This is a genomic window from Pseudomonas sp. W22_MBD1_FP4 (assembly GCF_052113765.1).
GTDB classification, from domain to species: Bacteria; Pseudomonadota; Gammaproteobacteria; order Pseudomonadales; family Pseudomonadaceae; genus Aquipseudomonas; species Aquipseudomonas sivasensis.
This window is the reverse complement of sequence record NZ_JBGQOI010000021.1, coordinates 1-57,671: the sequence shown is the minus strand read 5'-3', so window position 1 is coordinate 57,671 and position 57,671 is coordinate 1. Positions and strand designations below refer to the sequence as shown.

At 58.0% G+C, this 57,671-nt stretch carries 41 protein-coding genes and 1 pseudogene (1 of these 42 running past the window's edge); 20 read left to right on the top strand and 22 right to left on the bottom strand.

Translation table 11 applies throughout. The features are described from left to right. On the bottom strand, positions 1-2,030 hold the 5' portion of the coding sequence (locus ACEN2T_RS23355) for a Mov34/MPN/PAD-1 family protein (RefSeq protein WP_442117624.1). It extends 196 nt beyond the left edge of the window; only the first 2,030 of its 2,226 coding nucleotides appear in the window; it begins with the start codon at positions 2,028-2,030; the stop codon falls past the left edge of the window. Continuing rightward, positions 2,027-3,208, bottom strand: a complete 1,182-nt coding sequence (locus ACEN2T_RS23350; RefSeq protein ID WP_442117623.1) for a metallohydrolase — start codon at positions 3,206-3,208, stop codon at positions 2,027-2,029. Before ACEN2T_RS23350 ends, ACEN2T_RS23355 begins: the two co-directional genes overlap by 4 nt. Before the next feature lie 1,294 nt (positions 3,209-4,502). Here ACEN2T_RS23350 and ACEN2T_RS23345 point away from each other — a divergent pair. Both ACEN2T_RS23345 and ACEN2T_RS23340 read left to right on the top strand, forming a co-directional pair. Further along, positions 4,503-4,664 carry a hypothetical protein gene (locus ACEN2T_RS23345; RefSeq protein ID WP_236513978.1) on the top strand — a complete coding sequence of 54 codons (162 nt, stop codon included), beginning with the start codon at positions 4,503-4,505 and terminating at the stop codon, positions 4,662-4,664. 768 nt (positions 4,665-5,432) lie between these two features. Continuing rightward, positions 5,433-6,401 (top strand): toll/interleukin-1 receptor domain-containing protein, encoded by a 969-nt coding sequence (locus ACEN2T_RS23340; RefSeq protein WP_442117622.1) that lies wholly within the window; start codon positions 5,433-5,435, stop codon positions 6,399-6,401. A gap of 88 nt (positions 6,402-6,489) precedes the next feature. Here the strand turns inward: ACEN2T_RS23340 and ACEN2T_RS23335 are convergent, their stop codons facing one another. Then, positions 6,490-6,948: a hypothetical protein gene (locus ACEN2T_RS23335; RefSeq protein ID WP_442117621.1), complete on the bottom strand. Its 459-nt coding sequence runs from the start codon at positions 6,946-6,948 to the stop codon at positions 6,490-6,492. 293 nt (positions 6,949-7,241) lie between these two features. Between ACEN2T_RS23335 and ACEN2T_RS23330 the strand changes: the two genes are divergently transcribed. The 4 genes from ACEN2T_RS23330 (at position 7,242) to ACEN2T_RS23315 (ending at position 9,848) form a co-directional block, all read left to right on the top strand. Further along, the gene (locus ACEN2T_RS23330) at positions 7,242-7,850 is read left to right on the top strand and encodes a hypothetical protein (RefSeq protein ID WP_442117620.1); all 609 of its coding nucleotides are present in this window, start codon (positions 7,242-7,244) and stop codon (positions 7,848-7,850) included. Between the two features lie 62 nt (positions 7,851-7,912). Then, positions 7,913-9,061 (top strand): hypothetical protein, encoded by a 1,149-nt coding sequence (locus ACEN2T_RS23325; protein WP_442117619.1) that lies wholly within the window; start codon positions 7,913-7,915, stop codon positions 9,059-9,061. Between the two features lie 105 nt (positions 9,062-9,166). After that, entirely contained in the window at positions 9,167-9,406 is a 240-nt protein-coding gene (locus ACEN2T_RS23320; protein WP_442117618.1) for a hypothetical protein, read from the top strand. Between the two features lie 55 nt (positions 9,407-9,461). Further along, on the top strand, positions 9,462-9,848 hold the full coding sequence (locus ACEN2T_RS23315) for a hypothetical protein (protein WP_442117617.1): 387 nt from the start codon (positions 9,462-9,464) through the stop codon (positions 9,846-9,848). Positions 9,849-9,916: 68 nt separating this feature from the next. On the opposite strand, the gene ACEN2T_RS23310 is transcribed toward ACEN2T_RS23315, so the two are convergent. Next, positions 9,917-10,414, bottom strand: coding sequence for a hypothetical protein (locus tag ACEN2T_RS23310; RefSeq protein WP_442117616.1), 498 nt, complete (start codon positions 10,412-10,414; stop codon positions 9,917-9,919). An 800-nt stretch (positions 10,415-11,214) separates the two neighbouring features. Here ACEN2T_RS23310 and ACEN2T_RS23305 point away from each other — a divergent pair. Next, positions 11,215-11,697 (top strand): helix-turn-helix domain-containing protein, encoded by a 483-nt coding sequence (locus tag ACEN2T_RS23305; protein ID WP_442117615.1) that lies wholly within the window; start codon positions 11,215-11,217, stop codon positions 11,695-11,697. A gap of 151 nt (positions 11,698-11,848) precedes the next feature. Here the strand turns inward: ACEN2T_RS23305 and ACEN2T_RS23300 are convergent, their stop codons facing one another. Next, a complete protein-coding gene (locus ACEN2T_RS23300; protein ID WP_442117614.1) occupies positions 11,849-12,385 on the bottom strand; it encodes a hypothetical protein in 537 nt (178 codons plus the stop codon). 676 nt (positions 12,386-13,061) lie between these two features. On the opposite strand from ACEN2T_RS23300, the gene ACEN2T_RS23295 reads away from it, so the two are divergent. The 4 genes from ACEN2T_RS23295 to ACEN2T_RS23280 all read left to right on the top strand — a co-directional run bounded on the left by ACEN2T_RS23295 (position 13,062) and on the right by ACEN2T_RS23280 (position 17,930). Continuing rightward, positions 13,062-15,506 (top strand): UvrD-helicase domain-containing protein, encoded by a 2,445-nt coding sequence (locus ACEN2T_RS23295; protein WP_442117613.1) that lies wholly within the window; start codon positions 13,062-13,064, stop codon positions 15,504-15,506. 247 nt (positions 15,507-15,753) lie between these two features. After that, entirely contained in the window at positions 15,754-16,068 is a 315-nt protein-coding gene (locus ACEN2T_RS23290) for a hypothetical protein (protein WP_442117612.1), read from the top strand. Positions 16,069-16,847: 779 nt separating this feature from the next. Beyond that, complete coding sequence (locus ACEN2T_RS23285; RefSeq protein ID WP_442117611.1) at positions 16,848-17,096, top strand: hypothetical protein; 249 nt, start codon at positions 16,848-16,850, stop codon at positions 17,094-17,096. Positions 17,097-17,594: 498 nt separating this feature from the next. Beyond that, positions 17,595-17,930 (top strand): hypothetical protein, encoded by a 336-nt coding sequence (locus ACEN2T_RS23280; protein WP_442117610.1) that lies wholly within the window; start codon positions 17,595-17,597, stop codon positions 17,928-17,930. Positions 17,931-18,053: 123 nt separating this feature from the next. Here ACEN2T_RS23280 and ACEN2T_RS23275 read toward each other — a convergent pair whose 3' ends face one another. Genes ACEN2T_RS23275 through ACEN2T_RS23260 form a run of 4 tightly spaced genes read right to left on the bottom strand, consistent with a single transcriptional unit; the run spans position 18,054 to position 24,275 of the window. Beyond that, positions 18,054-19,286 carry a tyrosine-type recombinase/integrase gene (locus ACEN2T_RS23275; protein ID WP_442117609.1) on the bottom strand — a complete coding sequence of 411 codons (1,233 nt, stop codon included), beginning with the start codon at positions 19,284-19,286 and terminating at the stop codon, positions 18,054-18,056. A 12-nt stretch (positions 19,287-19,298) separates the two neighbouring features. Next, positions 19,299-20,219: an AAA family ATPase gene (locus ACEN2T_RS23270; protein ID WP_442117608.1), complete on the bottom strand. Its 921-nt coding sequence runs from the start codon at positions 20,217-20,219 to the stop codon at positions 19,299-19,301. Further along, positions 20,216-22,237: a site-specific integrase gene (locus ACEN2T_RS23265; RefSeq protein WP_442117607.1), complete on the bottom strand. Its 2,022-nt coding sequence runs from the start codon at positions 22,235-22,237 to the stop codon at positions 20,216-20,218. The genes ACEN2T_RS23270 and ACEN2T_RS23265 overlap by 4 nt, the downstream gene beginning before the upstream one ends. A gap of 4 nt (positions 22,238-22,241) precedes the next feature. Then, complete coding sequence (locus tag ACEN2T_RS23260) at positions 22,242-24,275, bottom strand: hypothetical protein (RefSeq protein WP_442117606.1); 2,034 nt, start codon at positions 24,273-24,275, stop codon at positions 22,242-22,244. Positions 24,276-24,316: 41 nt separating this feature from the next. Between ACEN2T_RS23260 and ACEN2T_RS23255 the strand changes: the two are divergent. From ACEN2T_RS23255 to ACEN2T_RS23245, 3 genes and pseudogenes are all read left to right on the top strand, one after another. Then, positions 24,317-25,204: pseudogene (locus ACEN2T_RS23255) on the top strand (glutamate synthase-related protein); the annotation flags it as partial. An 11-nt stretch (positions 25,205-25,215) separates the two neighbouring features. Continuing rightward, positions 25,216-25,500 carry a putative quinol monooxygenase gene (locus tag ACEN2T_RS23250; RefSeq protein ID WP_099601205.1) on the top strand — a complete coding sequence of 95 codons (285 nt, stop codon included), beginning with the start codon at positions 25,216-25,218 and terminating at the stop codon, positions 25,498-25,500. Between the two features lie 282 nt (positions 25,501-25,782). After that, positions 25,783-26,913, top strand: coding sequence for an OpgC family protein (locus ACEN2T_RS23245; protein ID WP_032891857.1), 1,131 nt, complete (start codon positions 25,783-25,785; stop codon positions 26,911-26,913). Between the two features lie 39 nt (positions 26,914-26,952). Here the strand turns inward: ACEN2T_RS23245 and ACEN2T_RS23240 are convergent, their stop codons facing one another. Further along, entirely contained in the window at positions 26,953-28,371 is a 1,419-nt protein-coding gene (locus ACEN2T_RS23240) for an amino acid permease (RefSeq protein WP_032891858.1), read from the bottom strand. A gap of 375 nt (positions 28,372-28,746) precedes the next feature. Here ACEN2T_RS23240 and ACEN2T_RS23235 point away from each other — a divergent pair, with 375 nt between their 5' ends. After that, the gene (locus ACEN2T_RS23235; protein WP_050442884.1) at positions 28,747-31,869 is read left to right on the top strand and encodes a transglycosylase domain-containing protein; all 3,123 of its coding nucleotides are present in this window, start codon (positions 28,747-28,749) and stop codon (positions 31,867-31,869) included. A 99-nt stretch (positions 31,870-31,968) separates the two neighbouring features. Beyond that, on the top strand, positions 31,969-36,963 hold the full coding sequence (locus ACEN2T_RS23230; protein ID WP_442117605.1) for an NEL-type E3 ubiquitin ligase domain-containing protein: 4,995 nt from the start codon (positions 31,969-31,971) through the stop codon (positions 36,961-36,963). Between the two features lie 4 nt (positions 36,964-36,967). Here the strand turns inward: ACEN2T_RS23230 and ACEN2T_RS23225 are convergent, their stop codons facing one another. The 5 genes from ACEN2T_RS23225 to ACEN2T_RS23205 form a co-directional block, all read right to left on the bottom strand. Further along, positions 36,968-37,450, bottom strand: coding sequence for a CS1 type fimbrial major subunit (locus ACEN2T_RS23225; protein ID WP_032891885.1), 483 nt, complete (start codon positions 37,448-37,450; stop codon positions 36,968-36,970). Between the two features lie 5 nt (positions 37,451-37,455). Then, on the bottom strand, positions 37,456-38,217 hold the full coding sequence (locus tag ACEN2T_RS23220; RefSeq protein ID WP_032891860.1) for a pilus assembly protein: 762 nt from the start codon (positions 38,215-38,217) through the stop codon (positions 37,456-37,458). 62 nt (positions 38,218-38,279) lie between these two features. After that, positions 38,280-39,311, bottom strand: a complete 1,032-nt coding sequence (locus tag ACEN2T_RS23215) for a hypothetical protein (RefSeq protein ID WP_326490174.1) — start codon at positions 39,309-39,311, stop codon at positions 38,280-38,282. A 216-nt stretch (positions 39,312-39,527) separates the two neighbouring features. Continuing rightward, entirely contained in the window at positions 39,528-42,047 is a 2,520-nt protein-coding gene (locus ACEN2T_RS23210) for a CS1-pili formation C-terminal domain-containing protein (protein ID WP_122752532.1), read from the bottom strand. Between the two features lie 119 nt (positions 42,048-42,166). Beyond that, positions 42,167-42,667, bottom strand: coding sequence for a CS1 type fimbrial major subunit (locus ACEN2T_RS23205; protein WP_122752531.1), 501 nt, complete (start codon positions 42,665-42,667; stop codon positions 42,167-42,169). Between the two features lie 496 nt (positions 42,668-43,163). On the opposite strand from ACEN2T_RS23205, the gene ACEN2T_RS23200 reads away from it, so the two are divergent. Both ACEN2T_RS23200 and ACEN2T_RS23195 read left to right on the top strand, forming a co-directional pair. Then, positions 43,164-43,700, top strand: a complete 537-nt coding sequence (locus tag ACEN2T_RS23200) for a PadR family transcriptional regulator (protein ID WP_095183927.1) — start codon at positions 43,164-43,166, stop codon at positions 43,698-43,700. Next, a complete protein-coding gene (locus ACEN2T_RS23195) occupies positions 43,700-44,467 on the top strand; it encodes a siderophore-interacting protein (RefSeq protein ID WP_095183926.1) in 768 nt (255 codons plus the stop codon). Before ACEN2T_RS23200 ends, ACEN2T_RS23195 begins: the two co-directional genes overlap by 1 nt. A 1-nt stretch (position 44,468) precedes the next feature. Here ACEN2T_RS23195 and ACEN2T_RS23190 read toward each other — a convergent pair whose 3' ends face one another. Both ACEN2T_RS23190 and ACEN2T_RS23185 read right to left on the bottom strand, forming a co-directional pair. Then, the gene (locus ACEN2T_RS23190) at positions 44,469-45,092 is read right to left on the bottom strand and encodes a Pr6Pr family membrane protein (protein ID WP_442117604.1); all 624 of its coding nucleotides are present in this window, start codon (positions 45,090-45,092) and stop codon (positions 44,469-44,471) included. 4 nt (positions 45,093-45,096) lie between these two features. Beyond that, entirely contained in the window at positions 45,097-45,330 is a 234-nt protein-coding gene (locus ACEN2T_RS23185) for a VF530 family DNA-binding protein (protein WP_016977534.1), read from the bottom strand. A 150-nt stretch (positions 45,331-45,480) separates the two neighbouring features. Between ACEN2T_RS23185 and ACEN2T_RS23180 the strand changes: the two genes are divergently transcribed. After that, positions 45,481-47,499, top strand: coding sequence for a TonB-dependent receptor (locus tag ACEN2T_RS23180; RefSeq protein WP_442117603.1), 2,019 nt, complete (start codon positions 45,481-45,483; stop codon positions 47,497-47,499). Between the two features lie 445 nt (positions 47,500-47,944). Beyond that, complete coding sequence (locus ACEN2T_RS23175; RefSeq protein ID WP_442117602.1) at positions 47,945-50,356, top strand: glucose/quinate/shikimate family membrane-bound PQQ-dependent dehydrogenase; 2,412 nt, start codon at positions 47,945-47,947, stop codon at positions 50,354-50,356. Positions 50,357-50,540: 184 nt separating this feature from the next. Here the strand turns inward: ACEN2T_RS23175 and ACEN2T_RS23170 are convergent, their stop codons facing one another. The 5 genes from ACEN2T_RS23170 to ACEN2T_RS23150 form a co-directional block, all read right to left on the bottom strand. Then, the gene (locus ACEN2T_RS23170; RefSeq protein ID WP_032891871.1) at positions 50,541-50,960 is read right to left on the bottom strand and encodes a group I truncated hemoglobin; all 420 of its coding nucleotides are present in this window, start codon (positions 50,958-50,960) and stop codon (positions 50,541-50,543) included. Then, positions 50,960-51,817, bottom strand: coding sequence for a DUF3034 family protein (locus tag ACEN2T_RS23165; protein WP_095184315.1), 858 nt, complete (start codon positions 51,815-51,817; stop codon positions 50,960-50,962). Before ACEN2T_RS23165 ends, ACEN2T_RS23170 begins: the two co-directional genes overlap by 1 nt. 9 nt (positions 51,818-51,826) lie before the next feature. After that, the gene (locus ACEN2T_RS23160; protein ID WP_122680308.1) at positions 51,827-54,175 is read right to left on the bottom strand and encodes an EAL domain-containing protein; all 2,349 of its coding nucleotides are present in this window, start codon (positions 54,173-54,175) and stop codon (positions 51,827-51,829) included. Next, the gene (locus ACEN2T_RS23155) at positions 54,159-54,833 is read right to left on the bottom strand and encodes a methylamine utilization protein (protein ID WP_442117601.1); all 675 of its coding nucleotides are present in this window, start codon (positions 54,831-54,833) and stop codon (positions 54,159-54,161) included. Before ACEN2T_RS23155 ends, ACEN2T_RS23160 begins: the two co-directional genes overlap by 17 nt. A gap of 194 nt (positions 54,834-55,027) precedes the next feature. Further along, positions 55,028-57,364 carry a putative bifunctional diguanylate cyclase/phosphodiesterase gene (locus ACEN2T_RS23150; RefSeq protein WP_442117600.1) on the bottom strand — a complete coding sequence of 779 codons (2,337 nt, stop codon included), beginning with the start codon at positions 57,362-57,364 and terminating at the stop codon, positions 55,028-55,030. Positions 57,365-57,671 lie beyond the last annotated feature (307 nt).

The following is a 57,671-nucleotide window of genomic DNA, read 5'->3' as shown; positions in this document are numbered from 1 at the left end:
CTCAGTGCCTCTAACTGACCTTCCTTGCCCCGGATGAAGTGGGTGGGGCTCGACTCGCTGTCAGGTGGAGGTGGCAGGGTATCGACCAGGACGATGGTCTTCGTCTTCAAGTCAGTGATACCGAGAATGGATCCACCGGTTTCGTTGGGAAGGGCCGCAAGCCGCTGTGCCTTGATCTTGTCGATAAGGCCACTGTCATATGTTACCGACCACTCTCCGATAGTTGCGCAGGTGACGGGATGCACCAGGGCCTCATGTGATCCCACACTGCCAGACTCATCATCCAACGCCGATATCATGATCTTGGCTTCGGCACCGGTTACGACCTTGCGCAGCCTCCGGGAAATTAGTCCCGCGTGGACATGGATGTTTTCATTCGACATGCGAAACGAAATATCCCGGCATCCGCCACCCACCCACCGATCGCCAAGATGGTTGACGAGATGGGTTTCACCCCAAGGGCTGTTCAAGATTGCGCGGTAATACTGCCCTTCAAGGGCATCCAAACGCTGCAACCGTGCCGAGTCTTCTAGCAGAATGACATTCGACATCCCTGATGGAGTAAGGAAGACACTGGCCATCCGGGTTGAATGATCCCGTCGCGCCAGATCACGAGGCACAGCCAGCGTCGTGGTGGCATCGATCAAAAGGTCAGCGTGCTCTATGGCCTCATTGATGCGGGGATCGTCAGCGAGAATGCCGTCGCAGATCGCAGCGGGTACCGGCTCGCCCGGATAGATCTGCCCTACCATCCTCCGAAGCACATCCGCTTTGCGTAAGCCGACAAATCTGTCGTTTGCGACATGCCTGACCACGTTGTGGGGGAGGAGCAAATCCGGGTCTACATACGTCCAAGTGCCCCAGGCCAAGCGACCCCAGATGTCGGCAAGCATCCCCCCTAACGCACCTACACCAGCCAACACACCCTTGAAAGTTGCAGTTCCAGGATCGACAGCAGATAGGTCTCGGGCAAACGCCGCGTTCAGCGAAGATCGCACCTCCACAGGCCTAAGGCCAAGCCCCTTCCATGTCTCCCCTGTGTAACCTCCCAACTGCACGGCGGGATAACAAACACCGTCTGCGTTCGGCGGTGCCAACATCTCGAATGAGGCTGCCAGATCGAAGAGATTGATCTCCAGCATGTAGCCTTTGACATCCATCCGATCCACTTCACCATTGCGAAGTCTGGGTACCCAAGCGAGGATCAAGATGCCCTGATTTTCGTTCTGAGCCGCCCGACTTAGCCCGCCAGAAGCCGCTTCACGCACAGCATTTGAGAGTTGCGCAGAAAGCTCGCTGCCCCACGCCACCAACTGGTCATGCAACTCCCCAAGGTTGAGCGGGAACATGGCCACCGACGTTGGCTCAACGGGCGGCACCATGATATTGAGTAAACGATAATTGCTTTGGGTCGCTCCACTGGAATCCATGACCGCACGCAGCGTGACTTTGTCGCTTTTGTCTGTCATCAGGACGTGCAGTTTGCAATCGTCACTCGCCAGCTGCGTCGGAGTTAGCGCTGGAAGGATGAGCTGGAAAGGGCTCGCGTAGAACATTTGCTCCAGCGGTTGGTCTTCACGGTGCAGGCGCAGCTCCGATGACTCACGCAGCCACCAGAAAAGACGCTCAAGAAACCGTTCAGCCGTCCAGATCCGCTCAACGCCACTCCACTCCACATCGTAGAGGCACAGGATCTTCGGCGTACCCGGCGCCGAGCCATGAAGATGTGATAACGCAGGAAAATCTGTGCGAAGCGCATGCACAGTCACCGGAACACGAAGCCGTGGATTCACTGCGATGCCTAAGGTCTCTACACGGTGGATTCCCCCAGGGTTAGCACTGGTAATCGTGCCGTCACCCGCCTCGATGACGACGTACTCGGTTACCCCGCCTGCCTCAGCTTCCTGCCGAAGCTCCAGGAACTCGACGCCCGAAGCCCCCTTGCATGCTTTCACCAACGCCCGGGTGCAGGCATGAATTGGCTCGGGCTGATCGCCCATTGGGTCACCGACCGCATAGAAGCTGGTCATTTTCTAGGAGCGCCTGCGCGAGGGGCCGCAGCAGCCGCAGCCGAGGTCGCAGCTGCGGCAACCGCTACCGCAGCCTTGATCACCGTACCGTCAGAGGCCGACTCCAATTCGAGTACGCCTTTGGAGCCATTCTCTTCCGTGCAGGCGAACCAGCCATTCACTGGGCGCAGAATCGACCTGTATTCACGCTTGGCGCGGATGCAAGGTGGATCGTTGAAGTCATCAACGATCGTCTTGCTGCTGGACACAATCGTCGCGCCCTGCTTTGCCTGGCCAAGAGCATTGCGCGCGGCCTGGGATACCTTCGCGTCCTCGCCTTTACCCGACCAGCTGTCCCAGGACAGGGTATGCCACGAGCAGTGGTGTGGCGCGAGGAGCAAGTCGTAAGCGAGCGTTTCTGGGTCATCCTCAAAGCGTTTCCACATCCGCTCCCAGATGAGAACCTCGGCATCACCACCTACGAAGAACCGGGTACGCTTACTGCTGAATTGAGACGGCGAGATGTGCATGTTCATGACGATGCTCGACTCGTTCTTGGTCAGCTCTTCCTCCAGCGCAGCATCATCTTCATGAGGTGCAGGAGCCAGGAGCTGGGCCCTGAACACTGACGAAGAAGACCCATCAATGTCACTGAACCATTCGCCCGACTTCACTAGGATCGCGCGCAAGTCGTCAGTTTTGCCATCAACGTCTTCGCCCATGATCTTGATGCGGTTGCCGCTAGCTGCCCAGCGGTGATCACGCCAATACTGGACGCGCCGACGCGCCTCTTTGTTGAAAGCGCTCGCGTCATCACACAGCGTGTGATTTGGCGACCGACGCCGAAAGACCAGAGGCGAAGACCAGAGCTCGCGAATGATGATGCGCTTTTCCCAGCGATCCTTTTTATCATCCGGATACTGATCGGGAGGGCCCAGCCAAAAATGCTTGCTCAGCCCGCCGCAGTGATCCTTGTCCGGATGGCTCAACATGAAGGCATCAACGTACGGACGATCCTTGTCATCCCGCAAAAGCCGCTCGCGCAGTGCTCGCACCACATCGGGTGTGTCATCGTTCGGGTCGTCAGCTTTTCCCCGGATGTGGCAATCAATCAAGATGCTCGTGACATTGAAGTCTGCCAAGCGTACGAGCGTCATATCCCCGTTACCGACTTGGAAAAAAGTAAATTTAGCGGGCACTCTTACCTCCATGCGCTATCTGCAAAATGACCCTCAGGCCATAGCCGAGCATCATCTTCCATTCACTGAAAAACGTTTATGTTTTATGCACCATCGCGCCTCTTATAAAACAGGGCGCAAATGATTCATCGCTTTGGTGAGTAATATTTACGCAACAGGTGCTGAGGTCAGATTTCAAGAGAATCGGGGGGGAATGTTGAGATGCTCGTTTCCTGCTGCCTGGACAACCTAACCGGAGAGCTTGGGACGCCACTTCAACCGCACATCACCACCCGTTCTTCGCTGGCCACGGTGACTACGATGAGCCAAGGCCCAACTGAATATCACCTAGCACAACCCCATGAAATCCGTTTCGAGGCCGCCCCAAAAACACTACATCTAGTGTCTTCAACAAAGGACAGATACAACATATTCAAAACAACGCACGTTCGCAAGTGCCTGTCGCATGAGAAGCTTGCGCATCCAGCTGCGTTTGGATCCCATTTTTCAACTGTACAAATGCACAGCCCTGATGTTTCAAGGGCTTAAGAGATGAGGGCATGAAATAAATTGTTACAAGTACGTCTATGCTACATTTTTTTGGGTGCGACATGTTATGACGCATCGAGTAATAACGCCTGAAAACCGACACTTGACCAGCGTCAAATTAGCGACGTAATTTTGTACTACTTACTTGCCAAATCCATCTAATCGAGCATGTATGGTTGATAACCTGAGTCTCAAGTTTTCGATGCTGCCATGCGTAACTAGAAAACAATTGTTTGCGGTGACCACTGAGCCAAATGCAGACGCACTTGCACTACTCGCCGATTGAAACTAACCCTCGCTCGGCCCGTATCAAGGCATGACAGTGTGATCGCCAACCCGTCACACGCCCAAGTCCCTAGCGAACAAGGCATCGCGGAGCGCAGGTGTCGCGCGGTTCTCATGGACGAGTCGGCGAAGCAGTGACTGGTTTAGATGCTCCCTGAGACGGGAGCGCAGTTCGATGAACGACTGTGAACAGCCAAGGTTGCTTGTGGGCCATTGACGCACTAACGCTTGTCGAAGAGCTTGAAGAGCCTCGGCACCAATCGTACTTGGGTATAAGCGCTGCATCTCATCAAACCCGGCGCTGCGCTTATAGCCAGCTAAGATCTCGCTCAACACCACGCTTAGGGAGTCCCCGAAGACCCGCCACGCCTGTTCCCACAGCGGCTTTTCTACTTCATCCTGCAACGCCTACCCTCACCTATAACATCGCGCCGCGATCATCCTGCTGACGGCCAACCTAGACGGCACAGAGAGGACGCAAATGCATATCGAATTCGATCTGAATGTGAATGACGCCGAAGCTCTACTGCGCCACTGCCAGACTCATGTGCCAGCAAGCGGGGATCCTCGCGAAGATGCCCGTTTGATGGACGCGCTGGCCGCATTAGTGGAAGCGCTGACGACACCCGACGCTCAGTCATAATCAGAGCCATTGTGAGATCCCAAGGCCCCCTAAATTAGTCTCTGGCTTTGCTCAGATGATCACCGGGTTGCACGCAGCCTTTTCATGAAAGTTGACTGTGGGATGGCTGCGTACGATCAGCACTGGCCGCTTGGAAACTACGAGCGCGGATGAGGTCATTCAATGGCACTCATCCCCATATGTTGTCTGACATGGGAAAGATCCAAAGCGGAATAACCCTGGCCAAAAAATTTTGGCGACAGCGCTGTGTTTTGTACCCAAAGCTGAAGCAGCGGCCTTTGGCCGAAACGACGATCCCCCTGCCAGCCCCTCCCCTTGCCTCACGGCAAGGCCTGGAAGGGCTGAAAACCGAAAGACAGCTTTCAACACCTCGTTGTGAACCCGCCTCAGGCGGCGAGGCCGACACCGTATAAAAATTTTTGTCTTCAAATATAGAACTCCGTCGCCTCAAACAACTTTCAAGAGGGGGCGTGAATAAAAATCCCACTTGTTAATCAAAAGTGTCGACTCCATCACGCTTTTTATCCCAACTGACCAGATTTGGATGACGCTGGCCGGGGTTTGCGGGGCTCTACCAATGCTCTCCTCAGCTGACTCCGAGTGAGCCCGCTCGGGGCTCCGGCACACTATCTACGCAGACCGGGGACGGAGAGCTGCTGGCTCATTGGCGCACTGCTAATCTCACGCGCCAGTGAGGCTAGGGCCTGTACTTCGTCATAGGACAGCCCCTAAGATCTAAAACCATCACAAACCCGGGGAGTGCCGATCTTGCCGAGCGTATTTTTCTCATACTGCCATGCCGATGAAGCGCTTCGTGATCAGCTGGAAAAGCAGCTCTCGATGCTTAAACGCCAGGGCGTGATCGACACGTGGCATGACCGCAGGATTGGTGCAGGTCAGGAAATTGATGCGGCCATCGACAACCACATCAACAGTGACGAAATCATTCTCCTTCTAGTCAGCCCGGACTTCATCGCCTCAGATTATTGTTACAACATCGAGATGGCTCGCGCCATGGAGCGCCACGCGGCAAAGGACGCGATCGTCATCCCTGTAATTCTGCGCGCGTGTGATTGGCACCATGCTCCCTTCGGCAAGCTGCTTGCCACGCCTGAGGATGGTAAACCGGTCACCCTTTGGCCCGACCGGGATGTGGCTTTCCTGCAGGTGGCGCAGGCGGTACGCAAGGCTGCAGAACGATGCCGCCAGGCTGTGCCCAGTCCTGCATCGCAACCCGAGCGCGTGGAGTCAGTTATTCCACAGCCGCCCACCCATTCAGCTCCTGCCGGCCCTCGGTCGAGTAACTTACGAGTTGCCAAGAGCTTTACCCAGCGGGACAAAGATCAGTTCTTGCTCGACAGCTTCGAGTACATCGCTCGCTACTTCCAGAACTCGCTTCATGAGCTTCAAGCCCGCAATCCAGGTTATGAAGGGGTGTACCGTCGAATCGATGCCAATCGCTTTTCCGCAGTGATCTATAAGGACGGACAGGACGTTGCCAGGGGGACGGTATTTACAGGGGGTCAGCTGGGTGCCGGGATTTACTACAGCCAAGGCGACTCGTTTGCTGGCAACAGCTACAACGAGTCCCTCTCGGTGAACGCTGATGATCAAGCCCTGTACTTGAAAACCCTGGGCATGTCCCACTATGCCGGTCACGATCAGAAGCTGTCTCAAGAAGGTGCTGCGGAAGCGCTGTGGAGCGTCGTCATCACACCATTGCAACGCGGGAGATGATCTCTCCTGCCCAACCTCAGGGTCATAGCGATGGAGTAGTGGCGGGACAACGTCCGAGTGGCTTACCGCCCTCTATCGATCCCTGGCATCATTTGCGGCGCTTTGAAGCAATAAGGGCATCGAAGGCCTCCTTGTTCGAAAGCCCCTCCCGCATCCTCGCGACCAAGAACTCTGCATCCAACCCTGCAGGGTCAAAATACGCTCGGGCATGCCGGACGATCGACAACCAGAGCTCGAAAGGGACTGCTGTGTTATCGCCATGCTGGTACCGATAACTTGGGCGCTGTAGCAACGCAGGCACTCGCATGACCAGGTCGTCACTCAACCGTTGAAATATTTGAAAGGGTGTGTCGCTCATCCCAATAATGGAAGGGTGAGTGAGGCGGCTGATCGATTTAATGGCTGACTCAGGATCGACAGTATGCAGCTCCGATAGGCGTCGCACGTCGGCCTCAAACGCCTCAGGGCCTACTGTCGCTACCAGGCGCTCGATGATCTCCAACTCAGGAAGGTTGTGACGCTCCAAAGCGATAACGTGCTTCTCCATAATTGCCCTCACCTATTTGATACGACGCCCAGCCCGCCGGCTTTCTGAGTAATTACACCACACATGGCCAGGCGCTCATTTGCACCTAGCACGTGAATTTTAACCGGAGCCGGGCCGTCTGGCGGCTTTCGATCCGAAGGCCCGATGAGAGGGGAGCGATAGCCCAACGTGATCCAGCCAAAATGGTGATCACCTCACTAGGCCATCAGATAGGGCAACAAGTCGACTCACTCGACACTGTCAAATTGATATCGTTACTATGGCACCTCCGACTAGGTCATCAAGGACGCGTCATGCCCAAGTCAAAAAGCCTCCAGCGAGCAAATCCGGGCTTTGAATCCACAATTTGGATTGATCACACTCACATTATCGAGAGTGCCTCAGCGTTTGGGGATGTAGCCATTGCCTTGTCTCAACAATTGAACCCCTATGATGATCCAAGGCTAAATGTACTTTTCACTAACGGCGCATTAGCACTAGAGCTTTACTTCAAATCGCAGCTAGTCGAAAGGGTCTTCGATCCTGCCTTTATAGAAATGACGGATGACGATGCAATAGTCACTAGAGAAGAGCAGTACCTGAATGACTCGCCAGGTGTAGTAACAATTCTTCACAGCCGCCTTGAGGTTAAAAAAGAATTCAGATCCCATGAGCTGGTAAAGCTCTATCAACACCTAAATCAAGACACGCAGAATAGAATTCTCAGCGCAGTTTCGGATGAAGCAGCCAAAATACAGACACAGGATGAGATGCTGGAATTCCTTGAGGCAATCAATAATTTCTTCAAAGAAAAACGTTATCACTTTGAAAGTTTTCTCACAGGCATTGAAAGTGACAAAAAATATATTTACACCTTGATACCAGTTCTGAAAGGCGTGAAATCAGCGCTTGCTAACATTTGAGTTCGGCGGCAACCACGCAGTTACCCGACAGATTCAAAAAACCAAATATCATAGGTTTGCACATGACAAAATTAAAGTGCTACGCAGATTTAGTAAATAGTATTTTCGGCCCCGGAACAACAACCTTCGACACCGAAGCTACAACATGGAACAATATTGTTGGAGCAGTCGCCAGCACTACAGATTTTGAGATCTTTAAGAGGAATTTCGCGGCACGCCTTCACAGACTCAAAGGCGCCATTGACACTAATCAGAACATTTCCGCCCCTATCATTAACGCGGTGAATGGCGTCGCTAAACTAGGTGGATGGGAAGGTTACTATGCAGAATTGGCGGCACTGGATTACTTCCTTAGCGACGCAGAGACGGGGCCTGGAGAAATTAGTCTAGATGTTACCTATGCAGCATCTGACGCAATCGCCTCCGATTTCGGAATGAAGAACATCAACTACGACTTGTGTATCCCTTCGATGGGTGTCGTTTCCGACTTCAAAATCCTTTCAGACAAGAGCGGTGGAATTCTGGATGGAATTTTTAAAGAATTCCGATCCATTAAAAGCATAAATAAGCTCACAATCCTACCTGAATATCCAGAGGATGAGGATTACGACATTTTCCAAAAAGAACGTGCCAACCTCTTAAAGGAGCTGGTTGAGGAAATCGACTTAACCTTAAGACCCTCGCACTTCCGTAGCAAGATCGTCGATGGCCTATCCTACCGATTTGGATGGGAAGCTGGTGTAATGTTCGCAGAAAGTAGTTACGACTCGAAAACCCACGCTGCAAATCACCAGCGCTTACTCGTAACACATGCAAAAAAATTCTCGCGCAAAGAACCCACATTAATTATTTTTGTCGTATTTCCATGGGCCAGTGAAAAAATCATGCTCTTTAGCACAATGGGCATACCTCACGAGTTTATTCACAATCTTGGCGCAATATTTTTCGACACAACCACTACGACTCAAACCAAAGCCAAAACCATTAATAAAAAAATTAAATCCGACATTACACTTGCAGACATATCTCGCCACCTTTCCGGAATCGTCTTGATTGAGGACAATATAATTTTGTCCACCGAAGACAGCGCGATGCTGAAAGCAAGCTATATACTCAACACTAACGCCGCACATAATCTTCATAATAGTAAATTTGAAACTTATTTGAAGCGGAGGGGAGCAAGCAATCTTGAAATCTTGCCAGCAAGATAAATTTCCTTATTAAGAGGCGCTTCCTTGTAGGTGCTTCAGCGGTGGGCAAACCAGTCATAATGGTTTCGACTCTATGATATCGACCTGTGGTTTAAGGGAAGTATCATGAGCCTGCTCGATGAGCTTGACGAAAGCATGGAGACCGTCGGCGAAATTGCCAACCACCTAGAGGCCCAGATGGGACGCTATGAGCGGGGCAGTCCCCCGCTCTTCACGTGGCTCAGCAATCGCCTTGAACGCCCTGAGGAACTCGCCAAGGCGTCGCGGGATACTCCCCAATCCCCTCTGATCTGCGCATGGATTATGCAGCCTGGATTCACAGCTTCAAGCATGGGTAACCTATGATCAGCGTCCCTCTCCAATCACAAGGGATACATTTGTACTCTCCATGGAATTGCTCATGAACGACATCTGGCTGCGAGAACAAGAAAGAAGGAAGGCCCTCTGGCAACTGGCTGATCTGATGCCTGGCGACCGGGGCGCTCAGGCAGTCTTGAAGAGGCTGGAAGAGCTTAAGCGGCTCGATCATGACGCTCCATTGAGCGAATGCCATCTCGATCCGGATCAACTGGCAGAGCTGCCTAGAGAAGCTCATCCCGTAGGCTGTTGGGTCGTGCGCGAAGGCGACATCCCAGAACCATGGAAATCCCGTTTTGTCATTGCGCTTGGCGCCGCAGGCAGGGTCGAGGAGGGATTTTACCTACAGGATTGGATTGATTTTCTCGACGCCTGGCAACGTGATCTCGCACATGTAGAGCAGCACCATGCGGCATTTGATGACGAGTAATCAATCCAAAAAGCCAGCGGCCTGTAAAGGCCGCACCCACACCTCACGCAAAACCATCTGCTGTAAATTTAGCGAACTACAATTCCATGCTGCGCGAAATCGCTTAAGAGTGTCTTGCGACTCAACATGGCGGGTAGCTTGAAGATGTTCCTGTATCCATACCAAAGGCCCATAGGGAGCAGCACCAACCCTATGCCAAACGTGGCCGTAGCGGCAATAATAGCTGCTGGAACTGAAGCAAGCGAAAATACTATACCTTTTAACACTGTTGATCTCGCAATCAAACGGATGTCATCCAGGTCGTATTCGACTTTCCCATTTTTGTTCTCGAAAGCCAAAACAACAATGGTCTTTTTCGAGAGCTTCTTGAAATACCACGTTCGTGGAGTTTCAGTTGCCATAGCACCATGATTTTTTAGATACTTTGGAACTACCACTTGTTTAAAATAGAATGTATTGCCTTGTGCATCTTCAAGTCTCACACGATTATAAAGCGCATCAAGATCGCTCAGTGCTTGTACGTCATAATTTTTGATAATCACCGTTATCTTTTCGAGGTCAGCCATTTTTCGTCCTTAAGGCATTAGTTTTTGACAGGCGCGACTTTTATACAATCCATCATGAGCAGCCAGGCGGCGTGCTCACGGGGCAGTGACTGATACTGGGGCGACTGGCCACTGGAACCACCTCCCATTGCCACGAGAAATACTCAAGCAAAAGTCTGTCACGAGCTCTGCTCGCTGGAGATCACGTAATGATCTCCGCCGGCGGTACGCACCAGTTTGAAGTCCTCCCTTTCTTCAACGCACCACACGGGGGGAGTAGCAACTGTCATTCCGTCCTCCGACTTCCTCGATTGGTCGTTGTAAACGAGCGCGACGTATCTCTCCCCTACTCTTGCCGCGCTGAAAAGGTAAGCGTCGACGTGTACAGACCAACTGACGGCCTGGGCCCGAACGACCTCACAGGGCAAACCTTGACAGACGCTCTGCCGTTTTTCGCCCCTCTGGAGGCTTTCCGGCCACTCACGATTTGACATCTGCTTCGCTCCTGACGATTCAAAACCACTGCGTATGTAACCTAGCCGCACCGCCTTCTTCGATCGATAGGTCGACGGGGCGCGATGCGATTTAGCGAATAATTGAGAAGCCTCTCGTGCAGCTCCAGCCGGAGCCACGCCCCGTATGACGATCTTCAAAGCCAGAGCTGCGCGGCTTGAGCCCGTCATGCCTTGAGACGTCATTGGCTAGCGCTCTAGGAAACGCAAGCAATCCCGCCGACACCACAAAGTACAGTTTTATACATTATGTGATGTGTAACTGTACACGCTAACGTGGCTATATCCTCGCTTTTTGGGGACATCGCCTTGTTGAAGCAAGCGCTTGCGGCAGTCGTTCGGACGATCCGAGAGAATTTGGGCTTCACGCAGGAGAGCTTGGCTCACGCGGCATCGCGGACATACCTGAGCCGGATTGAGAACGCCGAGACCAATCCGACCATCGAGAAATTCGCAGAGCTGGCCGAGGCGCTCGGATTGAACCCTGTTTCACTGATGGCGCTCGTTCTCTCGACCCGCGACAACACCTCCACCGCCGACGTACTCGCCAAGGCTACCGAAGATTTGAAAGCCCTTGAGGCTAAGATCAGCACTGATGACATCAGGGCGCACCTGGCGGGTATGACAATTCAGAAGCGGCCTGCCGCGCGGCCTGCCGACATCCTAAAGCTAAGAAAAGTACTTGAGTGCAGAGGCGCTGGTTTGAGTAAGGCCGAGACCGCGAGGCAGCTAAATCTCACCCGCTCTACTGTTGGCTACCTGTGGGATAGGACGGTGCCTGCGGAAGACTGAACAGGGTTTAATCCCGGGCAAGTCCGCAATTTTAGCGTTTGAAGCGTCTTATTAATGGAGTGGCTGGCGATGAGGCCAAACTAGCTCGGCCTCTGAGTTGAAGGCATCATCAATACCAGCCCCCATGCCCCCTAACTCATGACTACATGATCTATAGGTTTGAAAGAACTAACCGCGCGCAAAAAGGCGAATCACTTTCTAACCGATATATTTGAGACTTGTGCTTACGCCATACGGGGCCCTTGGAACAACACTCGATAGTTTCCTCAAGTGTCGAAAAATCGCCCCACATAGTCGGTCGATCCCAGGCTCCGCCGTCCAGGCAATGGACGATGAATCGAGTACCGGTTGGATAGGATTCGAAAAATTGCTTCTTATGCTCTTCGACGCTAGCTTCAATCTCGGCTGCGTCTAAGCTCTCCCCTCGGCGTTGAATACACTCACGGCGCCACGCCTCCGAATCCTCCCAAGTGGTCGATTCGATATATGGGAGCTCCCACCAGTCTTCCAGTTCGAGCGGCTCACGGAATTGGTTAGGGGTATTGGAGAAGCATTCGCGCAGGATAGGATTCAAAGGGTAGGTCTGATCGGCTTTCTCCTGTCGATCCGGTCTGTGCTTATCCTCGTACCAGTCCACCTCGATGAAACCGTCGGAGCCATCTGGAATGATTCTCTGGGTGGTAGCCATGCGCGGTTCTTCCTCTTCTTGCTAACGGTCAGGTTGATCGCTCTGCCGGTGTTGACCACAGCGGCTTGCTGGACGAGCTTAGTACATACCGCATGGCAAAGGGGAAAATCAGTGCTTATCCAAGATAATGATGATATATCACCTCTTTTCGACGAAATTTCTGGCTTGAACTGAGTTTATGTTCAATGCCCACACTAATTACCACAAAGGAAGCGAACCGCGCGTCCGTCAACGAAGCCGGTGCTGGTACCAGATGTTCACAGACCTTAATCCTCCATGGTGGGCTCGCTGGCTCCCATCGGCAGCACGCAGCCTTACCATTTCCAGTACCACCCTCAAAATACGCAAGCTAGACGACACCGAGCATGTTGAGTGGAAAGCGATCCCTCATCCTCCTAAAAAAGCCCCTATCTGGTTCCTGCACATGGCGTCCGTGACTACCCTTCGCGGCACGTCGCGACTGTATTTTCGAACCTCTGAACAACGAGATGCCGCGTGGGAAGCGCTCGTTCGAGCTTGGTACCTTCCAAGAGTCGCACAAGCGCGGACTAGGCTGGACTCATTTGCAGAGTCCTTGAGAGATGCGCGCTACCTACGGACTTCACAGTGGGTGTCTTATAGGCAACAGGCTCTTTCTTGGGAAATCTCTTGCCCACCTGTCCCACCTGCGGGCGTATTGGCTGCTGAGGATTACGATCTACTGACCCGTATGTGGAAGCTGATAGGCAATCCCGAAATCTGGCTCACGAAGTCGCGCGAGGCCTATGTCGAGAGAGCGCTGATCGACTACCGCGACCTCTTTGACACGGTTGAAAGCAGCGAGCTGACGTCAGACCAGCGCAAGGCATGCGTCATTGATGAAGACAACAACCTCATCTTGGCCGGCGCAGGTACTGGCAAGACCAGCACCGTCATTGGGCGGGTGGCCTTTCTCGTCCAAAGTGGACAAGCGAGGCCCGAAGAGATCCTTCTGCTCGCGTACGGGAACAAAGCCGCCGAAGAACTCAGAGAGCGTCTTGAGAAAAAGCTGGGCATCAAGGGCATCACAGCTGAGACTTTCCACCGGCTTGGTCGATGTATCATTCAGGAGGCAGCGAAGAAGCCGATCGCCACTAGCGCCATGGCAACCGACAAGGCCCTGAAAGCCCAGTTCGTTAATTCTGTATTCGAGACCAAACAACGCGAGCCAACGTACCGGGAACTGCTGCTGAACTACTTTGAACAGTGGCTGTACCCCGTGCGTAACCCTTTTGACTTCAGCACGCTCGGCGAGTACTACCGGTTCCTGGCTGACAACGAGATCCGCACCTTAAAGGGTGAAGCCGTCAAGGGCTTCGGCGAGTGCGACATCGCCAATTTCCTTTTCAAAAATGGCATCGAGTACAAGTACGAGGCCATCTACGACACCTCGATTCGTTTGCAGACTCGGGGTGCCTACTGCCCTGATTTCTACCTTCCAGATTATGGGATCTATATCGAGCACTTCGGCACCGATCGCCAAGGAAAAACCGCCTCCTATATCAATCAAGACCAGTATCACGCGGACATGACGTGGAAGCGTGAGGTGCACCAACTCGGTTGCACGACACTGATCGAGACCTTTCACTACGAAAAACAGGAAGGCGTGTTGCTTGAAGAATTTAAGCAACGCTTGGTCAAAGCGGGTGTCGCTCTTGATCCAATGCCGCCGGAAGCGGTACTGGAGACCCTTCGAGAGTTCGGAGCGATCACCAGGTTCTCGCAAATCCTGACAGACATGCTTGGGTTGCTCCGTGCGGCGAATCTCAATGATCAGGAGCTAGCGGAACTGATTGCTCGATCCGCCGACCCTGGGCAGATCCGCGCAGCCCTAGACCTTCTTGCACCCATCGTGGATGCCTACGTGCTAGCGCTTGAGGACGAGAAGAAGATGGACTTTGATGACATGATCAACAAAGCCAATCAGCACGTTCGAGAGGGCAGCTTTGAAAGCCCGTGGAAATTCATCATCGTCGATGAGTTCCAAGACATCGCCAAATCGAGAGCTGACCTAGTTAAGGCTCTACGCGACAACCAGGAAGATGTTTCACTTTTCTGCGTGGGAGATGATTGGCAGTCGATCTTCAGGTTCACAGGCAGCGATATCAGCTTCACCGCCGACTTTGAAAAGATCTTTGGCGCGACCAAGGCCACGGAGCTTAAGAAAACGTTTCGCTTCAACAGCATGATTGGTGCGGTGGCGAGCCCTTTTATCATGCAGAACAAACGCCAGATGCCCAAGACCATCGAATCCCATACTGTGGTCTATTCACCTACCGTGTCATTGGTCAGAGCGCCAATGGGGAGCGATGCGGCCAAGGTCGAAGCGATTCAGCGAACCGTCCAGCGTGTGAGCCAAATCGCCAAGGCAGGCTCCTCTGTCTATTTCCTGGCAAGGTTCAAGCACGACCTGCCTGACCTCCAGGCCCTGTCCATCCAGTACCCCAGTCTTGCGTTCAAACAGGATTCGATTCACAGCTCAAAAGGCAAGGAAGCGGATTACGTCATCATCCTGGGTCTGGGCAAAGGGAAGTACGGCCTACCGTCTGAAATCGTGACTCACCCGCTCATCGAAGCACTGCAGCCAAAGGCCGAGCCTTACCCTCATGCCGAAGAGCGGAGGTTGTTCTATGTCGCGCTCACCAGGGCCAGGCATCGGGTCTATCTGCTCTGCGACATGGCTCGGTACTCACCTTTCGTAAAAGAGTTAGTTGAAGGGGATTACCCTCTAGAGCTTGAAGAGCTTCCAACCACTCCAGAGCAGTTGAATGCGACAGCTGCTAACTGCCCGGTATGCACCCAAGGGAACCTGGTCAATCGGGTCAAGAGGGCGAACAACGCTCCATTTGTAGGCTGTTCCAACTGGCCACAATGCACCCACACGGAAAGCGGTTGCCCAACGTGTAAGGCACCAATGAGACCGTCCGGACGCTATCGCATCTGCGTATCGCCAGGCTGTAATGGCTGGATCGCTACCTGCCCAAGAACGGGCGGGGACATGATCTATCGCGCCAACGGAAACTTCTGGGGCTGCTCGGATTACAGGCGAGCGGGAAAAGTATCATGCAGGCACACGGAGCAATTTATCCAGGGCCCGACGTGATTAGCTGCTGATGAGATCGCCCTGCGGGCTCACCTCCTTCGAGTAGCCCGAGGGAATCGGGACGAACTTGCTCGCCTGGCGAGACTCAGCACGTTCAGTATGCTATTCACAAAGGATCAGTGAAGCGGACACGGATGAATCCAAGAGTAGCAATCTAATATCATACATATCGATGACAGCTGCTTTCATCGGAGCTGCTTAACGCTGCCTAGATACGGCACGACTCGCTAAGGAAGAGCACTGAGGCATGCAAAACCTTTCATCGAACCCTACCTCGGCACCTGGACAGTACTACGGATTTTCTATCCAGCCGACACGGCTCTGCTTCCACCTCCTCCAGGCGCCTTCCGGATCAGTTGTGTCATTGGAAGCATTGGACGACACTGATGTAGTTCAGCCGGACAATCATGTCCAGGTTGAGCAGGCAAAGAGCGGACTCGCTACCAATCCCATTTCAGACTGGTCGATAGATCTATGGAAGACGTTTTCCAACTGGATCGACGCCATTGAGAGTGGTCAAAGTCGTTTGGAAAAAGCACTCGGGCAACGCTTCCCACAATGATAAAGTCGGTATTTTTGAACGGGACTCGGGAATGAAAATCTCTAGGCTTTTTCTATAAAAGCCCTCCGATCCCTATCACACGCAAAGGATTAGGATGATTACTTGGACGCCTCCTCAGCCACTGACTGCCCACAAAACTGCTCTCCGTCAAAAGGGGTTATATATCATAGGTGGCAAACAGAACCCCAAGCTCTTGGTCACCCCAGCAACCGATGAAGACGACTACTTCGGGCGCAACTGGCCTAACAACTTCAAGCCCTATTACATAGGTATCTCTGAGTCACTGAGCTCAGGGGTGAGGGGCCGTCTCAGCAGGCATAGTCGCCAGCGGGGCAGCATAAAAATCTCTCAGCGCATACGGGATAAGGAACCTCTCTTCTTCATTGCATCGTATGGCAATGACCTGGAGGCATACGAGGCATTGTTCCTTTGCCTCAAAACGGACGTGCAGTTTTCTGACAATATTCGTTCCGAGATCGAAAGGAGTTCGAAGCGCGAGTTCGAAAAGGTTCGGGCAAAGATGTCTCAGTACGAACGGGACTACTATGACAACCTTGACCATGATGGTCGGGACGGTTAAGCGGCGAATACTTTACGGCGCTACGAAGGTGAGGTAGGAGAAGCGCTCATAGGCAATGCGCATGCGCCTTCTTGGGCGTTGCAGAACGCCCCCCCCGGGCACACTCTGTGACAGCAATCTGATTGAATAAAAAGGGCTCGAAGGTGAAACCCTCCCCCTGCTACCAAGCCTGCATCGCTCCGATCTGAAACGGTGCCTGATGCTCGACGCCTTTACACAAATATTGCCGATCAAATCGAAGCGCCTAGATCAGACTCACGAGTGCAATAACCGGACGTCTGCGATCTCTGAGCCATTTGTTAAGGTGCTGGTTACCGTCGTCACCAACGACTACCTGATTTGGCAGCGTCGAGAAGCCCGTATTCAATGGCTCGTTAGGATTGTTACGGCCGATGCCTTTTGGTCGGCTTACTTCGCAGCGGCAAGCTGGAATCTCGGAGAGGAGTAAGCCATTTTTCTGCATTCTAAACCTCACGGTTTACAGTACAAAAAATTGGTTTACTCCTAGGTGCCATAGAGGCACGTAGGGCCGCCAAGTACTGCTGATTGGCCGGTGACTTTGCCGGACGCTTGATCGCGTGTGACCTACAGCGTTGCTCAACCCGATGGCCGACTTGGAGTAAGCGTCCGGCCAAGTTATCTATCCAGACCCGCAGTCAAGACATGGGTAAGCGTCCGGGCAACACACCTTCCTGATGCCATCGCTTAAGGCGATGGTGTCCACCTAGATTTGATGCACCGGTACAACTGGATTCGACCCCATGAATTCAATGGTGGTCTCGCGCCAGCTCAGGCCGAGAAAAAACTTGACGTCGTGTCCGGGATTAGTTGACCACTACAACGTAGCCCGAACTCTCAGTGGTCATAAACGCTTCCAGAGAACACGCTGGAGCAGCGATCCTAGTAGAATTCGTCGAGCTGATTACCGCCCCCGTTGAGATGTTCTATGAACTCTGATTTAACTGAAGAAGAAATGCGTCGTGCCCTGTTCGGTACGGCTCAGCCCGAAGAGCAGGTATCTGCTCCTCTAGTAGAGGAGCCTGTGGAAGAGGTTGTGCTCGCAAAACCGGTGGTCGCTCCAGCAGCCAAGAAGAAAGTGACGAAAGCATTTACGCCCAGGCTGAGGGTCACGTTACGCGTTGGGAACGAGTTTGAGGGAAAAATGATCGAGTTGATTCACGAGGCTGATACGTTGAGCTCGTTGCTTGCTGAGCAGGAGGCTGTGAAGGCTGCCAGGAAGAAATACAAGTACGTGGAATTGGTATCGGTTAAATCGATGTAGAAAACGCAGCTGGGCCGATGAGTTGAAACGTCGTGCGCCGACTCTAAAGAGCAAACCCCTCTTGGCTCTGCTCTCTATCTGCGTCAACTCGGTGGAGTTGTCAACGAAACTCGGGGCGATTCACTACGCATCCGGAGATGATTCAAAAAATCTCACCACCGATGCGAGAACGTGCGCCGGCATGCTTTCCTGTATGACCTGCCCAACATGCGGCGTCAGCAGAGGCAGCCAAGCATCAGCCTCAGTGCCGATGACAGTCCGAATGTATCGCTTCGTGACTTCAAGATCCGAATGGCCGAGCTGAATTCTCAAGGCCTCGTGGATGTCATGGGCGTACGCAAGATTTGGTTTGAGGCCATGGGCCTTGAAGTAGTGATAAACAACAAAGGTTGCGTAGGTATGACGCAGATGATGGGGGGTGATCTTTCGGCCCAACGTCTCAGACGCAGCCCTGAAGGCGTCCCAGATATCATGAAACTCAACACGCTTGCCGTTCGAAGTCAGCCACAGAGGCGCAATCTCTCCAGGGTAGCGACTAGAAAATAGCTTAAGACGATCCTTTCGACTTCCCGTTATGTATTCGGAGTGAAGGCGCTTCAGGGCCTCAGTAAGCACCACGCACTTCAACAAACGCTTCTTCCCCTTTGGGAGATAAATGAGCCGCTGAAACGGCACGCCCTTAGCCTTGAGCTCGGGATAGCGGAGCCAACCAGGGTTTCTAGCGTTGCTACCCAGGGGCAGTTGTACAACCCCGCCAATTCGCAAGCCCGTCGTCACCATCATATAACCGATATAATCATAAACTGGATCTATAGCAGACAGAATCGAAGATAGCTGTAGGTATTCATCGTTACTCAAGACCACATCTTTGTAGTCTAGAATACTAACCTCCGATTCAAGGCCAAGGTCAGCTTTTCCTACGCGCCCCTTTGATGTATGCACAGCGATGATAGATTTGCCAGATTGACATTCTGGCTGAACTTGAGACTTAGGCGGAAATTCAATAAAGCAAGCAATGCTATTTGCTTCGCACCAATCATAGAAGGCTCGCCACGACCGATAGTATGCATTGATTGACTGAGGCTGAACGCCATTTTCCTTCAACGCTTTCTTTAGGGCCATGATGTGCACTTCGTAGGTGACCCTATCGAATCTCACGCTCATATCCGCGCAGGAATCGAACAAAATCTTCAAATGCTTAAAGTTATTGATAACGGTCGTGGGTTCTCTTCTCCCTCCACGCACCATCGTTGATTTTCGTAAGTAGATCAGATACCGGGCCAGGGGAAAGTGCAACATCCCATTGATATGAGGAATTGGCGTACCATCTTTATGGGCTACGGACTCAATATACATTACCGATCTCACTCAACTGCGCAACATCATAACTTCATCGAAACGCTCTACGCTATCAGCCAGCGTTGGATACTCTATGGATTTATACATAGCACGCAGCTTCGATACTGGAACTTTTCGTGCTTCTTCCCGTGCCCTGTTCCGAGCTTCCAAGGCACTCAAATCCGCATAGAAAACTACGGCTACCACTTTAGTTTTCTGATGCTGCCGGGCGATATCCAGCAGTTCATACCTGTCACTCTGGGTCAAATTGCAGGCGTCGAACAAAATAGAGTATCCCCTGCTGCCGATGAAATTCTTGCACCAGGTTGACTTCCCGCTAGCAGGCGCTCCTACGGTAATAAACAAAGTCTTTTCCACAGGCCGAGCCAAAGCACTGCGAAGCTCGTTCAGCGCATCCACCCAAGCTTTCTTCAGCGACAGCTGGTCATTACCGTGACGTTCAGCATCGGGACTTATCAGTTGGGGCTTGGTCTGCATGTTGACGACGACAGGCGCAACGCCGTCATTCCGCAAGGCGTTAGCCTCAAGCACGCGCGTGCGTGACTCCAGCTCGTCGACGTTGCGTTGACTAGCAGTCAACAGCAGTTGAAGTCGCTCCCTGATATGCTCAAGATCGCGGACATTTTCCAGAAGGCTGTAATTCTCAATCAGCGCATTGTGCAGCTTTGTAGCAACCGGCACCTCCCCTGGATCTTGCCCAAGGTCTTTTTGCGCCTTACGAAATGAGGTGATTTCCTCACCTAACGCTACCCACTGCTGAATCAATCCCTTATCTGGGGTGTTCAGCTTGCCATACAGGTATTTCCTATCAATTTTTGCCCGCTCTGCAACGGCGGAGATTGTTACCTTGGCACCATTGGATAGGAACTCAGCCTTCAGCTGGTCGAAGGCTACTCGTGCCTCCGCCAGGCGATCTTTATTATTGATCACTTCAGGGACTCCACGATAGGAGTGTACAGCTCAACGAACTCCCGGGCAGACGCCATGATGTGAAGGTTCTGGGCATAATCCTCATCAACGGCGCCATCAATGAGCGATTTGTAGAAGCCCAGTGATTGCTCCAGCGCTTGGGACTCGCACTGGGTTACAAGGCAGTGGTCACACTTGGCACCCACGCATTTGCTAACAAAGGGTAAGCCGCCTGCATGATGCAGGTTAGTTGTTACGTCGGTGAGCTCCAGTGCAGGTATGAGTTTGACGCAGGGCTTCTCAGTCTCGTCATTGGGATCAAAAGCGCAAACAGCTAACGGGGTCAGTAGGAAATGCATCGAGCCATGTAGAGCCCGCTCACGCAGGTATTGCGTCATCGTGGCCCCAAGACTGTCGCCGGTGATACCCTCAAACAACGGATCCTGCTGCATCCCCTCTTTTATCCGCTCACCTACAGCACCGGCCAGCTTCCCCTCCTGTGCAGACCTCCCAATGTCGCCGACAATTTTGAGCGACTGCTCAACCAGGATCTCCTGCCGAGCCTCGACAATCAACGGGTTGTTCCGCAGGTACATCTCGGTCATGTTCATAGATTTATGGGAGAACAGACGCATCACTAGCAGCGGCCCCAGCACCGGGCTATTCATCACAAACCATCCCGCAATCGTCTTGCGAAATTGATGCGGGTGCGGCTCGTAAGCGACGCCGACATCGCGGGCGAACGCTTTGACGTAGTTGATCAAACTCATCGTGGTCAGTTGACCACTGACGTGATCGCTTTTCTCGTTGGACTGCAGAGGCGCAATCAGATAATCCTCACGCCGCTTCAGCGTGCCTAGCTTTTCCAGGACTCTGACCGCCTGGTACGTAGCTTCAGGTACAGGTATCGAAATGACCTGGCCATTCTGATACTCCCTGCTGGTCTTGCGCACAGTCACCGTCATTCGATAGAAGCCATCAATGCCCATCGTCAGGTCGGGTACACAGCAACCGAGCCTCAGGTTTCGCATCTCCCAGCTTCTCAAGCCTGTTGTGAAAAGAATTACTGTGATCGCGGCTCTTTTGATGTGTGAAATACACCGCTCAGCTTCTTTGCGCTCAAGCCTGTAGGTGTGTTTCGTTGGGTCAGAAAGAGAATCATACCGAACGAACTCAAACTTGAAGGGCAATCCGCGACCCAAGTCATTGACTTCCAAACCCAATTCGGCGCACACCTTGTTAACACGCCCTCGCGTGACGATACTCCCCGAGTTATGTTGGTCAATGCCTTCATAAATAACCTGATGAAATTGGATCAAAGGTTCCGAATACCGCTCGATGTAATCCAAGGCCGCTGTCGCTAAAGGAAAAGCGTATTCAAGCGGGATCGCTTGCCACCCCGAGACCTCTTCTGGCGGAGCGAGCTCTTCGTCAACTTCGTAGTCCTTGAAATCCGCCAATCGCTTGCCATCGAACGGATTACTTTCAAGCTTTAAAAACGAAGGCAACATGCCCTCATCTTGGGAGAGACGCCACCACTCAGCGAGCAGCCGAACCTTATCCCACTTGGTATTGTCATGCTGCCTAAGAGCATTAACTGAATTCAAAAACTCAGAAAAGTCTTCTTGTTGAATATCTCTAGGCAGCTTGAAGTACCCGCCGTCATATTTTGCTACCAACAACTCTTTCCCAATGAGCCATTGTGCAAACTCTTTCGCGGCATAAACGATATTATAAACGGTGCGGGGACTGCGCTCCATGATTGCAAATCGACCTAGAAGACAAAATGCAATCAGCTTGAACAACACGATCAGTGGAAAGTGGGTTCGCTTCGAGGAGCCAATGACAGCCTCAACATTGATGAAGTACTCAAGGCCTTCCTTTCGAAAATCCCAAGCAGGATCTTTGAGCACACTTGCCTGGCTGACTGGGTGATCACCCCAGGTGCGGATGACATAGTCCATGATATCCCAGCAATCAACAGTATTTGGATCCGATGATTTAAGATCTTGCGCAGGTGTCCTAACTTTCAGAGCCATGTGCTTATCCTCGCGCGATTACAACTGGTAGGGAAATGGCACCGCTTTTCGCATCTGCCCATGCGTCGTATACAGCCTCCTGATCTGACCAATTCGAAAGCAGGTCATGAGCGCGAGCGTACTTGCGCCCGTACTCAATCTCCCAACGCTCATCGGCCAACGTCAGTCGCATCGACTCGTACTGAAGAATACGGGTGGCAATCCTAGGGAGATGTTGCTCGAACACCCGGCTCTGTCTGCACCCTAAGCACATGTCGTACTCGTGGCAGGAGGAGCCAGCGTCCACCAGTGCTCCCTCGTAATCGGGTTCGCTCGGATCAGAACATGAGGCATAAAAACCTGGGACTTCATGGGGAGCTGCCGCCCCCCCTTTTTCAACCCTTACCCCACGGAATTTACGGGCCTCCTCCAAGTACTTCTGCTGGAGGGTGAATATTGCAATATCGGTGATTGTCCGAGCAGCCCCCAGCGCAAGGTAACGGCTGAGCGTGGTGTCGAAGTCCTTGTGGTTTAGGGAGTATGCGAGCGAAGCATGAAGCTCTTGGTAATTCCTGGCCTCGCCAATCGCCTTCAGCAACTCCCTGGTCGCATAAACCTTCCGAAAACGACGGGAGTCGAGCGTAAGGATCCGCTCTTTCGTCAGGCTCCCGTGTTCATCAGTACGCAGATCCCAGATCTCGTGGCGCAGCAGAAACTTCTTGGCATCGGAGGAAAAAACGTCATCAACGGCATAGTCAAAGAAATCATCCTTGCGAAAGTACAGCCACAGCGAATCTTTAGACCTACTGCTAACGAGCTGCGAGAGCGGTTCCGAGTACCAAAGGAAGAACTCAAGTACCGGGTAAATACCTTCGTCGGAGATGGAGACATAGGTGTCATCGATTTCGATCCTTGCGCGTCCTTTCCCTCGACCTTTGTACCCACGGAGCCGACATCTTCTAGGGTCAAACGGATCCTTCCAATCAAGCGGAGAGATGCTGTATCCCTTGACGTTATACCTACGCTTCCAGCCCATAACGCTTTCCAGGTTCTTCCCGGAAAAAATCAGGAAAAATACCAGGAATGAAAACAACGACTCCTTACTTGGAACCTCCCTTTCCGCCAGCCTTCTCAGATGATCTCTAACAGCTGACGGTGGTGGTAGGCATACATAGGGAAATCCTGTTTGAAACGTAATTGACGCCTCAGTTCCAAAATCAGCTCGCTGAAAACTCAGCAGCTCACCCACATTCAGAAACGTGTGGAACCTTGCCTCGCCTGTGCGAAATGAGAGGTCTTTGCAGTAGGTTTCAACTACATGATGAGAATAGCCGTCTCGAAGCTTGTTAAGCGTGTGGCATTCTGGGTGATCTCGGATTTCAGAAAACTCTCTGGCATTGTTCATTAGCGATTCGATGTCACTGGTGACCGCAGCAATCAATTGATACATCACTGCATCGCTATAAGGCGCCAGGGGCGCCGGGGCGTCAGAAGCGTAAATAGGCATCGAAAACTTGCCGGGCATCAAATCCGTGCCCATGATGCGTTCAATGACAACGCAGCAACGTCGGAACATTGTTGACTTATAGCGGCTAGCCATTTCAACCGAACGAAGGTCAGCTCGCCACTCACAGATGAGTTGGAAGTTCAGATCCTTAAAACTATTGAGCTTGATGCTTTTCCTTCTACAGAAATCGAAGAACATGCCCACTGCGTTCCGTTTATAGGACGCCTCAGAGTGGGAAATTCGGGTTTCCAGACAGATCGTTTTCAACCCTTGAGCAAGAGCCTTCACCGCCCAGGGATACTCGTCAATGTACTCGGAATAGAACATCCGCCCAGGATTGCTTTCTAGGTTTAGGAGCTCTCTCTTCCTGGCATTCTGGGCGTCAACGGTGAGGGAGACCAGCTCACCCGCATCCTTCCCTGCTTGTGGTCGCCAGCGCCAAACGGTGGTGAGGGGGTAGAAGCCATTGTCCTCTCTGAGGTCTAGGGGCCGAATGGCCTTCTCATCATTGATGACTTCTTGAACATCATGCTTGGTACGCTTACGCCCCATCGGGTAGCTCCTGGATCAACAAACCTATAGTACATAAGTTTATGAGCCAGGGCGCAAAACCCGGCCATGGCGGGATCTTGCCCAAGCATAAGGTGACTAAAGAAATCGCCGAGACCCGTGGCATCCTGATGGGCGAAGACTGCATCTCGCCGTCGCGCCACAGTGCGTTCTCCACGCCCATCGAACTGATGCAATTCATCGCCCAACTGCGCGAGCTGTCCGGCGGCAAGCCGGTAGGTTTCAAGTTCTGCCTGGGCCACCCGTGGGAATTCATGGGCATCGCCAAGGCCATGCTCGAAACCGGCATCCTCCCGGACTTTATCGTGGTAGACGGCAAGGAAGGTGGCACCGGCGCGGCGCCCGTGGAGTTCACCGACCATATCGGCGTGCCGCTGCGTGAGGGCCTGTTGTTTGTGCACAACACCCTGGTGGGCCTGAACCTGCGCGACAAGATCAAGCTCGGCGCCAGCGGCAAGATCGTCAGCGCCTTCGACATCGCCAGCGTCCTGGCCATCGGCGCCGACTGGGCCAACTCGGCGCGCGGCTTCATGTTCGCCATCGGCTGCATCCAATCGCAAAGCTGTCACACCAACAAATGCCCCACCGGCGTCGCTACCCAAGACCCGCTGCGCCAGCGCGCCCTGGTGGTGCCGGACAAGGCCCAGCGCGTATTCAACTTCCACCGCAACACCCTCAAGGCCCTGGCCGAGATGCTCGCGGCGGCAGGCCTGGATCATCCGTCGCAACTGTCGGCCAAGCACCTGGTGCGGCGCATGTCGGCGACCGAGATCAAGTTGTTCTCGCAGTTGCATGTGTTCCTCAAGCCCGGCGAGTTGCTCACCGGCGAGGTGAACGGCGAATTCTATTCGCGGATGTGGCAGATGGCGCGTGCGGACAGTTTTGAGCCCCACGACGTAGCCGCGGCTTAAGGACGCTAACCATGCTGAAGGTCATCGCTGAAGATTTCATCAAGCCCGAACACCTCGACACGGTACGTCCCTGGTACGCCGAACTGGTGGAAAAAACCCGCCAGGAACCGCTGTGCATCGCCTACGACCTGTTTGTCGATCAGGACGACCCCGGGCACTTCATTTTCATTGAGCAATGGCCCGACCAGGCCGCGCTCGACACGCATTGCCAGACCGAACACTTTACCCGGCTGGTGCCGCAGATAAACGAGCACCAGGCCAAGCCATGCAAAGTGCTGTTGATGGATGCGTTCTGACCCAGCCTTTCCGGACTGAACCGGACCACCGAGGGCATCGTTGTTAACAAAATCCCCGGAGAGACGGTTCAGTTGTACCTTGTTAAAGCAGCCTCCTCTCATGCCGTACTCCCCGATACCCAGGGCACGTCAGAGATCATTGACGTCTAGAGACATTCAGTAATATCCAGCCTTTGCAATTGCTTGGAAATACCGCCAACCTGCGCCCGCCCGACCTGCGGCGTACGACAATTCGCGCCTGCGCCTGTCATTGCTAAACCTTTCGTCAAAGAGCCCGCTGCCATGCTGAACGGACGCGACCCGCGCATCGATTTTTTTCGGGGCCTGGCGTTGATCTTCATTTTTTGGGATCACGTTCCCCACAATCCCCTCGGCCAGATCACCCTACGCAATTTCGGTTTCAGCGATGCGGCCGAAGTCTTCGTGTTCCTCGCCGGCTACGCCGCTGTGCTGGCCTACGGCAAGATCCTGCAGCGTGACGGCTATTGGTTCGCCACGCTGAAGATCCTGCGCCGTACCTGGGTGTTGTACGTGGTGCACATCTTCTTGCTGGCGATGCTGATGGGCATCGTGTTCTTCGCCAACAGCCATGTGGAAACCCGCGACCTCGTCGAGGAGATGGGCCTGACGCACTTCGTCACCCACCCGCAGCAGGCGCTGACCGATGAACTTCTGCTGCGCTTCAAGCCCAACCTGATGGACCCGCTGCCGTTGTATATCGTGCTGCTCGGTGGTTTGCCGCTGGTGTTGCCGCTGTTGCTGCGCAAGACCTGGCTGGTGGTGGGCGCGTCGATGACGGTGTACCTGCTGGCGCCGTGGATGGGCTGGAACCTGCGGGCGATTGCCGACGGCGTGTGGTACTTCAACCCGGTGACCTGGCAGTTTCTGTTCATCCTCGGTGGCGCGGCGGCGATTCATGCCAGCCGCGAGCGCCCGGCCGAACTGCGGCCACTGCGCCGACAGCCGTTGTTCATGGCGGCGGCGATCTACACCCTGGCTGCAGCGGTGCTGACACTGTCGTGGCGCTGGCCCGAAGTGCACGATACGTGGATGCCATCGGCGGTCAGCGATCTCATCTACCCAATCAGCAAGACCGACCTGTCGCCGCTGCGCCTGCTGCACTTCCTCGCACTGGCGTATGTCACCGCCAAGCTGTTGCCCGGACGCGGCTGGACCGACAACTGGCTGGCGCAGCACACCTGCCGCATGGGCCGTTATTCACTGGAAGTGTTTTGCCTGGGCGTCGTGCTGGCGCCGTTGGCCGACATGGTCAATGCGATGGCTGGCGATGCGCTGCTGATGCAACTGCTGACAGCGCTGGTCGGCGCTTCATTGATGGTGATGCTGGGGTTGTGGCTGGAATTCAACAAGCGCCTGGATCAGTCGCACAAGCTGGTCACGCAGGCCAGCTGAAGGGTAAGGCCCGCCGCACGCAGCGGGCCTTGCCAGGCGTCAGGCGGAGTGCACTGGCGCCGCGTTGGCGGTGTTCGGTTGCAGCTTGAACACGTAGAACAACACGGTCAGCAGCACCAGGAACACCGGACCGACGTACAGCGCGATGCGGGTGTCCGGGAAGTACGCCATCAGGCCCACCACCAGCACCAGAAATGCCAGCGCCAGGTACGAACTGACCGGGTACAGCCACATGCGGTACTTCAGGGCTTTCTGCTCGGCCGGGCTCAGGCTCTTGCGAAACTTGAGCTGGGCCAACAGGATCATCACCCAGGTCCAGATTGCGCCGAAGGTGGCGATGGACGTGACCCAGACGAAAACTTTCTCCGGCACCAGGTAGTTGAGCAGCACGCCGAGCAGCAAGGCGAAGATCGACAGCAGCAAGGCTTTGCGCGGCACGCCGTTGCTCGACGTGGTGGCGAACGCGGCCGGCGCCTGGCCGTTCTGCGCCAGGCTGTAGAGCATGCGCCCGGTGCTGAAGATGCCGCCGTTGCACGACGACAGCGCCGCCGTGATCACCACGAAGTTGATGATGCCCGCTGCGGTCTTGATGCCCAGACGCTCGAAGGTCATCACGAACGGGCTGCCCTGGGTGCCGATTTCATTCCACGGGTAGATCGACAGGATCACGAACAACGCGCCCACGTAGAACAACAGGATGCGCCAGAACACCGACCCGATTGCGCTCGGAATAGTCTTCTGCGGGTTGCGCGCTTCACCGGCGGTGAGGCCGATCATCTCCACGCCGAGGTAGGCGAACATCACCATCTGCAGTGACATCAGCACACCCTGCACGCCATTGGGCATGAAGCCGCCGTGGGCCCACAGGTTCGAAATCCCCAGCGCCACGCCGTCGTTGCCAAAGCCGAAGGCGATGATGCCGACGCCGCCGATCACCATGGCAATGATGGTGACGATCTTGATCAGCGCGAACCAGAACTCGAACTCACCAAAGGCTTTTACCGCGATCAGGTTGATGGTGCCCATGCTGATCAGCGCCGCCAGGGCCCAGATCCAGCGCGGGGTGTCGGGGAACCACACGCCCATGTACACCGCCACGGCGGTGATCTCGGCCACACAGGTCACCAGCCACAGGAACCAATAATTCCAGCCGGTCAGAAAGCCCGCCAACGGGCCGAGATAATCCTGGGCATAACGACTGAACGAGCCGGCCACCGGGTTATGCACGGCCATTTCGCCGAGGGCGCGCATGATCACCAGGATGGCCAGGCCGCCGATGATGTAGGAGAGCATGATGGCCGGGCCGGCCATTTCGATGGCCTTGGCCGAGCCGAGGAACAGGCCGACACCGATACAGGCGCCGAGCGCCATCAGGCGGATATGCCGCTCACCCAGTTCGCGTTTGAGCGGGCCGCCCGAAGCGGTCTCGCCATGGGGCAGGTGGTTGCCGACTGGCATAGGGATACAACCTCGTCTTGTTATTGGATATGAGCCTCCGAGTCCAGCACGTCGCGGCGGGTCTGCCGTGACATGCCATCGCCGGTTCACCTTGTGGGCAAACCGGTCCGGCGGGGCCAGATCGGGGGGATGCAGTATAAAAAGCTCAACCCAGTGATTTTCACTCTATAAAAGGCAATATTCAGCGGGAATTGCCGCCTTAATACGATTTAGCGGTGGGAGTATCGCACACCAATGGTGCGACCCTTCAAGCCACCTACGCTGTCATCGGGCTTTGCCCATGCCCGGCCCGGTCGACAAATTCCTCACGCAAGCCAATCAGCGTCTACGCTTGAGACAAGTCCGATCAATCTGCCGGGATGGGATCAATCGACTATGGGCGCTTTATGGCAAACCGATTCAACCAAAGCTGCGGCGCCTGCCGACAGCGAGGATGAACAGCCATTGCCACGACGCCCCCGCAAGCGGTTGTACAGGTGGCGAATGGTGTGGCTGCTACTGGTGATCGCGCTGATTGCCGCAGCGTATGTCGCCCAGCGCGAAATGCGCAGCGCCGACTGGCAGTCCCGCGAACTGAGCCGTCTGGCCACGACCCTCAGCTACACGGTGGAGCCCGGCGCCAGCGACCGCATCGTTTACCCCGGTGAAGGGCCCTTCGACAAACGCCTGGGCTACAGCGCCATCGATGAATTCCTGCCACGCCTGCTCAAGCGCAATTTCCTGATCCAGAGCCAGGCGCAGTTTTCCGACGCCTTGATGGACTACACCGCCCACGGGCTGTTTGTGCCCTACGCCGAAAAAATCCAGGCCGGCCTGTCGATCAACGACTGCCGCGCCACGCCGCTGTACCAGTTCAGCTACCCCCAGCAGTTTTACCCGGACTTCACCGCGATCCCGCCGGTGGTGGTCAGCAGCCTGCTGTTCATCGAAAACCGTGACCTGCTGGACCCCGCACAGCCCCAGGCCAACCCGGCGGTGGACTGGCCGCGCTTCGCGAAGGCCGCGTGGTCGCAAGTCGCCCGCGTGCTGCACCTGCCCGGGCAAAGCGCCGGCGGCAGCACCCTCGCCACCCAACTGGAAAAATACCGCCACTCCCCCGACGGCCTGACCCTGTCCGGTAGCGAGAAGCTGCGCCAGATGTTTTCTGCCAGCGTGCGCGCCTACCAGGACGGCCCGCAGACCTTGCTCGCGCGCCAGAACGTCGTGCGCGATTACCTCAACAGCGTTCCGCTGTCCGCCGTGCCTGGCCATGGTGAAGTGCACGGCATGGCCGAAGGTCTGCGGGTGTGGTACGGCGCCGACTTCAAGCGCACCAATGCGCTGCTGGCCGACGCCGGCACTGGCAACCTCGAGCAAAAAGGTGTGGCCCTGCGCGAAGTCTTGTCGCTGATGATCGCCCAGCGCCGGCCGTCCCATTACTTGTCCAAAGGCCGCCCGGAACTTGCGGACCTGACCGACAGCCACCTGCGTCTGCTCAAACAGAACGGCGTCATTGAACCGGCCCTGGCCGATGCCGCGCTGGCGAGTCAGGTGACGTACCGCGACTGGCAGCAGCAACCGACCTTGCAACCGATCGAGACCAACAAGGGCATCAGCGTTGCGCGCAGTCGCCTGGCCGCGCTGCTCAACCGATCGCTGTACGACCTCGACCGCCTCGATCTGGCCGCCACCAGCACCTTGCAGAACGACCTGCAAACCCAGGCCACCGCCTACCTCAAGCAGCTCGCTGACCCTGCCTTCGCCGCGCAACTGGGCCTGCTCGGGCCACGGCTGCTGACGCCGGCCAGCACCGCGCAAGTGCGCTACAGCTTCACCCTCTACGAGATGACCGCCGACGGCGCACGGGTGCGTGTGCAGACCGACAACACCGACCAACCCTTCGACATCAACGAGAGCAGCAAGCTGGAATTGGGCTCCACCGCCAAGCTACGGGTACTGACCACCTACTTGCAGATCATCAGCGAACTGCATGATCGCTATGGCGCACAGCCCGCCGCTGCACTGAAAAAAGTCAGCGTCGACGAGCAGGATCGCCTGTCGCGCTGGGCCGTGGACTACTTGGCGCAAAGCACCGACCGCAGCCTCGCGAAGATGCTCGACGCAGCCCTCGACCGGCAGTATTCCGCCAGCCCTGGCGAGAGCTTTTTCACCGGTGGCGGCCTGCACCGCTTCCACAATTTTCGCAACGAAGACAATGGTCGCAGCCCGAGCCTGCGCGATGCCCTGCGCGAGTCGATCAACCTGCCGTTCATTCGCCTGATGCGCGACCTAGTGCGTTACAGCACCTACCACGGCCCCAACAACAGCGCCGAGTTGCTCAAGGACGACAGCGACCCGCGCCGCCAGGAATACCTGGCCCAGTTCGCCGACCGTGAGGGCACCACCTTTCTGCTGCGTTTCTGGAAACGCTACCGCAACAAGGACACCCAGGCGCGGCTCGACACCTTCCTCGACAGCATGCACCCCACCGCCATACGCCTGGCCGCCGTGCACCGCTACCTGCTGCCCCAGGCCAGCCAGCAGAGTTTCAATGGGTTCGTGCGCGCTCACCTCAAGAGCAAGGAACCGGAAAAACTCAGCGACGAGCGCCTGACCAAGCTCTATCAGGCCTACGGCCCCGGCGCCTACGACCTGCCGGACCAAGGCTACATCGCCAAGGTCCATCCGCTGGAATTGTGGTTGCTCGGCTACTTGCTGGAACACCCCGACGCCACCTTCACCCAGGCCGTCGCCGCCAGTGAGCATGAGCGCCAGGAAGTCTATGGCTGGCTGTTCAAGAGCCGCCACAAGAGCGCCCGTGACAGTCGCATCCGCACCATGCTGGAAATCGAAGCGTTTCTGGATATTCACCAGCGCTGGCAGGCAGTCGGCTACCCCTTCGACCATCTGGTGCCATCGCTGGCCACGGCCATCGGCAGCTCCGGCGACCGCCCCGCTGCGCTGGCGGAACTGGTGGGGATCATCCTCAACGACGGCGTGCGCGAACCGACCCTGCGCATCGACAGCCTGCATTTTGCCGCCGACACGCCCTATGAAACCCGCCTGGTCAACAACCCCGATCGCGGCAAACGCGTCATGCCCAGCGAAGTCGCCACCGCCCTGCGTGGCGCGTTGTCGCAAGTGGTGGACGCCGGCACCGCCAAACGCGTGGCCGGCAGTTTCAAGCTGACTGACGGCACACCCTTGATCATGGGCGGCAAGACCGGTACCGGCGACAACCGCATCGAAGCCATCGGCGCCGGTGGGCGTGTGCTCAGTTCCAAGTCCATCAACCGCACCGCGACGTTCGTGTTCTATATCGGCGAGCACCACTTCGGCACCCTCACCGCATTCGTTCCGGGCAGTTCGGCGCAGCAATTCACGTTCACGTCGGCGCTGCCGGTGCAGGTGCTCAAGGGTATGGCACCGATCCTCACGCCTTACCTGCAACCCGACGCGCAGACCCTGTGCCAACCGCCGAAACAGGGTGTTAGTTATGCGCATCTTTCATTCGAATAACGGGTGCTCAACGCACCGAACCGCCCAGGATTTTGAGCTTTTGTTCTAGTCTTCAGTGGATACGCTAATGGCTTCGAATCCCTTAGCGAGCGCCATTGCATGCCCGAATCCCCCCCTTCTGCCAGTCCTCTGGCAACGCCCTACAAGGGGCCTCATTACGCGCTGATCCAGCATAGAATTCCCGACTGGCTCACCACCGCCGTCCCCGCCCGAATCAGCGTGTTTAACAGCACCAGACTGCCCCGACCGGACTGGTACGCCAGCGCCTCACCCGATCAACACACCACGCTGCAGTTGGCGAATGCCGAGGGCTGGCGCGCACAAAACGCCGTGGACCAACACCTTCGCGACGTGCAGGACCTGTATGGTTTTTCCGAGCCGCTGCTGCAGGAGGCCATCCGCGAAAAACACGGCCTGGACCTGAACGTCAAAACCACCTACCTCAACCTGTATATCCCCACGCAACTGCCTTGGTATGCGTTGGATATTTCCAAGGGGGTGACCACCCGCAGAGTGTCGTTGCTGGATGCGGCGTTGCATAACTTCGCCGCCGGTGAAAGCTTTGAAAAAGACTCCTGCTATATCACCCAACCGGACGCCCGAGGCCACTTCGACATCCTGCCACTGGCCGAGCGAATGCCCCTTCTGCAGTTCAAGACGCTGTGCCGCGAACTGAACCTCGGCGCCCGCTATCAACAACACCTGAACCAGCATCTGTTGCCGACCGACCTCGCCCTGCGCGCCACGCTCAAGACCCGCATCATTGCCAGCCAAAAGGCCGCGCTCAAGGCTGCCGCGCAATTGGCCGTGCTGAAAAAGGACCTGGGGCCCGCGGCGTGCGCAGTGCTGCTGCAAGCACTGCGCGGTGAGCGCGGGGTGCTGCAGTTCTACCGTTTGAACATCCTGGATGCGCCACTGGCCGGCATACTGCTGATTGCGGCGGATCTGGACCGCGTGTCCAGCGTGTCGAAACTGATCGCCTACATCCCTCATGACCCCGAAAGTCCCGTCAAGGAATACGACTCCAGCGTGGCGTTCATGACGGATCTGACACGCAAGCTGCACGCCAACGCAGCGGTCCCGTCACGCGGCCAGCAAACCTATCAGCAGTTCTTCAGCGAGTTTGTCGGGCATAACCGACGCGGGCACTTCTTTGCGGGGCTGGGCCAACGGCTGCCGTTTTCAGCCATCAGGATCGACGCAGACCTGTGGGAACACCGCTACCAGCAGGCGCTGAATAAAATCCTCAATGACGGGCGCAGCATGGCGGTGTCCACCTCCGATGCCGACAGCGCCGAGCGTTGGGCCTGGTGGGACAACGCCACGAAAATGATCACGGATATCTTCAACGCCGCCCTGATGGTGATCACGCCGTTCGTGCCGTTTCTCGGTGAGTTGATGCTGGCCTACACCGTTTATCAATTGAGCAGCGAGATCATTGAAGGGGTCGTCGACCTGGCCGAGGGCCAATATCGCGAAGCCGCCGAACATGTGGTGAGCGTGACCAGCGAGGTGGTGCAACTGGGCACGTTTGCCGCCGGTGCCGCCGTGGGCGGTGCGTTGCGGCGCTCGCTGTTCGTCGATGATCTGCGGGTGGTCGAGGTCAACGGGCAACCACGCCTGTGGAACCCGGATCTGGCGCCCTATGCCCGGCATGATCTGCAATTGCCGGCCGATGCACAGCCCGACGCGCTGGGTCTTCACGAGCATCAGAACCAACGCATCCTGCGCCTGAAGGACCGCCATTACGTGGTCGCGCACGAGGCCGCCAGTGACACCTACCGCATCCAGCACCCGACCCGCCCCGAGGCCTATTCCCCGCGACTCGAACACAATGACAACGGCGCCTGGCTGCATGAAGGTGAAGACCCGCGCACCTGGGACCGCGCGGCGCTGCACGAGCGCCTTGGTCCTCTTCTGGTGGAAGGCCTCACTCCCGCGCAACGGGCACAAGCCTGCGCCACCAGCGGAACTCACGACGGCGCCCTGCGCATGATGTATGCCGACCGCTCCCCTCCTCCGCCACTGCTGGCCGACAGCCTCAAGCGCCTGCAACTGCGTCGGCACGTCGAACAGACACCCCAGCGCATCCGCACCGGCGCCCCGGCCGAGCTGCCGACCAACTGGTCGGTGCAAACCACCACTGAGTTACCTGGCTGGCCGTCGCACAAAGCCATCGACGTGTTCATCGAACCGGACCTGAGCGGCTACGCCATGCGTTATGGCGCCGCCGATGCATTGCCCGCCGACACCCTGAACATCAGCCATGCGCAGGTGCAGGCCGGCTCGTTGCCGGAGCGAATCCTCGCGTTTCTCAACGAAAAAGAACTCGACGCCCTGCTGCCCTCGCCCCTGCCCGAGACCCAAACCGCGCGGGTCGCGGCGCTGCGCAACCAATTGGCCGATCGGCTCACGCCACACACCGTTGCGATGTTCAATCACCTCTACAGCGCACGCGAAGTGCTGGACACCCCTCACGGTCAACTGATTCAACAGCAGTTCCCGCAGTTGCCCGCAGAGCTGGTGACGACGCTGCTACTGCGCACATCGCCCCAGGAACTGGACCTGATGAGCCGTGAACAGCGCATCCCTCTGCGCCTGAAAAACCTCGCCCGGGAACTGGCCAACGAAATCCGCGCCAGCCACGCCAGTGAAGGCTTGCATGACGATGCCCTGCTGACGCCGGACACCGAGCGCATGGTCCTCAATCTCCTGCGTCTGAACACCGATGCTTTGGGGGACCTGAGTATCGCCATCCATGAGCAATCGCCGGAGGGCGCCTTGCGGTGTCGGGTAGGCCCGGCGGCGGCCGCCACACAGAAAGTCCTGATCTACCAGGGTCAGGGCCGCTACCGGATCCACGGGGTACCGGCGTCGACACCGCCCGCGCACTACCGTTTTTTCGAAGCGCTGTTGCGCGTGCTTCCTGACGGGGCTGTTGATTTGCGCCCTGGCCAGGGTGAAAACCTCAAGGCCTGGCTCAGGGCGCAACTTGAACCATTGGCCGTGCGCCGCACCCTGCTGGAACCGCCGACCGGGCGCCTGGCCGACGACCGCAGCACCCAACGCCTGCTGCAAAAACCTGGCTTCGAGGCCTTCCGCCGCCTGTTTCGCAGGCAACCCGCCCCGGCACCGACGCCCGCAGAGACCCTGACCAAGCTGTGCCCACGGCTGAACGCAGAAGAGATCGCCAGCGTCTCGCCGTTCCTCGACACTGCGCAAGGTAAGGCGCTGCTGGGCACGCTGGAGGCCGACCACCGGTTGCTGGGCGAAGACTTGCGCAGCCTCCGCAAACAGCGTCCTCTCGGCGCGGTCGGCAGCGTGCTCGCGCAAAACGAGCTGCTCATGCGCGGGCTGATCATCAAAGAGTTGCAAAGCTGCTGGGAAGACGGCGCCTACCTGCGCATGTTGCCGCCACAACCACAGCCGCGCGGCACGCTCCTGGACTTGAGCAATCTGGTGCTGGGGCGCTACGTGCAACACATGGAGCCGCTGCGGGCGGACTTCAGCCATGTCACCCGCCTGAACCTGAGCGGCACGCGTCTGAAGGACGAGGAAATGGGCTTTCTCGACAATTTCCCCGCCACGCGCATCGTCGACCTGTCCGAGAATGAACTGACCGGTGTGCCGTCCCAACTGACCGACATGAAAGCACTGACCGCGCTGAACCTGCGCGACAACCCGATCCGCTGGGGCCGCTACGACTACGAGGCACTCAAGCACCTGCCCTTGCTCCGCTCGCTGAACCTGGAGGGCAACGCATTGATGAGCGTGCCGCCGGACATCGGCCCGCTGCCCGAACTGCGGCGACTGACCTTGCGCAGGACCGGCATCAGCCAATGGCCGGCGGGCCTCGACAGTCCAAGGCTGGCCATCCCTGAGTTGGACCTGACCCACACCCGAATCACCAGCGTTCCACCGTTCGCCGAAGATTCGGTGGGCGCCCGCATCGTCGCCAGCAGTTGGCTCGACCGCAGCCGCCTGGAACCGGCAGACGAAGATCGCGTGGTCGCGTATCGGCGTGCCTTCGGTTTCGATCCCTACCGCACCACGCCGCGCAGCAAGCCGTCCGACCGTGAATACTGGCTGATTGGCTTGAGCGGCGAGGCGCGCGACGAGGCCATCAAAGTCTGGGAGGACGTGGAACAGGAGCATGGCTCCCAGGGCTTGTTTGACCTGTTCAAACTGCTGCGTCCACCCGTGGAGTTCCAGACCGAGATCGACGCGCAACTGTTCCAGCAGGGGCGGGAAGATTTGGCCATCCGGGTGTGGCAGTTGCTGTTCACGGTGGACCAGAACCCGAGCTTTCGTGAACGCATCTTCAGCCTGGCCGCGACGCCGCCCAATTGCGCGGATGCCGGCGCGCATATCTTCAATCGCATGGGCGTCGAAACCCTGCTTGAGCAGATCCTCAAGGACGACGCCCCACAGGCTATGCTCCAGCGCGAAAGCCGCCTGGTAAAACTGGCGCGGCAAGCCTGGCGCCTGGACCAAGTCAACCGTCTGGCCCGCGAAGAAGTGCGGCGCCGTACCCTGCCGATCAACGAAGGCGGCCTGGGACAAACACTCGGCATCGGTCAAGGCCAGGTGGATGACGTGCAGGTGTACCTCGCCTATCAAACTGGGCTGAAGGCACGCCTGGACCTGCCATGGCTGTCTGAACACATGGTGTATCGCAACACGGCCCAGGTCACTCAGGCCCATCTCGACCGAGCGGCGCACGCCATTCGCCAGCTGCAACAAGGCGATGGTCTGATCAATGGCCTGCTGGAGCAGCCGTTCTGGAGCGATTATCTGCACGAGGCCTATCTGGGCGCCTTCAACGCCCAGCGCAGGCTGCGCACGGAGGCCGGCAGCCACCTGCAGGACCTGCTCGAATTGCACGAGCAATGGGTCGCTGGGCCGACGGACAGTGTGCGCGAGCAGTTGACCCGCCTGGCCGACGATCTGGTGATCCCGTACAGCGTGGTGCTTACTGAAGAGGCGTTTTCAGACAGCACGGTGCTGGGTTTCTACGACCATATCCAGCATGACTATAACGAGCTGGCGCGGCGTCTGACCCGTGAAGCCTTGCTCAAGGCCAGCACTGAGTAGGCAATCACGGCGCCAGGAAATCGAACACCAGGTGCACCGTGCCGTAGTACTCGCCGCCGCGATAGCCGCCTTCGGGCTCTACGGCGGCGATGTCCAGCTCGGCCCGGCGTCCCACTCGTGCTTCAGCGGCGCCGACCACTTCCACCGGGTCGAGGGTCAGCGCTACCTGGTTGAACTGCACCTGCAGGTCGATACGGTTACGCCCATTAAACAAGTACGGCTCGGCCCCAAGGCGGGCCGCGACGCCGCCGTTGAGGTGCTTGACGTCGAAGTTCTTGCGCAGGCGGCTCAGTTGCGAGGTCACCAGGTTCCACGCCAGCAGTTGGTCCTGGCCCATCCAGTCAGGTTCGGACGGCAGCACATAGGCCTCGTTTACCGGGATGGTCACCGAGACATCGAACGAGTGACGTTCCTGGATCGCCGAGGTGGGTGCGCCCGCCAGCATGCAGGCCGCCAGTACACCGAATCTTGTCAGCTGCTTGAACATCATGATCACCCGTTAGTCTTCTCGACCTTCAGCGGTTTTTTATCCAGCCCTTCCACCAGCACGAAGCTGTAGCGCCGGCCCGGTTTTTTCTCGAACGTCAGTTGTCGCTCGGGCAGGATGTGGTGCTTGGTGGTGGGCACGCAGTCAGTGGGGTTGGTCACCGAACAGTCGTGGAACTCGTCGAGCACCACGGTGCTGTTGCCCGCGTTACGCAGTTGGTATTGGTCAGGCCTTTCGTTGATGCGGGTGTCGAACCGCGCATCCTTGGGCCGTACGAAAAACACCGTGCCGTAGCCGGCCATCACGTTGATTCCGGCCGCCAGGTGATCCTTGTAGTCGGCGCGCTCCTCGTCGCTGATACCGAAGTTGTCGTCTTTTTCCGGGACCACGGGGATAAAGCGCAGGCGGAAATAGCGTTCCTTGTCGCGCGGCCCCATGTACAACAGGCGAGTGCCCTGCCGGCCGTTTACCGGCACGATCAGTCGCGACGGGCTGGCCATCAGGCCGTCGCGACTGGTCGTGACGCCCTTGTCATCGATGATCGAGGGCACCGGGATTTCGCGGGTGGTGCCATCTGCGTTGTAGACAATTTCCAACACGTTGACCTTGATGAACGCGGTGCTGGTGCCGCCATTGAACACACGCTTGAGGTAGGAACTGCGATCACTTTCGAGGTAGTCGTACACCACCCCGACGTTGATCAGCGGCCCGGCCTGGACGGTGAGCGACATCAGGCACAACCCGATCCATAACACTGCTTGTTTCATCGTTTACTTCGCCTCGTTGATTGACTGCGACGGGCCTGGCCCGCCGTTGGAGTGGGGCCGATCTAAATTTCCGAGTCCCAGATCACGGTCGCCACGCCCGAATAGGTACTGCCCGGCTGGTTGAGCATGTCGGCCATGTCGTCGCGCAACACCTCGAAGTGCAAGGTGCCCGGGCGGTCGTTCACGTAGAACAGCGGCTGGAACAGTTCGGTGCCGTCACCGTCCAGGCGCAACGGGCGCTTGAGCACGGCCTGGTTACCGCGCCCATCGATGCCGCTGGGCAGGGTCACGGCGACCTGCAACGGCACCTCATCGCCATTGGCATTGCGCAGGCCGCAGGTGTTGCCCATGACGATCGAGCATTCCAGCTGCATCTTGAAACGCGAACTGGCGGCGATGCGGAAGGTCTGGTCGCGGTACAGCCGCGTGGGCGAGCGTCCACGGTTGAGCCAGGCTTGCCAGCCGCCGTCGGGGATCAGTTCGATGCGGTTGCCGCCGGGTGGGAGGTCGACTTTTAAGTCGTGCTCCACCGACAGATTAAAATTCAGCGTCAGTTGCGAGTCATTCGGGATGACCACATCACCGAAGTCGAAATCCAAACCCGGCCCCATGGTGTAAGTCAGGCTGCCCGTGTACTCACCCGATGACATGCCCAACGGGTTTGGGGTCTTGAGCGCATAGGCGAATTCGAGAGTGCGATATTGAAAATAGGTGATGGTGGTTCCGGGAAAACGACTGCACACACCAGCGTTTTCCGGCACCAGCCAGAAAAATAAGGCGAGGGATGAAGCGCCGGTAAGGAACCCGGTGCTCTGGCAAGGGGCAGGAGCGCTCATCCACTGTCCTTGCCAGGAAAAACCTGGCCGTGCCCATGCGCTGGTGTTCGGTCGAATATCCCAACGGTGCCCAATGCCGGCAATCCGCATTTGCACCGTCTCAACTTCGCCGGTGCGCGCATGGGTGACCTGTACATCGCGCCACTGCGAAGGCACTTGCCACATTGCGCCTTTGCGCGGGTCTTCGTGAAACGCCTCAATGGGCGCAATAGCGGTCGCTCGAAACGCGTCATCAATCCGGATGGTGAAAATTCCCATCTGTTTGCACCGCACGGGCATGTGCCCTGCACAAATGCCCGTCACCGGCGTCGTGTTCACAAAGTCGTTTTTCATCGGGTTTGCAGGATCAGGCCGGAAGACAGCGGTAATGTTTTGGCTGAGCGCGCTCGCGGGCTCTGCAAACAACGCCCCCAATAAGCCTGCCAACAAAAGGCCAAACACATTTCGCTCAAACTGCTTTTTCATAAGACGTCCTTAACCAGCGGTCTCGGTCTGGAAAGTGTTTTCAGCCAAGGTGTCCGGCGTGCAGCGCAGGTCACCGATCATCAACACGTCCTGTTCATTGGCGGAGGTGGCCGGGTCCAGGCGGAACTGGCACAGCAATTGGTTGCGGTAGCGCACTTCGAGGGTTGGCGAGCTGGCGCTCATTTCCATGGAGAAGAACCCGTCGGCCTCGCTGACCCCACGGCTGGCGTGGTTGATCACGTGATGCCCCCTGAGCGGCTGGCCCTGGGCATCGAGCAGGCGCCCGAGTACCGACACGGTTTTCATGACGGTGATTTTCCGGTAGTCCACCCCGCCCTTGTTCAGGTGGTAGGTGGTCCGCGCCGGCTGGATATTGGCCGCCGGTGGGTGGTTGCCGTCGAAGTCGAAGTTCACCGTGCTGCTCTTGTAGGCCGCCACCGGTACGAAGTTGCGCCCAGGACGCAGGATGGCGCCGCCGCCGCTGAAGTCGTCGGCACGCAGGGTGATCTCATCCAGATCGGTTTCGACGTCGACGATCATGCCCGCGCCATTGCTCTGGTACTGGCTGGTCATCAGCATCTGGTCGCCACCGGCAACGAAGGTGCTGTGCAGGTTCAGGCCGCCGCTGAGGTCGCCGTTGAACGAGCTGCGCTGGATAAAGCCGTCGCCGCTGACCACATCACTGTCGAAACTGGCCATTCCCGAGAACCCGACGCCGTAGGTGTCGGTGATGGCGGTGGCCGAGACGCTTTGCAGCAGGTGGTCGGTGAGGTCCTGGCGAACGGTGACCGACGCATTGTTATCGCGACCGCCGTCCCGCGCGGTGCGGGTGCCGATGCTGCCGGAAATCTGCCGGCCATCTCCGCCCAGGGCCAGGCTCACAGAGAGGTCCACGCCGCGGTTGCGCTTGTCGTTGGTGCCGGACGTGCCCGGTCGGTCGAACACCGAGAAACGCCAGTTGGCGTCGCTGCCCCACAAGGTGTCGCGGCGGCTCCAGCCCAGGTCGAGCCCTGCGCCTTCGGCATTGCCCTCGCTGTGGGACAGGCGCAGGTTCCAGGAATTGCGCGCGTCGACCCGGTGGTTCACCGAGAGTGCCGAGTTACTGGTCTGGCCAACAAAGGTGTTGCGCCGCAGGCGGGTGCCGTCGGGCAGGGTCTCGAAGGTGTCGCGGGTGTCGAGCCAACTGCGGTTATGGCTGAGCACCAGGTTGGTGGCGCCAAACGTGTAGAGGCCCTGAACGTCCAGGCCGGTGCCGTGTTCGCGGGTCTGGTAGAGGTTGGTGTAGAGGCTGGTGTTGTTGGCCACCGTCCAGTCCACCGAACCGCCGTATTGCAGTTGCTCACGCACTTCCCGCGCCGACAGGCCGAGAATCACCCGGGGATGCACCAGGTAATTGACCGAGGCACCCGCGGTGATCGAGCCGGAAGACTGTTCATCCCAGTTGCTGAACAGCTTGGTTTCGCGTCCGGCAAACAGGTTGTAGCGCCAGCGGTCATCGACGTTGCGCCAGTTGCTGGGTTTGTACACCAGCTCTTGGGAGGTGCTGACGGTGAGGCCGTCTTCCACCAGGCGCACTTCGACTTCGTAGATGCCGCCGGGCAACGGCCGCGTGTCCAGGGTCTGCAAACCGGCCGCGACCGCCTGGGTGTTGATCAGCAGACCGTTACGGTAAATCTCCACGGCGGCCTGGCGATTGGCGGTGACGTAGATCGGATAAACGCTGGCCTTGGCATTGTTGATCGCCAGGCTGTCGGAGCTGCCGTACATGACGCCTAACGCGGTATCCGGGCTGGCGCCAAAGCTGCGCAACTGCCGGGTCAGGCCGTCGGAATTGGGGGTGAAATGGCCCAGGCGCAAAAACTGGCCTTCCAGTTCTCGCTGGGTATACAGCTCATGGATTGCATGGCGCAGTTGTTCTTCGTCGCCACTCTGGCGCGCCAGCTGCAAGTTGAACACCTGGGTCCAATTGCCCAGGCTGGCACTGGCTTGCAAACCATAACGTCCGCCCAGGTTTTCTTCCTGGCCGCCGTTGAGGTTGAGCTGGTTGTTGATGATCAAACCACGGCTACCGCCTTCGGGCTGCGCGTGAAAACGCGGTGCGTCGCTGGTGTGTTCGACGTTCTGGGTGATGATCGACAGCAGCGAGCTTTCCAGGTTGTAGTGCACTGACACCAGTTGCTGCGGGCACGCCTGGGTGCATGCGCCAAGGCCGACGCCGCTCTCCAGCAAGGCTTGCCAGGTGTCTCGGGTGGTGGCGGGGACTTTGCTGTCGCCGGTATCGGTGAACTCCAGCAGCGTCACCCGTTCGTCCTGGGACAGCACAATCAAGGCTTCCCCCAGGGGTTGCTGATCCAGTTCGACCTGTACCGCCAGCGGTACGTCGAAAAAATGGTCGCCGAACCCGGCAGGCAAACCCTGAGCCTGGGTCAACAAACTGCCAGGCGTGACGGTGCCTGACGTGGGCGCGGCCAAGGCACTCGTACAAATCACTAGCGCAAGCGCAACCGCGATGGGCGTCATCGGGAACATGAAAGGAACTCTCTGAGGGCCAGGAGACTTGATAAAAAACAGGCCGACCAATGGGGGAAAATCGGCCGGCCCGAACGCAAATGCCCGCGGGCAAGAAAGCCCGGTGGGCACCTACACCATCAAGGTGCTGGCGTTGGCGGCACCGCATCGAACACCAGCGCCACAGCGGAGGTGTAGGCACCACGCTGGGTGGCCGTAGGCTTAGCTGCCACGATGCGCAGTTCAGCCCCCACGCCCGGGGTGGAGTCGGCTTCGTTCACCACTTCTTTTGGCGTGCCGGTCAGTTCAACGCCGTGCAGGGTGGTGGTCAGCGGGATGTTCTGCGCGACGTTGCCGTTGAACAGAACAGCCGGGCCGCCTTCGATGTAGGCGTGGACCGAACCACTGGTGTTCTTCAGGTCGTAGATAGCGCTCAACGGCGCCAGCTCACCGCTGACGATGTTGTAGGCCAGGGTTTCGTCGCGGCCGAAGTTCGGATCACGTGGCTGCGCGTGGAACACCGTGGTAGGGATATTCGCCTTGATGTTGACGGTGTGGTTGGCTTCGCCAGCAGCGAAGGCCGTCGAGGCGTTCAATGCCAGAAAGGCCAATGGAGCAGCAATTGCAAACTTCTTGAACATGATGAGTTCCTGTTTTGAGGACAAGTTAGTGCCCCATTGAAAGTTGAACAGTGAATTCAACACACAATGAGGTCCGCTGCAGCGAGACGTAAGTGAGTGCAACGCGAGAGGAATGATCCACTAACTTTAAAAACAGGTATGCAGGCTGCTTCCCATGCCTTCGTAGCCAATGTATGCGGGCAAATACAGAAAAATATGGCACTTTGCCAAAACTTTAATTTTCTCCGTAAGACATGGACTACATGAATTATTCAACAACGTTTATTGTGAATATTCCGTAGGAAAACACCGCACGTAAAAACAACATAAGTTATAAAAGCTTCTTTGAAAGTACGAGTTTCAACTCTAATCTTAGTTGGGTCGCCACACCACTAGGAAGTCAATCCAAATGCTTGCAATGTGCGATAGGCCAGACTTGACCGTTGGTCGTCTGTGGCTATGCATCTCTTAAGATATATCTTACGTTATGTCTTATCCACACAAGGAGAGCATGACAATGAGAGACCATCATTCCCACCGTGAACCCGGTGACGGCTTCGAGAAACGTCCAGGCCGCGAACGTGCCGGCCGCGGCCCACGGGTATTCGCCCCGGGTGATTTGAAGTTGCTGCTGCCGGCATTGATTGCCGAACAGCCCTGCCACGGCTACGACCTGATCCGCAAGATCGAAGCCCTGTTCGACGGCGCCTACAGCCCGAGCCCCGGGGTGATCTACCCCACATTGACCTTCCTCGAAGAGAGCGAATTGATCAGCGGTGACGCCGACGCTGGAAAAAAACGCTACACAATCACCGACGCCGGTCGTCTCTTCTTAAGCGAACAGGCGGTGGCCCTCGACGGCATTCGCCAGCGCATGGAGGTGAGCAAGCGCTCGCTGCGCGGCCAGGATCGCCCGCCGGAAATCCACGAGGCGGTGCACAACCTGCGTCACGCCTTGCATTCGCACCACGGGCATTGGAGCCCGGAAGAAATCGTTCGTGTCGCGGCGCTGCTCAACGGCACCGCCCAAGCCATTGCCGATGGGAAAGCCTAATGAATACACAAGCCATCCACCGCGTGACCCACGAAATCAAACGCCGCCGCCTCGACGTACTGCGCGTGGTCGACATCACCCCGCGCATGCGCCGCATCACCCTGGGCGGGCCGGAACTGGCGGGCTTTGTCAGCCTGGGAAGCGACGATCACATCAAGCTGCTGTTCCCGCAGAATGCCGCCGAGCAAGCGGCGCTGGAAAGCCCGACGTTCAGCATCAAGGGAGACGGCCCGCAGCCGGCCATGCGCGACTACACGCCACGGCGTTTTGACCTGGACATTGGCGAATTGGACATCGACTTCGTGCTGCACGGAGACGGCCCCGCCTCCACCTGGGCCGAGCAGGCCAAGGTGGGTCAGCACCTGTACATCGGCGGGCCACGGGGCTCGATGATCGTGCCGGATATGTTCGACAGCTACCTGCTGATCGGCGACGAAACCGCGCTGCCGGCCATCGGTCGTCGCCTGGAAGAACTGCCGGCCGGGCGAAAGGTGCTGGCGGTGATCGAGATCGCGAATACCGCAGAAAAACAGGTCCTGCACAGCCGGGCCGATGTCGAGGTGATCTGGGTCATTCGCGGCCAGGATGATCTGCTGGAAACCGTGCAGAACCTGACGCTGCCGAGCGGCTCGCTGTACAGCTTCGTCGCGACCGAAACCAAAGTGTCGCGCCAGGTACGCCGGGTGCTGCTGGATACGCACAAGGTCGATGAAACGTTCCTCAAGGCCGTCGGCTACTGGCGCGCCGAGGGCAGTGAAGAAGCGTGAATCAAGGTCGGGGCTTGATAACTTTATCCAGCCCCACCACCGCCAACGCGATCAGCACAAACCCCGCCAAAATCCCCCCGGCATTCACGAACACTTGTGGATAACCAAGGGTGGCCACGTCGATGAACGGGTACTGATACTGCCCGAGCAAATCCCCGCGCAGCAGCGCATAAGCGAAGTACACCAGCGGGTAAATCATCCACGCGCCGATATGCTTGAGGCGAAGGCTGCCCTTGGGCACGCACCGCCACCAGTAAATCAAAAACAGCACCGGCATCACGTCATGCAGCAATTCATCAGCGATCAACTGAAAGCCTTCGGGCTGCCATAAATGCCGCAGCAACAGGCTGTAGGCCAAGCCCACTACCAAGATGCTCACCGTGATACCGCTGCTGACCGCCGGCCTGAGAAAAAACCGCTTCGCCGCCGAGTCCCGTTGGACCAAGGCATAGCTCAACACCACCACCGCCAGGGTGTTGGTGAGCACAGTGAAGAAACTGAAAAAGTTGATCAGCCCGCCCAGCAAGCTTGCGCCGCTGGACCAGCGCGAATAGAAAATCAGGTATTGCTGAATCGCCAACCCCATCCAACCGGCCAGTGCTGTCGCCGCTATAAACCGCTTCATGGATTCAATCCAGCGGACGTTTGGTGCGCATCAGCTTTACGTACAACCCTTCTACTTTTTCCCGCGCCCACGGAGTCTTGCGCAGGAACGTCAGGCTCGACTTGATACTCGGGTCGCTCTTGAAACACCGCACATCAATGCGCTCGGCCAGGCCTTCCCATTCGTAGTGCTCCACCAAGGTGGTGAGGACGTGCTGCAGGGTTACACCGTGAAGGGGGTCGTTGCTTGTCGCGGTCATGCCAGGCCTATGAAAAAAGTAATCACGAAGGCGCACACCTTATCACCCCCTCCGCTCAGGGATAAAAAGTTCCCGTGGCTCACGAAAAAGAGATGTTATATTGTAACTATAACTTTCAAATCTTTTCGTCGTTTTGCCAAGGAATGTCCGATGTCCCTCTCTTCTCTGTGGCGCTTGACCCCGCTTGCCGCCGCCCTGCTGATCAGCTCCGAAGCCCACGCCCTGGAGTTGCAACCCCAAGTCATCACCGGCAACCCGCTGGGCAGCGAGCAACTCGCTTCACCGACCACCGTGCTGGAAGGCGATGACCTGACCCTGCAACAAAAAGGTAGCCTTGGCGAAACGCTGAACAAGCAGCCGGGTGTGTCGTCTTCGTACTTTGGTCCAGGCGCCAGCCGGCCAATCATCCGTGGCCAGGACGGCGATCGTATTCGTATCTTGCGCAACGGCGTGGGCGCCCTGGACGCGTCGTCGCTGTCTTATGACCATGCGGTGCCGCTGGACCCGGTCAACGTCGAACGCATCGAGATCGTGCGCGGCCCCGCTGCATTGCTGTACGGCGGCAGCGCCATCGGTGGCGTGGTCAACACCTTCGACAACCGCATCCCCACCGAAGCCCTTGAAGGCATCCACGGCGCCGGTGAACTGCGTTATGGCGGCGCCGACACTACACGCAGCAGCGCAGGCAAACTCGAAGCCGGCAACGGCACGTTCGCCCTGCACCTGGACGCCAACGCACGGGAATTCAACGACCTGAAAATCCCCGGCCAGGCCCGCAGCCGCCGTGCACCGGAAAGCGAAGACGGCCCCGGCAAAAACGGTCGCCTGGGCAACAGCGACGGACGTCAGGACGGTGGCGCGGTGGGCGGTTCCTACACGTGGGACGACGGTTACGCCGGGCTGTCCTACAGCAGCTACGACGCCAACTACGGCTCGCCGGCCGAACAGGACGTGCGCATCCGCATGAAGCAGGATCACTACGCCTTTGCGTCCGAGATCCGCAACCTGCAAGGCCCATTTACCTCGGTGAAACTCGACGCGGGCTACACCGACTACGAGCACCGCGAAATCGAAGGCGGCGAAACCGGTACGATCTTCAAGAACAAAGGCTATGAAGCCCGCGTCGAAGCGCGTCACCAGCCCATCGGCCCGTTCGATGGCGTGGTCGGCGCCCAAGTGACCCGCAACGAGTTCTCGGCCCTGGGCGAAGAAGCCTTCGTACCGCAGACCGACACCAACGCCGGCGCGCTGTTTATCCTCGAAGAAATGCAGGCCACCGAGCGCCTCGCACTCAGCCTTGGCGGACGCCTGGAACACACCAGCGTCGAGCCGGATGCCAAGGGCAACGCGCGCTTTGCCGGCGCCGACAAAACCAACGATTTCACCGCCGGCAGCCTGTCCTCGGGTGCGGTGTATACGCTGACGCCGATCTGGTCCCTGGCGGCGACTCTGGGCTACACCGAACGTGCGCCGACCTTCTACGAGCTGTACGCCAATGGCGCCCACGTCGCCACCGGCACCTACGAACTGGGCGATGCCAACCTGAAGAAAGAAAAAGCCGTGTCCAGCGACCTGGCCCTGCGCTTTGACAATGGCACGCATAAGGGCAGCTTCGGTGTGTTCTACAGCCGCTTCTCCAACTACATCGGCTTGCTCGGCACGGGTCGTACCCTGAACGACGAAGGTGAAGAAGACGCGAATGGCATTCCTGAGTACGAATATTCCGGCGTGCGTGCACGTTTCGCCGGCTTTGAAGCTCAAGATCACATCAAGCTCGGCGAAGGCGCCTACGGCAAATTCGCCTTGGAGCTGTCGGGCGACTATACCCGCGCCACCAACCTCGACACCGGCGACGCCTTGCCGCGCATTGCGCCGCTGCGTTTGAACAGCGGATTACTGTGGGAACTCGACCGCTGGCAGGCACGCATCGACGTGGAACACGCGGCAGGCCAAGGCCGTGTGCCGGATAACGAAAGCGGCACCGACGGTTACACCACATTGGGCGCGAGCGCGGGGTATCACTTCAATGTCGATGGCAGCCAGTGGTTGGCGTTTGTGAACGGTGACAACCTGACCAACCAGACTGTGCGTTATGCCAGCTCGATCCTGCGGGACATCGCACCGGCACCCGGTCGCAGTGTGCAGTTCGGCATCCGCACCACCTTCTGACGCACACCGCTAACCCCTTTTGAGAGGGGGCTTGCTCCCGATGGCAATCGGTCAGATAACCCAACGGTGTCTGATCCACCGCCATCGGGAGCAAGCCTTCTCCCACACTTATTGTGCAGCGACGTTCTGTCACTGTTACCAAATCGGAAATGATGCATCTTGCGATTTGCGCTTTCTCTCGACGCGTCCGCGCTTTATCCTTGTCGGCAATAACCTGAAACGTTTCACTCCCCGGTCGACCCCATCTTGCTGAATATTCCCACACACCAAGACAGCGCTGTCTTACACCGACCTGCGCCTGGGTATAAATCGCGCGCCTGTGGATAACCCTCGCAATCCTCAGAAAAACCGAATTAACGCTGAACCAAGCCTGTGCCGAATCGTCATCTACAGTGAGTGAAGCACGGGGTTACACAATTATTCCAACGTCACGGAGAAACACACTATGAGCACTGATGGTGCTTCAAGCCCAAGCCGCCTGCTGCCCAGGTTGCTAGGCGTCTTGCTGCTGATCATGGGCCTGGCCCTGCTGGCCGGCGGTATTAAGCTGACGATGCTCGGCGGGTCGCTGTATTACCTGCTGGCCGGTATTGGCATCGCCCTCACCGGCGTCCTGCTGCTGGCTACCCGCCGCGCAGCGCTGGGCCTGTACGCGCTGGTGCTGTTCGCCAGTACCGTGTGGGCATTGTGGGAAGTCGGCCTGGACTGGTGGCAGTTGGTGCCACGTCTGGCACTGCTGTTCGCCCTCGGCATCGTCATGCTGCTCCCGTGGTTTCGCCGTCCGTTGCTGCGTGGCCAACCTGCCCCGCTGGGCACTGGCGCGCTGAGCGTGGCCGTGGTGTTGGCCGGCGCTGCCGCCCTTGCCAGCCAATTCACCAACCCCGGTGAGATCAAAGGCCAACTGGACCGCGACGCGGTGCCGGGCATGGCCAATGCTGCGCCGTCCCAGGCTGATGGCGATTGGAATTCCTACGGTCGTTCGGCCTTTGGTGATCGTTACTCGCCACTGGCGCAGATCACCCCGGAAAACGCGCACAAGCTGGTTCCGGCGTGGACGTACCGCACCGGCGACATCCCTGGCCCGAACGATCCAGGCGAGACCACCGCGGAAAACACCCCGCTGAAAGTCAACGGCATGCTCTACGTGTGCACGCCGCACAGCCAAGTGATCGCCCTGGACCCGGACACCGGCAAGGAAATCTGGCGCTTCGATCCGAAGATCAGCAGCCAAGGCGCTGAGAACTTCAAAGGTTGGGCGCACATGACCTGCCGTGGCGTGTCGTATCACGATGACGCCGTCTACGCTTCCGAGCAGAGCCCAACCGGCAGCGCCAGCCCGGCCGCTGCGCCGAATGCCTGCCCGAAACGCATCTTCGTGCCGACCGCCGACACCCGCCTGATCGCCCTGAACGCCGACACCGGCAAGATGTGCGAAGACTTCGGCGACAAAGGCCAGGTCGACCTGCGTGCCAACATCGGCAGCTTCGCCCCAGGTGGTTACTACTCCACTTCGCCACCGGCCGTGACCAAGAACCTGGTCGTGATCGGCGGTCACGTCACCGACAACGTTTCGGTCGACGAGCCAAGCGGCGTAATCCGCGCGTTCGACGTGCACACCGGCAAGCTGGTGTGGAACTGGGACAGCGGCAACCCGGACGACACCACCCCGTTGGCCGAGGGTAAGACTTACACCCGTAACTCGCCGAACATGTGGTCCATGTTCGCCGTGGATGAAAAACTCGGCATGCTTTACCTGCCGATGGGCAACCAGATGCCCGACCAATACGGCGGCGACCGTACCGACGATTCCGAAAAATACGCCGCTGGCCTGACCGCCCTGGACATCGACAGCGGCCATGTGAAGTGGACCTTCCAGTTCACTCACCATGACCTGTGGGACATGGACGTAGGCGGCCAGCCGTCGCTGATCGACATCAAGACCGAGGCCGGCGTGAAGCAGGCCGTCATGGCGTCGACCAAGCAAGGCAGCATCTACGTGCTGGACCGTGCAACCGGTCAGCCGGTCGTGCCGATCCATGAAGTGGCTGTTCCGCAGGGCGCAGTGGCGGGCGACCGTACCTCCCCTACCCAACCGAAGTCCGAACTGAACTTCATGCCGCCGCCGCTCAAAGAGCGCGACATGTGGGGCGTGACGCCGTTCGACCAACTGCTGTGCCGCATCGATTTCAAATCCATGCGCTACGACGGCCCGTTCACCCCGCCATCGCTGCAAGGCTCGATCGTTTACCCAGGTAACTTCGGTGTGTTCGACTGGGGTGGCATTTCCGTCGACCCAGTGCGCCAGATCGCCTTCGTGAACCCAAGCTACATGGCGTTCAAGTCCAAGCTGATCCCAGCTGCCGACATCGCCAAGCAAGGTCCACGCGTCAGCGAAACCGAAGGCGTGCAGCCGAACAAAGGCGCGCCGTACGGCGTGATCCTGGAAGCGATGCTGTCGCCAATGGGCCTGCCGTGCCAGGCACCGGCGTGGGGTTATGTGGCAGCGGTCGACCTGACCACCCACAAAACCATCTGGATGCACAAGAACGGCACCGTGCGCGACAGCTCGCCGGTTCCGATCCCACTGAGCATGGGCGTACCTAGCCTGGGCGGCACCTTCACCACCGCCGGTGGCGTGTCCTTCCTCAGCGGTACCCTCGACCAGTACCTGCGTGCGTATGACGTGAAAAACGGCAAGCAACTGTGGGAGGGCCGCCTGCCAGCGGGTGCGCAAACCACACCGATGACCTACACCGGCAAGGACGGCAAGCAATACGTGCTGGTCGTGGCGGGTGGTCATGGTTCCCTGGGTACCAAACAGGGTGACTACGTAATGGCGTTCAAACTGCAGGATTAAGCGTTACCGGCGGCAAAACAAAGGCGGCTACCCTCACAGGTAGCCGCCTTTTTCATAAACAACACAGATCAAAATGTGGGAGGGGGCTTGCCCCCGATGGCAGTGGGTCAGCCAATGCACAGGTCACTGACGCACTGCTATCGGGAGCTTCCCCCTCCCACGCTTGCCCCCGGCATTCATAAAACTAGTGTTCGATCACCTCGCCGCGCATCACCGCCAACCGTGCAATCAACCGATTCTGAACCGGCACCGAGATCCCTTCGCTGTCCATCGCCTTGATCAAATCCTCCACCAACGCATTGAAGTCACTGCGGCTCACGTTCTGGCCCTTATGACTCTCGGCCATGCTGTCACCGGTGTAGGTGCACGGCCCGCCTGCTTCAACACAGAACTGTTCGATCAACTTGTTGCGCAGGCGCTGGATATCGACGCGCCGAAAGCGTTCGACGATGCGCTGATCCCGGGCAATGTTGAGCAGCATGCCTTCGACAATCCGCGTGATGCCGGGCATGGCGCCAAGGTCGCGGTACAGGCTGTCGTCCTTGGGCGGTTGCTGGGCGCAGGCGCTGAGCAGCAGCACCAGCGCAATCGGTAAAAGGCGCATTAGAAACTCCCCTGTACGGACAGGTAGGTGCCGTTCTGGTTATCCAACGTAGCGATTTCGCCGAGGCGCGCGTAGGCCAGCACAAACGACACATGCTTGTTGGGAAAGTAGCCGACAAACACGTCCGCCCAGTCGCTTTCGCCAGCGAACGACAAGTTATCGGGCTTCTCGCGGTACTCCACGCCCACCGCCCAGCGCGGGTTGAACAGCAGGGCCACCGACCCTTCCTTGAGCAGGCTGCGACGGTCGCGGCGGTCGCCGCCGAAGCCAAGCAGGCCGGTTTCATTGGCGCGGCTGTAACGCAGGTTACCGTTGACCAGCACGTTGTAGCCAAACGCCGCGCCCATGAACAAACGGCTGGCGGCGAGGTAGCCCTCCACGTCGCTGTCACGCTTGGCGCCAACCAGGCTGGGGATGTCGAAGTTGGTCTGGTGTTTGTATTCCAGGCCCAGCGAAACCTGCGGCAAGCGGTCGTAAATCACGTCACCGAACAGGCGGACCTTCACACCGAGCACATCCTGGCCAAGGTTGTCTTCCGGCAGATTCAGCTTGTGCACCAGGCTGCCGAGGTCAAAGCGCTGGCGGGCAAAAGAGACTTCGACGCGGTTGTCATAGGCCAACGCCAGCCCCGCCACATCCAGCCGATAGTCCGGCAGGTTGACGCTGGTGGCGAACGCCGTGGCGCCCCACTCGTGCTGTTCGCCATAGCCGGCCAGCACCGCCCACGGCGTGATGCCGCCGCCCGCCGTGCCCTCGATGCTGCTGGCACCGCCGGTGGCGATCAGGCGGCCGTTGTCGGCCAGGGTGGTTTGCACAGTCAGGGCGGCCAGGCAGCCGATCAGTAGAGAAAGACGCACGTCAGCCACTCAATGAACCAGGGAAGTTTGCGCACTGAGTGGCAACGCCACCCAGGCTTCGAAAGCGTCAGCGCTCAAAGGCCGACTGATCAGATAACCCTGGGCCGTGTCGCACTGCCAGCGCTCCAGCAGGCGCAGGCTATGGGCATATTCAACGCCCTCGGCAACCACTTTGAGGCCCAGGTTGTGGCTCATTTCGATGGTGGAACGCACGATCACCGCGTCCTCACTGGTTTCATCGAGGTTGCGCACAAAGGATTGGTCAATCTTCAACTCTTGCACCGGTAGACGCTTGAGGTGCGCGAGGGACGAATAGCCGGTGCCGAAGTCATCCACCGACAGACTGATGCCGCAATCACGCAGCAGGTGCAGGACTTTGAGGGCTTTTTCCGGCTCGCGCATTACTGCGCTTTCGGTGATTTCGAACACCAGTTGCTCAGCCGGCAAACCGTAGCGACGCAGCAACGCCGAGACGCGGTGGGCCAGTTCATCGCCGAGCAAATCGTCCGCCGAGATGTTCAACGACAACTGCAGGTACAGGCCACGGCGGTTCCACTCACACAGCTGACGAATGCCCTCTTCGATCACCCAGTGGGTCAGCAACTGAATACTGCCGGAGCGCTCGGCCAAGGGAATGAACTCCGCCGGCGAGACCATGCCGAACTGCGGATGCTGCCAGCGCAGCAAGGCTTCGGCCTGACGTACGTGGCCCTCACGAATGTCCAGCTTGGGCTGGTAATGCAGCAGCAATTGGCCTTGGTTGGGCGCGTGGCGCAGGTCGCGGATCAGCGTGATCTGGCGGCGGTGCGCGAGGTCACGGCCATGTTCATAGACCTGCAGGCGACCGGGCATTTGCGCGGCGTCTTTCATGGCGATGGCCGCGCGTTCAAGCAAGGTGTGCGGGCTTTCGCCATCGGCTGGGAATGCGGCGATGCCCAAACGGCAGTCCAGCGCCAAGTCATGGCCGTTGATGCGCTGGGGCCGCAGCAACAGTTGTTGGAGTTTGTCGGCCATGCCCACCGCCTCGTCGCTGCCTGCGCCTTCGAGCAATAGCAGGAACTCGTCGGCGATCAGATGCGCCAGGGTATCGCCGGGGCGCAGCACGGCTTCCAGGCGACGGCTGACGGCAAGCAGCAATTGGTCCACCGCATCCGTCCCGGCGGTTTCGCTGGCGACGCGCAAGTTGTCGATGCCCAGGTAGATCAACGCGACCGGCCGGTTCAACGCAATGGCGCTGCCCAGACGCTCCATGGCCAGTGCCCGGTTCGGCAGGCCGGTGAGGCGATCATGCAAAGCATTGTGGGCAAGCTGCTGTTCGCGCTCGGCGATGCCGCTTTGCATGGAATTGACCGCATGGGCCAGTAACCCCAGTTCGTCACTGCGGGCCAGGGTCACGGGTGTTTGATAGTCGCCCTGGCCAATGCGCTCGGCCGCCAGGGCCAGCGCCTGCACTGGGCGCGACACGGTGCGCGCCAGCAGCAAGGCACCGATCAACGAAGCCAGCAACGCGACCAGTGCGATGGCGAGGATCTTCTCATCCAACGGCACAAAGGCTTGCATCGCCGCATCCAGCGGGCTTTGCAGCAACGCCAGGACTTTGCCGTTTTCATCGCTGGCCAATACCAACGACTGATTGAGGAAACGCTGCTCCAGGTGATCGGTGGTGGACACGCCACGGCGCGTGGAATCGCCCTGCATCAATGCAAGGATGCTCCTGCGCAGCTCTTGAGGTTGGGTGGTGACCAACTCGCCAGGCTGGTCTTTTTCAATCGCCAGGAACGACACTTCCAGGTTGCTCAACGAGCGCAACTCATCGGCGAACGCACCGTCCATGCTGAAGCCCATCACCACCCGCGCAATCGGCAGCGGCGCCAGCACCGAGGCTTCCACCAACAGGTGCGGCTTGCCTTGCAGCGGCACAATCAACATGACCTGGCGATTGCGCCGGGCCTCGCGCAGCGACTGGTCATACTTGAAGGTCGAGCCTTCGGGCACTTCGCTGAGGGTACTGGCCAGGACTTTGCCGTCCATGCCGAGCAGGATCATGTCACTGGCGTTGATGCGCTTGCCGTGGTTGAGCAGCACCGAGCGCATCGTCGCCGAATCGCCACTGGCCACCGCATCACGAAAACCGAAGTCGGCCGCCAACAGTTGCACGCCGTCAGCGAGGCGCCGCCCGCGTACGTCCAGCAAGCGCTCGAAAACCCGCGCGCCCACATCCAACTGGGCCAGCGCCTGGCTGCGCACCGCTGAACTGGTGGCAGCCTTGACGCTGAAATACAGTGCGCCGATCACCACCAGCAACAGCAGGATCAGGACGCTGGCGACCCGCGCCTGGAAACTACTGCGCAGTTTCACGGGCGGCTCGATTGAAGGCATCGCCAAAGGCACTTGGCGTCGGCGGAAGATCCTCGGACGCCGGCTCCAGGGCCAGCACCACGTTGTGTCTCAGGCCAGCGGCAGGCACATGCAGGGTGCCGCCGTCCAAGGGCTGCATATCCGCCAACTGCGGGTGCCAAAGGGTGGCGTGGTAATCACCGGGCGCCAGCTGCTCCAGGTGCACTTGGCCCTGGGCGTCGCTGACAGCGAAGAGCGGGGCATCGGTGACGTAGATGTAACCGAGCATCCAATCATGGATATTGCAGCCCAGCACCACCACGCCGGGTTTGTCGAACAGCAGCGGCTCGGCGGGCGTGCCTTCGTACAGGCGCAGTTCGAAACGTTTGGCGGCGCTGAACGAATAGACCTGATGCCGGATGTTGTCGCTGTTGGGGAAACGCACCTGAGTGCCGGTGTGTACCGCCAGCACATGGGGCGCAAAGCGCTGGCCGCGTTGGTCCATATTCGCTTTGAGCACGGCCGACGATGAGCCGGGCGGGCCTTGCAGGGTCACGACCGCATCCGCCACCGGGCTGCCATCGGCCCGCTTGAACACCAGGTCCAGCGTGGCCGCCGACGCAGAGCCGGCCAACATCAGCATCAGCGTCAGGGAGAGCAAGGGAGGAGTTCGGGCCATGGTCGATCCGCAAAAAATGGAAAATGAGCGGCCAGCCCTGGCACAGTGGGTTACGGTCATGATGCCGCAAACAAGGCACAATGCCATCATGCAATAGCGCTGGATACTTGACCGTTGGTCGGTAAATAACTGTGCAAACGGTCAAGCCTTGTAGAGCGTATCGGCCTGGGGCCTAAAAACTATAGACGCGGGCTTCAGACCGGCGCGCGCTCGCGGCGCATCCACATCTCGAACGCCATGGCATTGAGCGGCCGACTGATGAGGTAGCCCTGGGCCGTATCGCAGTTCCACTGTTTGAGGAGTTTGAGACTGGGCTCGAACTCCACGCCTTCGGCCACTACCTTGAGCCCCAGGTTGTGGCTCATTTCGATGGTGGAGCGCACGATCACGCCGTCGCCCGTGGCGCTGTCGAGGTTGCGCACAAACGACTGGTCAATCTTCAACTCCTGCACCGGTAAGCGCTGCAATTGCGCCAGCGACGAATAGCCCGTGCCGAAGTCATCCACCGACAGGCTGATGCCACACCCACGCAATTGCTCCAGCACGCTGAGGGCCTGCTTCGGGTTGTGCATGATCGCGCTTTCGGTGATCTCGAAAATCAGTTGCTCGGCCTGCACGTCGTAGTGTTCCAGCAAGGTGGTCACACGAATCGCCAGGTCATCATCGGCCAGGTCGTCCACAGAAATATTCACCGACAACTGGATATGCAATCCGCGCTGCGCCCACTCGCCGATCTGACGAATAGCCTCTTCGATCACCCACTGGGTCAGGCCACCCATGCTGCCAGTGCGTTCAGCCAGGGGAATGAACTCGGCGGGCGATACCAGCCCCAGCGTCGGATGCTGCCAGCGCAGTAAGGCCTCGGCCTGGCGAACATGGCCATGCAGGAGGTCGAGCTTGGGCTGATAACACAGGTGCAACTCACCTTCGACGACCGCACGGCGCAGGTCGCGGATCAGGCTGATCTGGCGCTGGTGCGCAAGATCGCGGTCCTGCTGGTAGATCTGTAGATAACCGGGCAGCGTCGTTGCATCGTGACGCGCGATGGCCGCACGGCTGATCAACTCCTCCACATACTGGCCGTCGGCGGGGTACGCGGCGATGCCGATACTCACCTCGTGGCGCACTTCGTCATTGCCGAGGCGCTGGGGTTCGGTAAGCAGCGCGTAGAGGCGGTCGGCGCGGGCTACGGCGCGGTCAACCTCGGTATTTTCCAGCAACAACAGGAATTCGCTGCTGGTGATGCGCGCGGCGGTATCGCTGGCCAATAGGCTCATGGACAGACACCGGCTGGCCTCGCGCATCATCTCTTCGACGCCCTCGGGACCGAAGCCCTCGTTGATGACCCGGTAGTTTTCGATACCCAGGTACAGCAACACCACTGGCCGACGCGCACTGATCGCGCTGCCCAGGCGCTCCATCGCCAGCGCGCGGTTGGGCAGCCCGGTGAGAGCGTCATGCAGGGCGTTATGGGCCAGTTGCCGTTCGCGCACGGCGATGCGGCTTTGCATGGCATTGAACGCACGGGCCAACAGGCCGAATTCATCGTGGCTGCGCACCCGCACCGGCGTGCGGTAATCCCCCGCGCCAATGCGCCCAGCCGCCTCCACCAACGCATTGAGCGGGCGCGACACCCGCCGCGCCAGGAACAACGCACCGGCCAACGAGACCACCAGCACGGCCAGGGCGATCCCGAGGAACTGCCGGTCCAGCGGCGCAAAAGATTCCAGCGCGTGGTCCAGCGGGCTTTGCAGCAATACGCGCACCTCGTTGCCGTCACCGGTGTTGGCCAGCGGCAACACTTGGCTGAGCACACGCTCACCGTAAAACGGATGGATCTGCGCCTCTGGGTTCAAAGGCGCATCGTGGAGCAGGCCGAGGGTGCCGGCCTGATAATCGACAGGCTGGGTACTGAACAACGGACCGGGCCTGCCGTCCTGCACGCTGAGAAACGACACCTCCAGGTTGCTCATGGAACGCAGTTCGTTGGCGAACAGTTGGTCCATGGCAAAGCCCATGACGACGCGGGCGATAGGCAGGGGGTCGAGGACTTCATCCTGCACCAGCAAGTAAGGCCGCCCGTCCAAGGCGACAATCACCATTTGCAGGCCGTCACGCCGCGCATGGCGCAAGGCAGTGTCATAGGGAAAAAGCTGCCCGCGCGTGAGGATGGGCAACGTGCTGACCACGACCTTGCCATCCAGCCCCAGCACAAACACCTCGCTGGAACGGACGCCGGAGCCATGCCGACGCAGTGCAGCCAGAATCGACACCGTGTTGCCTTCGGCCACGGCTTGCTTGAACGGGCCGTCGACGGTGAGCCAATCGAGGCCGTATTGCAGGCGACGCCCGCGCAGGTCCAGCAGACGCTCGAACACCTGGGTTCCGGTTTTCAACTGGACTTGCGCCTGGTTCTCCACCGCGCGGGTGGTGGCGGCCTTGACGGCAAAATAGGTGGCGGCGACGACCACCAGCAGCAGCAGTGCCAGCACCCCGGCGATGCGAGTTTGGAACGTATGGCGCCACGTCATGGCGGTGCCCTCTGGCAGTGTTCGCCTCTCTCTGCCACTACGTCCTTTTGTCATGTGCATTCCTTGCGACAGCTGACCTGGCGTCAAAAAAATATCCATTTTCGTTGGATATTGGGTGTGAGGAGATTAGCTGGGAGTTGGGGGGTGTGCATTCAATAAACGTGGGGATTTAGGTGGCGGTTTATTGGCGACAGAGGGTTGGCTTGGGGGGCATATCCGTTATCTGGGTAACGGCGGGTATTGGTTCCGCCCTTACGGCGGGTCACTTTGGAAAAGCCCCAAAGTAACCAAAGGGCTCTTGCCCCAA

What these genes read in the sequence shown, in the direction of transcription:
- ACEN2T_RS23345 (WP_236513978.1), top strand. Translation starts at nt 4,503, where the DNA reads ATGCATATCGAATTCGATCTGAATGTGAATGACGCCGAAGCTCTACTG.
- ACEN2T_RS23335 (WP_442117621.1), bottom strand. Translation starts at nt 6,948, where the DNA reads ATGGAGAAGCACGTTATCGCTTTGGAGCGTCACAACCTTCCTGAGTTG.
- ACEN2T_RS23330 (WP_442117620.1), top strand. Translation starts at nt 7,242, where the DNA reads ATGCCCAAGTCAAAAAGCCTCCAGCGAGCAAATCCGGGCTTTGAATCC.
- ACEN2T_RS23325 (WP_442117619.1), top strand. Translation starts at nt 7,913, where the DNA reads ATGACAAAATTAAAGTGCTACGCAGATTTAGTAAATAGTATTTTCGGC.
- ACEN2T_RS23320 (WP_442117618.1), top strand. Translation starts at nt 9,167, where the DNA reads ATGAGCCTGCTCGATGAGCTTGACGAAAGCATGGAGACCGTCGGCGAA.
- ACEN2T_RS23315 (WP_442117617.1), top strand. Translation starts at nt 9,462, where the DNA reads ATGAACGACATCTGGCTGCGAGAACAAGAAAGAAGGAAGGCCCTCTGG.
- ACEN2T_RS23310 (WP_442117616.1), bottom strand. Translation starts at nt 10,414, where the DNA reads ATGGCTGACCTCGAAAAGATAACGGTGATTATCAAAAATTATGACGTA.
- ACEN2T_RS23300 (WP_442117614.1), bottom strand. Translation starts at nt 12,385, where the DNA reads ATGGCTACCACCCAGAGAATCATTCCAGATGGCTCCGACGGTTTCATC.
- ACEN2T_RS23290 (WP_442117612.1), top strand. Translation starts at nt 15,754, where the DNA reads ATGCAAAACCTTTCATCGAACCCTACCTCGGCACCTGGACAGTACTAC.
- ACEN2T_RS23285 (WP_442117611.1), top strand. Translation starts at nt 16,848, where the DNA reads ATGCTCGACGCCTTTACACAAATATTGCCGATCAAATCGAAGCGCCTA.
- ACEN2T_RS23280 (WP_442117610.1), top strand. Translation starts at nt 17,595, where the DNA reads ATGAACTCTGATTTAACTGAAGAAGAAATGCGTCGTGCCCTGTTCGGT.
- ACEN2T_RS23275 (WP_442117609.1), bottom strand. Translation starts at nt 19,286, where the DNA reads ATGTATATTGAGTCCGTAGCCCATAAAGATGGTACGCCAATTCCTCAT.
- ACEN2T_RS23265 (WP_442117607.1), bottom strand. Translation starts at nt 22,237, where the DNA reads ATGGCTCTGAAAGTTAGGACACCTGCGCAAGATCTTAAATCATCGGAT.
- ACEN2T_RS23260 (WP_442117606.1), bottom strand. Translation starts at nt 24,275, where the DNA reads ATGGGGCGTAAGCGTACCAAGCATGATGTTCAAGAAGTCATCAATGAT.
- ACEN2T_RS23250 (WP_099601205.1), top strand. Translation starts at nt 25,216, where the DNA reads ATGCTGAAGGTCATCGCTGAAGATTTCATCAAGCCCGAACACCTCGAC.
- ACEN2T_RS23245 (WP_032891857.1), top strand. Translation starts at nt 25,783, where the DNA reads ATGCTGAACGGACGCGACCCGCGCATCGATTTTTTTCGGGGCCTGGCG.
- ACEN2T_RS23240 (WP_032891858.1), bottom strand. Translation starts at nt 28,371, where the DNA reads ATGCCAGTCGGCAACCACCTGCCCCATGGCGAGACCGCTTCGGGCGGC.
- ACEN2T_RS23235 (WP_050442884.1), top strand. Translation starts at nt 28,747, where the DNA reads ATGGGCGCTTTATGGCAAACCGATTCAACCAAAGCTGCGGCGCCTGCC.
- ACEN2T_RS23230 (WP_442117605.1), top strand. Translation starts at nt 31,969, where the DNA reads ATGCCCGAATCCCCCCCTTCTGCCAGTCCTCTGGCAACGCCCTACAAG.
- ACEN2T_RS23225 (WP_032891885.1), bottom strand. Translation starts at nt 37,450, where the DNA reads ATGTTCAAGCAGCTGACAAGATTCGGTGTACTGGCGGCCTGCATGCTG.
- ACEN2T_RS23220 (WP_032891860.1), bottom strand. Translation starts at nt 38,217, where the DNA reads ATGAAACAAGCAGTGTTATGGATCGGGTTGTGCCTGATGTCGCTCACC.
- ACEN2T_RS23215 (WP_326490174.1), bottom strand. Translation starts at nt 39,311, where the DNA reads ATGGGAATTTTCACCATCCGGATTGATGACGCGTTTCGAGCGACCGCT.
- ACEN2T_RS23210 (WP_122752532.1), bottom strand. Translation starts at nt 42,047, where the DNA reads ATGTTCCCGATGACGCCCATCGCGGTTGCGCTTGCGCTAGTGATTTGT.
- ACEN2T_RS23205 (WP_122752531.1), bottom strand. Translation starts at nt 42,667, where the DNA reads ATGTTCAAGAAGTTTGCAATTGCTGCTCCATTGGCCTTTCTGGCATTG.
- ACEN2T_RS23200 (WP_095183927.1), top strand. Translation starts at nt 43,164, where the DNA reads ATGAGAGACCATCATTCCCACCGTGAACCCGGTGACGGCTTCGAGAAA.
- ACEN2T_RS23195 (WP_095183926.1), top strand. Translation starts at nt 43,700, where the DNA reads ATGAATACACAAGCCATCCACCGCGTGACCCACGAAATCAAACGCCGC.
- ACEN2T_RS23190 (WP_442117604.1), bottom strand. Translation starts at nt 45,092, where the DNA reads ATGAAGCGGTTTATAGCGGCGACAGCACTGGCCGGTTGGATGGGGTTG.
- ACEN2T_RS23185 (WP_016977534.1), bottom strand. Translation starts at nt 45,330, where the DNA reads ATGACCGCGACAAGCAACGACCCCCTTCACGGTGTAACCCTGCAGCAC.
- ACEN2T_RS23180 (WP_442117603.1), top strand. Translation starts at nt 45,481, where the DNA reads ATGTCCCTCTCTTCTCTGTGGCGCTTGACCCCGCTTGCCGCCGCCCTG.
- ACEN2T_RS23175 (WP_442117602.1), top strand. Translation starts at nt 47,945, where the DNA reads ATGAGCACTGATGGTGCTTCAAGCCCAAGCCGCCTGCTGCCCAGGTTG.
- ACEN2T_RS23170 (WP_032891871.1), bottom strand. Translation starts at nt 50,960, where the DNA reads ATGCGCCTTTTACCGATTGCGCTGGTGCTGCTGCTCAGCGCCTGCGCC.
- ACEN2T_RS23155 (WP_442117601.1), bottom strand. Translation starts at nt 54,833, where the DNA reads ATGGCCCGAACTCCTCCCTTGCTCTCCCTGACGCTGATGCTGATGTTG.
- ACEN2T_RS23150 (WP_442117600.1), bottom strand. Translation starts at nt 57,364, where the DNA reads ATGACGTGGCGCCATACGTTCCAAACTCGCATCGCCGGGGTGCTGGCA.